Here is a 56,917-nt window from a genome sequence, read left to right as displayed (position 1 = left end):
GCAGATCGACGTCCTCGCCAACAACGCCGGCGGCATGATGGGCAAGCGCACGCTCACGGTGGACGGCAACGAACTGACGTTCCAGGTCAACCACCTGGCACCGTTCCTGCTCACTACCGCCCTAATGGACACGCTGACCGCCAGCAAGGCGAAGATCATCAACACCGCCAGCGCCGCGAACTTCTCCGGCAAGCTGGACCTGTTCGACCTCAAAGCCGAGCACGGGTACCGCACCTTCCGCGCCTACGGCACCGGCAAACTTGCCAACATCCTCTTCACCTCCGAGCTGCACCGCCGCTTCCACGAGCAGGGAATCACGACGGCGGCCTTCCACCCGGGCGTGGTCCGCACCAACTTCGCGGCGGACTCCAGCAGCCCCTTCCGGCACGCTTACAAGAGCGTAGCCAACCGGTTTATGCTCAGTCCGGACCAGGGTGCCGACACCATGCTTTGGCTCATCAACGGGACGCCCGGCACCGACTGGATTTCCGGCGCCTACTACGCCAAGCGCGCCCTGGCCAACGCCAACCGGCAGGCCTACGACGCTGACCTGGCGCGCGGGCTGTGGGAGAAGAGCGAAGAATTGGTCAAAACCTCCGCCTGAACCGCCGACGCCGGAATGCGCCACTTATCAGCGTCCTGGCAGGTGCCGGCCCCGTGAATACGGGTGCCTTGCCCTTGCACTGGCGCATAAGTGACGCATTTCCGGCGACGCGGACCTGCAAGACTTGCAGGACGGGTCAGTGGCCGGAGTCGTCCGATCCGCTGCCCGGGATGTTGCCGTTGTGGCTGATGGAGGCGACGGCGCCGGACTGTTCGTTCAGGAGGACCTTGTCGTTGCGCTCATGGTGGAAGTTGAACATCGCGTCCACCGATCCTGCTGTCGCGTCGGTTGAAGAGCCGCCGATCTGGCCGGTGTGCCAGTTGTCCTCAATGAACCGCAGGATGGAGGCCTGGTCCGTCTCGGTGTGATCGACGAAGTTCTTCTTCGCATACGGGGAGATGACCACCAGCGGCTGGCGGGGGCCGGGGCCGCAGCGGTCGGCGTAGCCCCCTGCCACGGGGACGCCGTTCGCTGCGGCATTCAGGCACCATGCGGCGTCGTCGGATCCGGTGGAGGCGTTCTTCGGCTGGGCGGCGACGTGGTCGTACCAGCCGTCGGAGTCGTCATACGCGAGTACAACGGCGGTGTTATCCCAGTTCTTGGACTGCTGGATCTGGTTGACAGTCCTGGTGATGAAGTTCTGCTCGTCCACGGGATCCGAGTATGCCGCGTGGCCGTCCTGGAACTCCGAGGCCTTCAGGAAGGACACGGCAGGCATGTTGTCGCTGTTCACCACCTTGCTGAAGTCGGCAAGGTCGTACTGGTGGTTGGCCTGGCCGTTGTGCCCGATTTCCGCGTCCGAGGCCGGCGGAAGGTGGTGCGGGTTGGCGGTGGAGGCGTAGTACTGGAATGGCTGGTGATGCGGGGAGTAGTCCACCACGGACGCGCCGGCGGCGTTGGTGTGGGCGGCCAGGCAGGATGCGGGAGTGCTGCCGTTCGCGGCGGTGGTGGGGGCGAAGCCGCCCTGGAACCAGCCCCAGGATGTTCCCTGCGCATTGAGCAGGTCGCCGATGTTCCTGCCGGTCATTCCGGCAAGGTTGTTAGCCTTGGCGTGGCTGCTGTTGGAGCAGTCGTCGTAGACCGGGTCGGGGTCGTTGATCACGGTGCCCACGCCGTTGGCGTCCGGCTGGCGGACGGTGCTGCTGCCTGTGGCCGGCGTGGCGACGGGGAGTCCGGCGGGGTCGTACTCCTTGACGCCGTGGGTCTGGCCCGAGACCAGGTTCAGCGCGCCCGGCGTGGAGGGGCCGAACACGGTGCTGAAGTGGTTGTCGCTCATGGCGTAGTTCTGGGCGTAGTTCCAGATGCCGGTGACGGTGTTCCCGTCGTAGTAGTCCATGGTCAGGCCGGGACGTCCGTACTGGTTGGTCCCGCACGCGTCGCGGCTGGTGAACTGGACGAACTTGTCCATCGCCCCGCCGTTGTAGGCGTTCTGTTCGGCTTTGTAGCCGTGGTCCTGGTCGCAGGTGACGGCCTGCATCGGGGAGAGCCGCGCGGGCTGGACCGAGTTGGGGGTTGTTCGGTGCCAGCAGTCCCGCAGTGGCAAGGGTGTTGATGTCCTTTGGGGTGTCCTCGGCGGCGGTGAACGTGGCCGCCGGGGCACCGGAGCCCTGCTGGGTTTCGCCCGCGGTGTTGGCCGCGTTGGGGTACGTTGCGAAGTAGTGGTCGAATGAGACGTTCTCCTGGAAGAGCACCACGACGTGCTTGATCGGCGTCGCGGTGTCGTCGTGCGTGCCGGCGGTGGCCGGGGCCGCGCCGAAGCCGACCAGCCCGGCCGTCAGTGCGGAGGCAGCCAAAGCAGCCGCACCGGTGGCAGCGGTAACGCTTTTCCTGGTGAATCTGGGTGCCGGATAAGGCATGGGGTATCCAATCGTTCCTGTGGGGTGCACCGCCGCGGCCTGCGGCAGGTGCGGGGGGAGTGCTACTTTGCGGGGGTGGCGTCGGCTTCGTAGGTGAGGATTTCGGTGCCGTTGCCTTCGTCGCCGTTGTCGGGGGCCACCGTCATGGTGAGGTGCCCGCCGTTGGCGGTCATTTTGAACGGGTTGCGGGTGGCCACGTGTCCGGCGGTGGACCACTGCTGGAACGGGACATCACGGGTCACCGCATGGGACTTCAGGTCGATCATCGCCATGCCGCCCAGTTCGTAGGTGGCTGCGGTCCCGCCGGCCTGCGGGGTTTGCGGGAGGTTGGTGACTCCGGCGCAGAGCATCCTGGCGTTGGGAACGTACTGGCAGTCCTGGTAGTCGATGAAGTAGTTCGGGTTCTCCCAGGTGGAGAGTTGCTTGCCCTGGAGGTCCCATTCTGCGAACCTCCGGGAGCCCCAGGTGTTCCCGACGAGGTGGCCGGTCTGCTTGTCCAGGACGATGCCGCCGAAGTGGTCCTTGACCTCGAACTGCTTATGGACGTCCAGGGTGTCCGCATCCACTTTGTAGATGATGGCGCTGCTGTCCGGCCGGTACTGGGCTACCGGCACCCAGACGTTGGTGCCGTCGAAATCGATCCCGCCGGGGTGGTACATGTCTCCCTCGCCGAGGATGATGTCCTTTTGCAGGTTGCCGGCCTTGTCCATGACGAACAGGTGGCCGATGCCCTTGCCCGGTGTGCGGTCGTAGCCGCCCTGCGGGGTGGGGTACTTGACCGTGGGTTCGAGGATTTGGACGGCGGAGAGGAAGATGTGGTCCTGGCTGTAGGCGATTCCCTCGGTGTGGTAGGTGGGGAAGTTCAGTTTCAGTTTGGACGTTTGGTGCCAGGCCGTGTTCCGGGTGACGGAGTCGAACGCGTCGGCCAAATCGGTGTTTGTTTCATGGTGTGTCGCGGAGGCGGGGCTGGTGCCCTTGTCCGGGCCGTCCGCTTGTGCGGCCGCTGTACCGGCGGCCGCACAGGCTGCAAGGATCAGGGACGCGGCCACGGTGAGGGCGCGTCGGGTGGGTTTGGAGCTCATGGGGCCTCTTAAGGTTGGGTCTCAACAGGAGCTCTCAAGTTACTAATGGGTAATGAACCGGGCATGGCGCACCGATGAACTGCCGTTGTCGCCGAACTGTCCGGTTGGCGCGTTGCCGCGCCGGGTCCCCCCCTAACCGGATTGCCTCGCCAGGGATTCGCCGATGACGCGTGCCCCTTGCGGATACGCGCCCGGGTTGGGGCCGGAATAGTTCAGTCGGATGAAGGCGCCCGCCGGCTCCGCCGGGAACCACTCCGTGCCGGCGGCGATGATCACTCCCGCATCTTCGCAGTCGCGCGCCAGCCGCGGGAGGTCCGTCCCGTCGGGCAGGCGCACCCACAGGTTCAACCCGCCGCGGGGCAGGTTGTCGATGTGGGCCAGTGGGACGTGTTCGCGGATGCTCGTGGCCAGCAGGTCCCGGCGCGACTGGAGTTGCTGGCGCAGGCTGCGCAGGTGTGTCTGCCACCCGGGCTGCGTGACCACATCCAGGGCGGCCGCCTGCAGGAACCCGCTGACGTACATGGATTCGGCGGCACGCTGGCCAAGGATGCGTTCCCGCGCCGGGCCGCGGGCAATGACCGCCGCGATGCGGATGGCGGTGGAGACGCTTTTGGTCAGGGACCGGATGTAGACCACGTGGCCGGAATCATCCCGGGTGGCCAGCGGCACGGGGTCGGAGGTGATGCCGAAATCGTGCGCCCAGTCGTCCTCCACCAGGAACGCGCCGTGCCGGCGGGCCACGTCCAGGATCTCGCCCGCCCGCCCCGCCGCCCACTGTGTGCCGGTGGGGTTGGCGTAGTTGGGCTGGATATAGAAGGCCCGGGCCCCGGTCTCGGCGAAGGCGCGGTCCACATCTGCGGGGTCGGGTCCGTCCGGCCCGGTGGGCACCGGCACCAGGCGCACCCCGGTTTGCGCGGCGGCCAGGATGGCACCCCAGTATGACGGTGATTCGATGAGCATCGGCTGCCCGGCCCCCACCAGTGCGCGGAAGATGGAGCTGAGTCCGCTCTGGCTTCCAGGCAGCACGATCACGTCATTCGGCGTGGGCGGCGTGATCCCTACCGGGGTTGCCTGCCCCAGCTCGCGGGCGAACCACTGCTGCAGTTCCGGCATGCCGGCGGCGGGCGGCCGGGACAGTGCGGCGTCGCCGCGGGCGGCCCGGGCCAGGGCGGCCCGCACCAGCCGTTCGGGAAGCAGTTCGCGGTCCGGGTATCCCGAATGCAACCAGATGGCATCATGGGGAACGTTGCGCATGGTGCTCGACGACGACGGCAGCGGCGAGTGCGGCGACCGCAGCGCTGCGGTTTGCCAGCCATAGTCGGACGGACGTGCCGTCCGGACCGCGCGCACGAACGTTCCGACGCCGGGCCGGCTTTCAATCAGTTCCTGCGCGGCGAGTGCCTGCAGGGCCTTCTGTACCGTCACGGGGCTGGCCTGGTGTTCGGCCACCAGGTGCCGGGTGGACGGCAGCCGCGCGCCCGGAGCCGCACTGCTGATCCACTGTCGGAGTGCCGCAGTGATGCGCGAACTGCTATCGTTGTTCATGAAAGAACATAGTAGCGCTACTGTCCTGGAGCGCCCAGCGATACCGCAGAAAATGTCCGTCGGAGTCTGGTGGGGACTCCTTGGCGTGGCAGCATTTTCCTTCACCGTACCTTTCACCCGTGTGGCCGTGGCCGGGATCCCGCCGCTGTTCATTGGCTCGGGCCGTGCCGTCGTCGCCGCAGTCCTTGCCGCCGCAGCGCTCGCGCTGACCCGGCAGCGGCTGCCCCGCCGCGGCACCTGGCTGCGACTTGCCCTCGTGGCCGGGGGCGTCGTCGCGGGCTTCCCGCTACTGACGTCCTACGCCCTCACCGCGGTGCCCGCCGGGCACGGCGCCGTGGTCATTGCCCTCCTTCCTGCTGCGACAGCCACAGTGGCCGTGCTGCGCACCGGCGAGCGCCCGGCCACCGCATTCTGGCTGGTCATGGCGCTTGGCTCACTGGCGGCGATCGCCTTCGCGTTCCTGCAATCCGGGGGAGTCGGGCACCTGCAGTGGGCAGATCTGCTGCTGCTCGGAGCCGTGGCCTGCGCCGCCGTCGGATACGCCGAAGGGGGACTGCTGGCCCGTGAACTGGGGTCGTGGCAAACCATCGCCTGGGCCCTGGTCCTCGCTGCCCCGGCCATGCTGGTCCTGGCCGTGGTCTCCGTCCTCAGTCAGCCGCCGTCGGCCACGCCTGTCCAGTGGGCGGCGTTCGGCTACCTGGCAGTGGTCAGCATGTTCCTGGGCTTCTTCGCCTGGTACCGCGGGCTGGCCATTGGTCCCATGGCCCAGGTCAGCCAGATCCAGCTGCTGCAACCGGTCCTCAGCATCGGCTGGGCGGCGCTGCTGCTACGGGAGGCGCTGACCTGGACCACCGTCCTGGGCGCCCTTGCCGTCATCCTTTGCGCCGCCGCGGCCGTCCGCGTCCGCCTCAACCGTCCAGCCCGCTAGCCTGAAAAAGGAGCACCCGTGTACATTCCCGTCCACTTCGCTGCCACCCCCGAAACAGTCCACAGTCTGCTGGCCACGCCCGGCGCCGCCAACCTCATCACCATGACGGATCAGGGCCTGCTGGCAACGCTGCTGCCCTTCGCCTTTAACCCGAGTGTGGGGGAGCGCGGTGCCCTGCAGGCGCACATGGCGCGGAACAACCCGCAGTGGTCCAGCATGCCAACCGGCGAAGCGCTGGCCATCATCCAGGGCCCCGACGACTACATCTCGCCCTCGTGGTACGCCGCCAAAGCCGAGCACGGCCGTGTGGTGCCCACCTGGAACTACGCCACGCTCCATGTTTACGGCGAGTTGGTGATCCATGACGACGCCGGCTGGCTGGCACGGCACGTCCGGCACCTGACCGGCCTGCATGAGGACAGCCGGGAGCTCCCCTGGGCCGTGGACGACGCCCCGGAGAAGTTCATTGCCGGGCAGCTGCGCGCGATTGTAGGCGTGGAACTGCTGGTCACCCGGATCGAGGCGAAGGAAAAGCTGAGCCAAAACCGTTCCGACGCCGACGCCGCCGGGGTGGCGGCAGGCCTGCGGGCCGGCGGCCGGGAAGCCGGGGCTGCCGCCGTCGAACGCGCCCGCAGGAACTGACCGCCAACGGCAGGACGGAGCAACCGGTCAGGCGGCCCGTTCCAGCAGCACCATCACCTCGTAATGCGTGGTCTGCGGGAACATGTCCAGCACCCGTGCCCGCCGCGCAGTGAAGGACGGAAGGGCCGCCAGGTCGCGGGCCAATGACTGTGCGTTGCAGCTGGAATACACCACGTGCCGCACGTCCGAGGCTTCCAGCCAGCCGCACAGCTTCTTGCCAATGCCGCGCCGGGGCGGGTTGACGATCACCAGGTCCGGCGACTGCTCTGCGGCAAGGGCAAACGCAGTGGCGTCGCCGGTCTGGAACGCCATGCCCTCCAGCCCTGCCTCCGCGCTGCTGAGCCGGGCGGAGGCGATCGCTTCGCCGCTGGTTTCTATGCCGGTGACCGTCCGGCCCGGGGCGGCGCTGTGCAGGGCGAACCCGCCCACGCCGCAGTAGAGGTCCCAGACGGAGGCAGGCGCGAGCTCGTTGACCCACTCGCGGCCCTGCCGGTACAGCGCCGCGGCCATCTCGGTGTTGGTCTGGAAGAAGCTTTGCGGGCGCAGGTGCAGGTTGACGTCGTTGACCCGCATGTTCAAGGTGGCCTGCCCGGTTAACAGGATCTCCCGGTCACCTTCAAGGACGGCCTTGTGCTCCGGGTGCAGGTTGACCGAGAGCACCTTCACCTGCGGCAGCGCGGCCAGCAGTTCCGGCAGATGCTTGCGGATGCGGGGCACCACCTGTTCGGAGCGCAGGACCAAGCGGAGCATGATCTCGCCGTCGGGGGATTCGGTGATGATGACGTGCTTGAGTTCGCCGGTGCGGCGTGGCACGTCGTAGGGCGTCAGGCGGATCCGGCGGATGAAGTTCGCCAGCACCGGGAAGCAGGCCAGCAGGCCGGGGGAGCAGACGCCGCACCGGCGCAGGTCCACGCCGTGGCCGTCGGCGTCGAGGATCCCGATGGTGGGGTTCTGTGCCGTTCCGCCGATCACCATCTTGGCCTTGTTGCGGAAGCCCGATTCCCGGCTCGCCACCGGGGGCAGCCATTCGAGCTTCGGATGTCCGGACAGGAGGCCCTGGCAGTGGCGTTGCTTGCCGGCCAGCTGTTCGCCGTAGGGCATGCCCATGTGGGTGCAGGAACGGCAGGTGCCGGCATCGAAGTAGGAGCAGTCCATGACCGGACAAGTTTACCCGGTCGCCTCCACAGCCTCGAAGTGAACGGGCGACGACGGCACGTGGCGGAGTGCCGCCGTCGCCCTCTTCAAGGGCTGGGAAGCGGCATCGCCTGCGCCTGGCGGCCAGGAGTTCCTTCGGTCCCCAGGACCGCAGGGAGCACTGCGGCCGGTGAGGCCGCAACGAGGATGGCTCCGACGTCTTCTCCCGGGCAGCCGTAACCCCAGCTCGCGAAGACTGCGGGCATGCCATGGACGGTGGCCCCTGCAACGTCGTAGCTGCGGTCACCCACCATGAGCGGGCCGCCGACGTCCACATTCGCATCCTCCAGCCTGCCCAGCACTTCGGCAATGACGTCCGCTTTGCTCCATCTCCCGTCCTGGTCCGATGCGCCGCAGATGGAGGTGAAGTAGTGGTCCATCCCAAAGCGGCGTGCCATCCGGACCGCCTGGTCTTCGGCCTTGGATGTCGCGACCGCCAGGGGTATGCCGGCAAAGTGGAGCTGTTCCAGCATTTCCCGTATGCCGGCGTACGGAACAGACTGCTGCGCGCCGTAGTCCGCATACGCCTGCCGGTAGTGCTTAAGGGCCCGTTGGGCGAGGACCTCATCGTGCCCCAAAAACTTCCTGAAGGATTCGAGCATGGGTGGCCCCACCAACCTGAGCAGGTCTGCACCCGGTGGAACCGGCGCCCCCACGGCAGCCAGTGCAAAGGCTGCGCTGGCTGTTACGCCCGGTGCTGAATCGAGGAGCGTTCCGTCCATGTCGAACAGCACGCAGCTGAAGGCTGCCGTGCGGCTTTGGAGCGGCTGGTGCCGAAGTATCATCTCTGTGTGCTTTCATTCGGGAGCCGGGCCGGCTCGTGTCTGCTGTTGGGAATTCATACGGTGAAGGGTGGACATGGACCGGGCTAGTCTTGATCGGATCGATCAGAGCATCCTGGCGGAGCTGACGCGCAATGCCCGGGTCAGTCATGCGGAGCTGGCAGCGAAGGTGATGCTCTCCCGCAACGCCGTCCGGCAACGTATCGACCGGATGGAACGGCAGGGATATATCCAGGGCTACACCGTGGTGGCCGGCGCTCCGGGTCAAGGCACAGTTTCGGCCTTCCTGATGGTCTACCGGAAGGACAGGGTTCGCGGGGCGGACGTTATCGCCGTGCTGCAATCGATCCCGGAGGTGGTTCTGTGCGATGTGGTCAGTGGCGACTTCGATCTCCTGGTGCGGGTGGAAGCGCGTTCGCTTGAACGGATCCAGGAGATCTGGGAACAAATTGCGGCCACACCCGGTGTGACGGACACGGTAACGGCGATGACCCTTTCCAACTATGTCCGGCGGAGCGCGGGAGTCCTGCCGACCTAGCCAGGATCTCCCGGCACCCCGGCCGCACCGCGGGGACCTGACCCTTTATTGGCGCTTGATGCAGACAACCTTTGGCTGGGTCATTTCCTCGTAGGCGAAACGCACGCCTTCGCGGCCCATGCTGCCGTACTTGGATCCACCGAAAGGCATTCCATCGAAGCGGTAGTCCGATGAGTCGTTGACCATGACTCCGCCTGCCTCGATGCGGGACGCAGCCTCCAGCGCCGTGTCCAGCGAACGCGTGAAGATCCCGGCATGGAGGCTGAAGTCCACGGCGTTGGCCATCTCCACCGCTTCGTCAAAGGTTGAGAACGGCTGAAGCATGACCACCGGTCCAAAGACCTCCTCCATCCAGAACCTGCCGGAGGGACTGACCTTCTCCAGGACCGTGGGCTGGAGGACGTTGCCAACCCTGGTGTTTCCCGCCAGGACAGCAGCCCCGGCGGCGACCGCCGCGTCTATCTTTGCCGTGAGCTGGTCCACGGCGGCGGCAGTGATCATCGGGCCCATGTCGGTGGCTTCGTCATCCGGGTTGCCGGACACAAGCTGCGCCGTCTCGTGCAGGAAGAGCCGGCGGAACTCCCGGTACAGGGGCTCGGCCACGAGGATGCGCTGCACTCCCACGCAGTTCTGCCCTGCCGCCCAAAAAGCTCCCGAGACGCAGGCCTTCACGGCGGCGTCAATGTCCGCGTCGTCCATGATGATCACGGGGGCATTTCCACCCAGATCCATGGAGAGCTTCTTCAGTCCTGCCGTCCTTGCGATGGCTTCCCCGGTGGAAAACCCGCCCGTGAAGGACACCAGCCGGATCTCGCGGTTCGCCACGATCGCCTCGGCAACGTCCCTGCCCCCGTGGACCACCGTAAGCACCCCCGGCGGCAGGCCGGCTTCGGTGAGGACCTCCGCCAGCAATTCCGCACACAGGGGTGTCAGGGCGGATGGCTTGAGGATGACGGCGTTTCCTCCTGCGATGGCGGGGCCCACTTTGTGCGCCACCAGGTTCAGCGGATCGTTGTAGGGCGTGATTGCCGCGATGATCCCCAGCGGTTCGCGGGAGTACCATCCCATGCGGTCTTCCGAGCCCTCATAGGAGTCGAAGGGAATTGTCTCGCCGGCGTTGCGGCGCGCCTCTGCCGCGGACAGACGCAGGGTGTTGACTGCCCGCAGCACCTCCTTGCGTGCCTGGCGGATCGTTTTTCCGCTCTCCGCCGTGATGGTGCCGGCAAATTGCATGCGCCGTTCCTCAATCTTCGAGGCGGCACTGTCCAGGATCTTTCCCCGGGCATGGCGGGACAACGCCCGTGCCTGCTGCGCCCCGGCCCGGGCCGCAGCAACAATGGCGTCCACGGATTCCGGTTGCGCCAGGGCGACTGCCCCGACCACCCGGCCATCATAGGGGCTCAGCACGTCGCGGAAGACGGCCAGTTCAGGGTCAACGGGTGCAAGCATCGATTCACGCATCTGCAGCCACCCGGTTCCGGGTACCGTGCATGGCAATAATGTCCGACAGGAGGGCATACGCCGTCTCCACCCGTCCGGCCCCGGGCCCCGAAACGGTAACCGGCCCGAGGAGATCGGTATTGAACGAGACGGCGTTATTCGCACCGGACACTCCCGCGAGGCCGTGGTCCAGGGGGAGCGCCGCGGGGGCCACGGAGGCGCTGATGGTTCCGTCCGGGTTCCGCCGTGCTGAGCCCACCAGTTTCCATCGGCGGCCCTCGCTCTTTGCCCTGCTGAGGTCCCCGGGGGTCAGGGCCGAGATGCCTTGGCGCTGAACGTCCGCAAGCGTTAGGCCCGCGCCGAGGAGTTCGTTTGCAAGGATCAGGACTTTGAGCTGGACGTCGTAGCCGTCGATGTCTGCTGTGGGGTCCGCCTCGGCATATCCCCGCCGCTGGGCTTCCCGGATTGACTCCTCAAAACCGAGGCCTTCTTCCATCCGGCCCAGGACGTAGTTGCTGGTGCCGTTGAGGATGCCCTCGAACCCGTTGAGGGCCAGTCCGGGGAACAATTGCCTGGCGAGTCGGATGACGGGGGTTCCACTCATCACGGCGCCCTCGAATTCAAAGTGCAGCCCGTTCCGCTGTGCAAGTCCGGTGAGCTCCGCACCATGCAGGGCAACGGGGCCCTTGTTGGTGGTGCAGACGCTCTTCCCCGCTTCGAGTGCCCACCGCACATGCGAAGCGGCCGGTTCCCCGGTTGCCGGGTTGGTGAAGGTCGCCTCGCAAATGATCTCGGCGGAGCACGTCCTGATGACGCGCTCGTTGTCCGGGTCCGCGGATCCTCCGTGCGCTGCGAAGGTCTCGTCAGCGGGGTTTATCCGCAAGGCCATGTCCATGTCGATTCCCCCGTTCCGGACCAGGGAACCGAGCCGAAGGTCCGTTATGGCGACCACCCGCAGGCCGAAGCCCAGCTCGCGGCTGAGCTCATCGCCCCGGGTTGCGATCAGCTCGGCGAGGGTGCGGTTGACGCCGCCGAACCCGATCAGCGCAATGTCGTAGGTGGTCATGGTGCTCCTTTGATGTGGTGGTTTGGTGCTCCCATCGTGGCCCCGGCCGCTGTCCGTAGGGACATGTCCAAACGCACTATCGGGCGGCCATATCGACCATTGGAGGACCACATCGACATACGGCGTAACGGCCATATGCGTGCAACATTCGCATTTTCATATGATTTTGATGACTAAAACTTCACTTTCGTGTTACTTTCGTCACTGTCGACGCGCTAACAGCTCCTCTTGGACGGGCAATCGAACCGCGGCCGTCCTTCCCACCATCCCCCCACTGGAGGCATCTCTTGGAATCTTCGACCCCCCTTACCCTCAAGCCGGAGCCCGGTGCACCACCGGCCACAGAGTCGGGCCTGCGCCGCTCCATGGGACCCCGGCACCTTGTCATGATCGCCATGGGCGGCGTGATCGGTTCCGGCCTGTTCCTCAGCTCGGGATACACCATTTCCCAGGCGGGTCCCCTGGGCGCCGTCCTTGCCTACCTCGTGGGTGCCTTCGTGGTCTATCTGGTGATGGCCTGCCTGGGTGAGCTCGCCATTGCGTACCCCGTGTCCGGGGCATTCCATATCTATGCTGCGCGGTCCATCGGTCCCGCCACCGGATTCGCCACAGCCTGGCTTTACTGGCTGTGCTGGGCCGTCGCCATCGGATCCGAGTTCACGGCCTCCGGACTGCTGATGCAGCGGTGGTTCCCCGGCGTTGATGTGTGGGTCTGGTGCCTCGTGTTCGCCGCTACGCTGTTCGGCCTCAACGCGGTCTCGTCCAAGTTCTTCGGTGAGTCGGAATTCTGGTTCGCCATCGTCAAGGTAGGCGCCATCATTGCGCTCATCGTCCTGGGCGGGGCAGCCCTTCTGGGCTTCCACCCGCTGAGCGAATCCGGCGCCCATCCTTTCCTGTTCGAGAATTTCAACACCGATGGCGGCCTGTTTCCCAATGGGTTCACCGGCGTCCTCGTGACCGCGCTCGCTGTCTTTTACGCCTTCTCCGGCTCCGAACTCATTGGTGTAGCCGCGGGCGAGACGAAGGACCCCGCCACGAGCATCCCCAAGGCGATGCGGAGTACGGTAATCCGCCTCCTGGTGTTCTTCGTAGGTGCCATCGCTGTCATTGCCGCAACCATTCCTTACACGGAAGTTGGGCTCGACGAGAGCCCCTTCGTGACTGTGTTCACGGCTACCGGTGTTCCTTTCGCCGCCGACCTGATGAACTTCGTCATCATCACTGCGCTGCTGTCTGCCGGGAACAGCGGCTTGTTCTCATGCGCCAGGATGCTCTACTCCCTCGCCGACGAAGGCCAGGCGCCCCAGGCACTCAAGAAGTTGACGGGGCGCGGCATTCCCATGATCGCGCTCTCGGTGAGCATGCTCGGCGGCCTGGCCTCGCTCATCAGCAGCGTGGTCGCCCCGGAGACCGTTTACCTGGCGCTCGTTTCGGTGGCCGGCTTCGCGGTGGTGGGAGTGTGGATGTCCATCACTGCCTCGCATTTCTTCCATCGGCGGTCTTTTGTCCGGAACGGCGGGGACGTTTCCGCTTTGCCGTACCGTGCCCCGCTCTTCCCGCTGGTTCCGGTCCTGGCGTTTTCCCTCTGCGTCGTTTCCCTCGTAGGCATAGCCTTTGACCCGGCCCAGGTCGCGGCCCTGTACTTTGGTGTGCCTTTCGTTGCGGCCTGCTACGGCTACTTCCACCTCAGGTACGGGCGGAAGTCCCGGGCCGGCCTGGCGAACTAGGGCAAGACGCCTTTCCGGGGCCTGGTGCAGACGGCGGAACCGCCTGCGCCGGGCCCCTGGCCTTTGGGCGGGTCCCGGTGTTGCTTTTGGGCCGTCAAAAGCTTTGCCCGTGTGAGGATAGGCTGGTTGACGGTCGGAAGGAGCAGTAAGCGTGGATAACTCCCCGGAGGCGTCATCGCTGGCGCAGGGGCTGCGGATCATGCGTTTGGTGGTTGACCGGGAAAAGGCCGGCAAGCAGCTCTTAGGCGTCTCGCAGCTGGCTGCCGAGCTCGATATGGACCAAAGCCGCGTCTCCCGCCTGACGCAGGAGCTTTGCGAGCTTGGCCTCCTGGAACGCCGCGAGCGGGGTCCGTTCCGGGTGGGAAGCGGCTTCTTCAGCCTGGCCGCCACGCTTAACACCGGCTGGATAAGGGACGCAGGAGCGGAACTCGAAACCCTGGTGGCCTCAACGGGGCTGCGTGCCCGGCTATCCGTACGTGACGGTTACCGGGTCATCCTCCTGCTGGCGTCCAGCAACGATTCGCAGGCCGGCAGCTTCGTCCAGCCCGGCATGGTCACCCCCGTCTGGTGTACGGGATCAGGGCGGGCCTTGATGTGGGACCTTAGGCGGCGCGGTTTTGAGGCTTTGCTCTCCGACGTAAATTTCGTCGGGGTCGGGGGCCCTGGCGCTCCGCATTCCAGCGCGGAGGCCTGGGACTTGATGGCCAGGGACAAGCCCCGGGGCTATGTTGTTGCTGCTGAGGAGTTTGAGCACGGCATTACTGAAGTGGCCGTACCCATCCGCGATCCGGAGGGCGGCATCCTGGCTTCGCTCAGTGTGCTGGGCAGCCGGGCCGATGTCGATGTTCGGACCGAGGAAGTGGCGGATATTCTCGCCGGGGCCGCAGCCAGGCTCGGATCAGGTCGTCTCGCGGTGGAGCAATAACGGCCGTCCGCAGCTCCTATGGACGGTTGTGCTGCGAATGCCCTCCGAGCATGGCCTCGAGCCATTCACCTTCTTCGCGGAGCGCTTTCGCGTGTTCGGCCTGCCTGGGCTCGATGCGGCTCTTCACGCCAACCACCTGCAGCGCGGCCACTACTTCACCCCTGAAGTCCCTGATGGGCACGGCCAGCGAGTAAAGCCCCGGTTCCGCTTCCTCGTCGACGATTGAATAACCGCGTAAGCGTGCCTCCTTGAGGCGCGCCAGGAATTCCTCAACGTTGGCCGGCGTGTTAGGGCCGTGCTGCTGGAATGGCACGGACGCGAAAGTTTTGCGAACCTCGCCATCGGAGGTTTCCCAAAAGAGCGCCTGCCCGGCGTCACTGCAGTAGGCAGGGTAGGGCCGGCCCAGCCAGGAGCCAACCATTCTGCTGCTGGCGGGGATGCTTTCACCCACCGTAACGGTGCTGTTGCCGCTGAGAACGCCCAGAAAGCACCCCTCGTCGGTCCGGCCCGAAAGGTGCTCCAAGGCGGCTGCCCCGTCGGAATGCAGTCGACGGCGGGTCAGCAGGTGCGCGTCCGTCAAGACGCTCCAGTCCAGGGCAAAGGTGCGCTGGGGCGTCCGCTGCAGGAACCCCTCCTGCTCCGCTGTCCGCAAGCTCCTGGAGACCTGGCTGCGGTCTTTGCCGAGGTCCGCAGCGATCTCGGCCACGGTGCCGCCGGGGAGGCCGCGGGCGTGGCGCTCCCCGGCAGCCAGGACTGCCATGATTCCCCGCCCCATGCTTGTTGTCCTCAACATGGTCCGAGTCTAGATGACCGTTAGCGGCGATCAGGAGATGGCGAAGACGCGAGCGGGAAAGCCACTTCCTTCACTTGGCTTTGCCCAGCTGGCCACTACCACGGCACCGGACTCCGGAAGTCCGTTCAGGTCCGCCAGCAGCTCTATCTGCCAGCGGTCCTGGGCGAGGACGTATGTTTCCAGGCTGAAGTCTCCCCGGGACGTTGCCAACCCGGGATCCGTGTCCGTTTGCTCGTGCCCTACAGCCGAGATCGAACGTTCCTCGACAAGGAAGGAGAGCACTTCCCGGGACCAGCCGGGAGTGTGGCTTACGCCGTCGGCGCCTCTGTTGGCCATGGCCTCCCCATCCGGCCACCGCCGGCTCCACCCGGTCCTCAGCGCGACGAAAGATCCTGCGGGAATCGTTCCGTTCCGCTCCTCCCAGTCCCGCACGTCCTGCATGGCAGGGGTGGCATCAGGATCTTTCTCGACGCGCCGGGTGATGTCCAGTACCACAAGGGGAAGGATCATGTCCTGGACCGGAATCCGGTCCAGGGTGCGGCCGCCGCGGATGAAGTGCGACGGCGGGTCCACATGCGTTCCCCACTGCCCGACGATCGAATACCGGTGGGCCGTGAATCCGTCGCCTTTTTCAAGATCGAAAAGTGCCTCCCGGCTTTCGTCCGGAAAGGCGGAGAAACGGGGCTGGCCCGGGTGGAAGGCGTGGGTGAGATCCGTGAATGTCCTGCCTGCCAGCGCGGACTGAAGCGCGGGCCAGGCGGCGGTGGTGGTAAGGGTCATGATGCTGCCGCCGTTGAAGGAGTCTTACGGTGCAGGCCACCGGCAACACTTAGTGGACCGGTCACCTCGATGACGGGCAGTTCCCACGGGTGGATGGCCACCAGTTCCTGCATGGCCCGCTCCAGGACGGCGTCGTCCAGGGAAGCATCAAAGTAGGTGGTGAACACGAACGTGGGCGACAGGGTCTGCTCGCCCACCCGGCCGAGGGTGGGCGTTGCCCCTTCGCCGCAGGAGAATCCCTCGAACCCGATTCCAGATTCGAAGACGTGCTTGTAGTTCCCGAAATCACCAAGGTCCGGGAACTGTTCAACGGCTTGCAGGAGGCCCGCAAGCCCAGGATCCTGCTGGACCGCGCCAGCATCTCCGGCGGCTATACGGCCGAAGGTTTCTGCGCTGATCGGCCAATGGACGCGTAGCTTGCGGACGCTGTTCAGGTGCACACTCACGAATTTTCCTCCTGTGGTGATCGTCAATGCTGTCATGGTGACACACAGTGATATTCATTACAAGCATGGAAACTTGTCTATAATGAGTAAAACTGCCAATAACTGACCGGAGTTGCGATGCCCCACCGCCTTTCCCTGTCCACCTCGCTTGGAGACAATGCCGGCTTGGTCTCCGACGGCGCCCTTGCCACCGAACTCGAGGCGCGCGGCTGCGATCTGAACGATCCGCTGTGGTCCGCCAAGGTCCTCCTGGAGCAGCCCGAACTGATCAGGGACGTGCACCGGGACTACTTCGCCGCCGGTGCGAACATCGCCACCACCGCCAGCTACCAGGCAACGCCCCAAGGCTTTGCTGCCCGTGGGATCGGTGAGCAGGAGGCCCTGGACCTTATTGGCTTGTCGGTCCGGTTGGCGGATGAGGCGCGGCGGGAGCACCTGGCGGACCATCCGGACGCGGGTCCGCTGCTGGTCGCGGGATCCGTGGGACCGTACGGCGCCTACCTCGCCGACGGTTCCGAATACCGGGGCGATTACGTCCTCAGCCCGGCGGAGTTCCGGGCTTTCCACCGACCCCGCATCGTTGCGCTGGTGCAGGCCGGCGTCGACGTCCTGGCCTGTGAAACGCTGCCCTCCTTCACCGAGGCGGAGGCCTTGCTGGCACTCACAGCGGAAGCCGGCGTCGACTCCTGGTTCTCCTTTACCCTGCGCGATGACGCCCACATCAGCGACGGCACACCCCTGGCGGACGTGGCCAGGCTCCTCGATGCGCACCCGCACGTTGCCGCGATCGGAGTCAACTGCGTTCCCCTGCACCTGGTGACTCCGGCGCTCTCAGTTCTGCGGCAGCACACGGACAAGCCCCTGCTGGCCTACCCGAACTCCGGCGAGACCTACCATCCGGACACCAAGACCTGGGGTGCGGCCGGGACGGGCAGAACGGCGGATGCGGCACCCTTGGACCTCGCCGGCGGAGCCCCCGCCTGGCGGAAGAGGGGCGCCCGCATCATCGGCGGCTGCTGCCGGACCACCCCCCGCGACATCGCCGCCGTCGCAGCCGCCTTCTAAGGCGCTGACCGCCCACCTTCGGGAACACGGCATCCTTTCCAGGTGTTAAACCCTGTGGAGGGACCAGTCATGGACAGCAGAACTTACACAGCACTCGTTGTACCGGCAAACAACGCCGAGCCCATCCGCATGGAGCAGGTGGCCGCGGACCTGCCGGCCTTGGAAGCCTTGGTGGACGGGCCGCTTGAATCCGTGATCCGCGGCGACTGGCACGTCTACCTGAACGCCGAAAGCGTTGCCCTGCTGTTGCCCGTGAACTTCCGTGCCGGCCAGCTCATGCACGAATGTGGCCTTGACCTGGACGGGATCCGCGGCACCGCCGTCTTCCTCGGCCGCGGCGAACACGGGGCCGAGGCGGACATCCCGGACCACCTGCCCCGGCTCGCTGAGGAGCTTTTCGGGGCGCCGCTGGCGGCGTGACCTACTCGGCCCGCACTCCATAAGTGCTGAGCACGTTGCCTTTGCTGGTCCGGGACTGCTCCTGCAGCACCAGGCGGGTCAACGGGTCGCCGTCCTCGAACAGGCGGCGGCCGGTGCCTGCGATGACCGGGTGGGTCATCAGTTGAAGCGAGTCCAGCAGCCCGGCAAACAGCAGCTGCCGCACCACGGAGATGCTGCCGCACACCGCGATTTCGCCGCCGTCGCGCTCCTTCAGGCCAGCCACGAATTCCTCGAGCGGTGTATCCATCAGCTGCGAGTTCTCCCACTCCAGCGGCCCCGTCAGTGTCCGCGACGCCACGTACTTCTCCACGGGGTTGATGAACGCGGCAAAGTCCTGGTCGGCGGAGGCGGTGGGCCAGTAGCCCGCCCACTCCTGGTAGCTGACACGGCCCAGCAGCACGGTGTCCACGGTGTTCATCATCCTGGTCAGCCCCTGGCCGAGTTCCTCATCGAAGCTGTCGAACTGGAACTTGAACGGTTCTGACACCACCCCGTCGACTGAGTGGAACAGGCCGGCAGTGACTTTGCGCATGGGTCCTCCATTGTTCGAGCGGTCAGCCTTACGCTATGTGCCGACGGGCGTTGGGCGGAAGGGCCCGGCACGGCATTTTCGGACCAGGAATCCGTACGACGCCGGGCGCCCGGGTTAGTTTGGTCACTCGCCGTGGCGTCTTGCAGGGTTTCGCGCAGGCCGGGCCCCATACTTGTCTTGAACGGCCTTCGCCGTCCCCCGGCCAGGCAGGAGGAAGTGCATGGAAACCCTGAAAAAAATCGTGACCAACCAGTATTTTCCTGCCGGATCCGTGCTGACGGCCGTCCTGCTCTTCTGGGTGGTGGGCTTGCTCGGAGGCCTGTCGCTGCTGAACAACAACCAGCCGCCGCTGACGACGCTGACCTGGCTGCTGTTCGTCTACTCGGCGGCGGTCCTCAGCCCCGTCGCGGGACTGGTGGCCGGCGTCGACCTGGTCCGCCGCTGGCGCCGCAACCGTGCCGCCGCTCCGGAAACCCGTTCCGAACCCGATGCTGAAGTCTTCGGCGACCCGACGGCGTCGGACTCCGCCGCTGCAGCCGCACCCGCACCTGCCGGCCCCGCCGAAGCAGGGCCCGCCAAATCCTCTCCCGCAACACAAACGTCGCGGCCGCCCCTGCCCGCGAAAAAGCCGCGGCAGTCGGGCCGGGAAGCAGCCTAAGCCTTCCTGCTCTAGCGACCCTTCAGCGCGTTGAGCGCCTCTTCGGCGTGATGCAGGGCGGGTATAAGCCTGTCGCCCGGCTCGGGCAGCGAGAACAGGTAGCCCTGCAACGAATCGCACTCCAGGGCTGTCAGATAGTCTGCTTGCGCCGCCGTCTCGATCCCTTCCGCGGTGACGGTCAGGCCCAGGCTGTGGGCCATGTTGATCATGGAGCTGAGGATCGGTAGCCGCTCGTTGCCGGTTCGCACCATGGACACGAAGGTCTTATCGATCTTGACCGTGTCCACGGGCAGCTCCTGCAGCCGGCCAAGCGAGGAGTAGCCGGTGCCGAAGTCGTCCAGCGCCACCCGGGCGCCGGCGTTCCGCAACGTCCCAAGCTGATCGATCAGGCCGCGGTCCGCGTCAAAAAAGACGCTCTCGGTCACTTCCAGGACCAGTTGATAGGGCGCCACGCCGCTGGCTTCCGCGAGCTTGAGGACCGTCTCGGCGAAGTCCGCCTCCTGCAACTGCACGCCGGAGACATTCACGGCCAGGGACCTCGATGGATCTTCGCTGAGCCAGCGTGCCAGCTGCACCATGCCGCTGGCCATCACCTCGGCCCCGATCTCGTTGATCAGGCCGGTGCGCTCGGCGAGCGGAATGAAGATCGACGGCGGCACCCGCTCGCCGCCGCGGTCCCATCGGGCCAGTGCCTCCAGCTGGACCACCTGCCCCATGCGGTGCGAGACGATCGGCTGGAAATCCACCGTGATCTCGCCGCGTGGAACGGCCAGTTGCAAGCCACTTTCCATGTGCGTCCGCTGCACCAATGCCTGCATCATGTCCGGGTGGAAGCGCAGGAAGCGGTTCTTGCCGGCAGCCTTGGCCGCGTACATGGCGATGTCTGCGTGCCTGAGCAGTTCGGAGGGACCCACGCTGTCCTGCCCCAGGGAGGCAAGCCCCAGGCTCAGGCTTGGGCGCAGAGCCGTGCCGCCGATGGTCACGGGAACATGCAGGCACCGCACGATGCAGGCCGCGATCTCCTCGGGGTCGGGGCAGGCTGTCAGGAGCACCACGAATTCGTCGCCGCCCAGGCGTGCCACCACGTCCGCCGTGGGGGTGCAGCCGCGGAGCCGGCGCGCCACTTCCACCAGCATGTCATCGCCGGCCTGGTGGCCAAGGATGTCATTGACCTCCTTGAAGTCGTCCAGGTCAAGGAGCAGGACGTCAACCGTCTTCAGCCGTGGTTCCGCAAGGGAGTTGGTGAGGGCCTCGTTGAATACCGCCCGGTTCGCGAGCCCTGTCAGCGGGTCCTGGAAGGCCATGGCACGCAACTTTTCGGCCTGTTGGGCGAGATCTTTCAATGCTTGATGGGCCTGCTCCTGTGCCTTCCGCCGGGGCGTTGCATCCCGGAAGCTCCACACCCGGCCCACGATTTCCGCACCCACCCGCTGGGGGCGGGAGTATCGCTCAAAGGTGCGCCCGTCGAGCAGCTCAACAACGTCGTGGCTTTCGGCGTACGGGTCCTCCTGGAGTTCGCCCAACCGGGCGGTGAGGGCCGCCGGATCGGATACTTGCCCCATGACCAGCCGCATTGCAGGCTCGTCGCTGTCCGCTTCCATGAATTCGGGCGGGATGCCCCACATGGTGAGGAACTGCTCATTGAATCCGGCCACCCTTCCATCAATGCCCATCACCAGGATTCCGTCCGCAGTGGATTCCAGGGTGGCCGTGAGCAGGGACATGGCCTCGCGCAGGCCTTCGTTGGCGGCCTGCCGGTGTGCTGTGCCGCGCGCAGAGAGCAGAATGTGTGCTCCGGCAGGGCCGGTTTGCCCGAGGGGGATATCAGGAGGATCTGCCAGCGGTCCGGCGGGGAGGAGTGCCACGGCAACCTCCACGGGGAACTCGGTTCCATCGCCGTGCAGACCGGTGATCTCATGCGGCGGCAGAGGCTGCTGCGGTTGGGCCAGGAGCTGGCGGAAGAGGTGCGCCACCTCATCGCGGAATCCTTCGGCGATCAGGGGACGGTGGTCCAGGCCGGCAAACGCCTCCTGCGGCAATCCGAACAGCCGTGCGGCAGCGGCGTTGGCGCACAGGACAATGCCGTCCGTATTCAGGGCCAGCAGGGCATCCGGGCTGGCGTTCATGACCACGCCAAAAATTTGTAATGCCACATCATTGCCACGGCCCGAAAAACCGGTCATAACACCACCCCTTCGCCATCATAAAGGGCAGATCCGCAAATTGGGCGGCCACCCGGTAAGCAGTTGGATCGGCTCTCTGTTTGCCCGTGCATTCATCGCGTTTTTTGGCCGTGCATTCATCGCGGACGTAAAAAGCGCCGTTCTCCTTGGGGGGAGTCCGGCGCTTCTTGCTGAAGGGGTGTGCGGTGCGGCTACACCCTGCGGCCGCTGCGGTTGGCGATTGCCCCGTAGACCAGCAGCACGATGATCGAGCCGAGGATTGCCAGCAGCCATGTCCTGATATCGAAGAATTCGGCAAGCCCGCCGCCAAAGATCAGTGATCCGATCCAGCCGCCCAATATGGCCCCCACAACTCCGAGGACCAGGGTCACCACCCAGCCGCCGCCTTGGCGGCCCGGAAGGATGGCCTTGGCAATGGCGCCGGCGATCAGGCCCAAAATGAGAAATCCGAGAATGCCCATGTTGTCACTCCTTGTCAGTAAGTTGTGCCGGGCCCCCATTTCCGGTTCCCTTATTCAATCAGCAGGCTTATTAGTCTGCAAGGCTTTCAATATCACAGGATGGCTGTCAGTTTCGGGCCCTTAATGCGGTATCTGCGCCCACCCGGGTGCCGCAGGGGTGGGGATAGGATTTGGATGTCCCGCAACCGACCAAGGAGCCCAGGCATGCCCAGCCAGACCGCCAGGCGGCGTGCCGTCTTCCTCGACATCGATGGAACCTATGCAGACCACGGCCTGGCCCCGGATGCACACGTGGAGGCGGTCCGGACCGCCCGCAGGCTGGGCCACCTGGTCTTCGTGTGCACCGGGCGGCCGCTGTCCATGGTGCCCGGCCACATCCTGGATGCCGGCTTCGACGGCACTATCACGGGAGCCGGCGCCAGGGTGGAAGTCAATGGCGTGGTCCTCAGCGACCAGCGCTTTGACCCGGAACTGGCGGCGCTCATTGTGGAAACCCTCGATGCCCACGGTGCCGCCTACATCCTGGAAGCACCCGAGGCCCTGCACGGCCGCACCGGCGTGGACCAGCGGCTGAGGGAGGTTCTTGGCCCCATCTTCGCCGGCCGCCCCCAGCACGATGGAATCCTCAGCACCGACGTGGATCCGCTGGAGGACATCCTGGGGCCGATGCAGTACAGCGACGACCTCCGCAGCACGTCCTACGCCAAGATCTCCGTCTTCGATTCGCCGGTCCCGCTGAAGGGGCTGATCGAAAAGCTCGGCCCGGATGTCGGACTGATCCCGAGTTCACTGTCAGCGCTGGGAGACCGTGCCGGGGAGATCTTCATGGCGGGCACGCACAAGGCGGTGGGTATCCAGGTGGTGGAGGCCCGGCTTGGCCTCCACCGTGCTGACATCGTGGCTATCGGTGACAGCGCCAACGATATTGAAATGCTGGAATACGCCGGGGTGGGCATTGCCGTGGAAGGCGGCCACCCGGGCGTCCTTGCCGTGGCCGACAGGACCACCGCCGGGCCCGCAGGCGCAGGCGTTGCATTGGCCTTCGCCGATCTGGGGCTCCTGGACTGAACTCAGCGGACTGCAGCCGCGGCCCTGACCGCGCCGGCGGAGGTTCCGAGCCCGCGCACCGTCCAGCCTTCCCCCTGCCACGCAGCGGCGTCCAGCACGTTCCGCGCGTCCAGGACCACCCGTCGTCGGACCAGCTGCCCGGCCGCCACGGGGCAGAGCTGCAGGTACTCGTCCCCCTCGGTGAGCAGCAGCACCTGCTCGGCGTCCTGGAGCGCCCTCCCGGTGGACACTTCGAACCGGAGCCGGGGATGGCGGCGCCACGCATGGTTCACCGCTTTGGGGTCGGTCACCGTGACATGCGCGCCGGCGGCGGCCAGCCGGTCCGCCACGTCCAGTGCGGGGGAGTCGCGGATGTCGTCCGTGTCCGGCTTGAAGGAGGCTCCGAGCACGGTGATGGAACGCCCTGCCACCATGCCTCCGCACATTTCCGCTGCGAGGTCCACCGTGCGCTCCCGCTGGCCCAGGTTCACCGAATCGACCAGGCCCATCCAGTCCCGCACCGCGGAGACTCCCAGCGCAGTGGCCTGGGTACGGAAACTGCGGATGTCCTTGGGGAGGCAGCCGCCACCGAAACCCAGGCCCGCGTGCAGGTACCGGCTGCCGATCCTCGGGTCCAGCCCCATCGCCTCGCTGAGTTCGCTGACATCGGCGCCGGCGGCGTCGCATAATTCGGCGACGGCATTGATGAAGCTGACCTTGGTGGCAAGGTACGCGTTCGCGGCCGACTTGATGAGTTCGGCCGTGGCGAAGTTGCAGACAAGCCGGGGGATCCCGGCGCGGAGCAACGGTTCATAGACAGCGTCCAGTGCCGCCGTCACGCCCAGCGGCGCCCGGGTAGCGGGGTTGAAGGCCGCAGCCCCGGCCGCCGTCTACGCCGTACACCAGCCGGTCCGGCACCAGTGAGTCCTTGACGGCCGTGCCCTGCCGCAGGAACTCGGGGTTCCAGCCGAGCAGCACGTCAGGCCGCGGAGCCAGCACACCCCGGAGCATGTCCACGGTGCCCACGGGCACCGTGGATTTGCCAACGACGACGGCGCCCGCGGCCAGGTGCGGCAGCAACGCTTCCGTCGCGGAGACCAGGAAGGTGAGGTCGGCGGCGTCGGACGCCTTGTCCTGCGGGGTCCCCACGCACAGGAAGTGCACCTGCGCAGCCCCGGCCTCGGCGGGGTGGGTGGAGAAGCGCAGCCGGCCGGTGGCGTGGCCGTCCCGGAGGAGCTCATCCAGTCCGGGCTCGTGGAACGGCGCCACGCCACGGGCCAGCTGCGCCACCTTGCCGGGATCGACGTCGATGCCCACCACGGTGTGGCCCATGGACGCCAGCGTTGCCGCATGGACGGCTCCGAGGTAACCGCAACCGATCACGGAGATTTTCACAGTTTCGCTCCTTTGCTGTTGACCGGCTCCGTTGACACCGGCACGTCCGCGATGACGTCGGTGTAGTGCTGCACCAGCTCGGTGCAGAGGGCCGGCCAGGTTCTGTCCTGCACCGAGGCGTGTGCCGCGGCGGCGAACGCGCGGCGCTTGGCGTCGTCGCCTATCAGGTCCTGCACGCGGGCACGCAGGGCGGACAGGTCACCCGGTTCGTACAGCCACCCGGTCCGCGAATTCTCCACCAGGTCCAAGGGGCCACCCCGGCCCGTGGCCACCACCGGCACACCCGATGCCATGGCCTCCTGGATGGTCTGGCAAAAGGTTTCGAACTCGCCCGGATGGACGAACAAGTCGAACGACGCCACTGCGCGTGCCAGCTCGTCGCCGCCCAGGAATCCCGTGAATGCCGCACCGGGGAGTGCAGCCTCCAGGGCGGCCCGCTGCGGCCCGTCGCCTACGACCACCAACTTTGTGTTGGGGATCCCCGTCAGCGCGGCGAGGTCTTCCACCTGTTTTTCCACCGCGAGCCTGCCAACGTAGCCGATGATCCGCTCGCCGCCGGGCGAAACCGAGGCCCGCCACCCGTCGTCGCGCTTTTCCGGCGAGAACCGCGCGGTATCCACGCCGCGCCGCCACATCCGCACCCGGGGAATGCCTCGCCCGCGCAACTGGTTCAGCGCGAACGTCGACGGCACCAGGGTGCGCGTGGCCAGCAGGTGGATGTTCTCCACGCGGTTCCAGGCCCAGTTCTCCAGGAACGGCACCCCGTACCGGGCGGCGTAACTGGGAACCTCGGTCTGGTAGACGGCCACCGACGGGATGCCAAGCTGATGGGCCGCCTGGGCCGCCCGCCAGCCCAGCACGAACGGCGAGGCAAGGTGCACCACGTCAGGGGCGTACTCGGCAAGGATTCGCTTGACCCGGTACACACCCCCCAGTGCCACCCGCACATTCGTATAACCCGCCAGGGGAACCGCGGGAAGCCGGTGGACCTCCGCGCCTTTGACCTGGCCCGGCGCTTGCCCGTCATGGGCGGACGGCGCAATGACCAGGACGTCATCGCCCCGGTCCTGAAGGTGGTCCAGGACCCGCAGGATTGAATGGGTGACGCCATTCATCAGCGGCAAAAATGATTCGGCAACGATTGCGATCCTCACCCTTCAACCGTGGATGCCGGCCCTGAAATGGCGGGGGAGGGGGCGTGACCCGCAGGGAAAGGTTGGGTGAACAGCTGCCCCTGGAACAGAAAAATACTAAGTAGCCTTGGCATTCGATGCTAAGCATGCTTACGTTATAGGGGGAGCAACGCCAGCCTCAAGCAGCCGGGGCGGGGCCGGGTGCCGGGACGAAACCCGGTGCCCGGGCTTCAGGCCCGCAGTCCCAGCACAAAAGACAAACCAAGGAGACGTAATGCTCAACAGGGAAAACCTTGAAAGCCTGCTCGCCAAGGGCGGCAACGTCGTGGGCACCGACGGTGCGAAAATTGGTTCAATTGGCCAGTTGTACGCAGACGACGACACGGGTGAGCCCACATGGGTTACGGTCAAGACCGGCCTCTTCGGCACCTCCGAGACCTTCGTGCCGGTCGAAGGCGCGCGCACCGAGGGCGAGGACCTGGTGGTTCCGTTCACCAAGGAGCACGTGAAGGACGCTCCCCGGGTAGAGGCCGACGGCCACCTCACCCCTGAGGAAGAGGACCGGCTGTACACCCACTACGACCGCGGTGCACGGACCTACACGGAAGCCCGCACCGGCACGGAATCCGACGCCGGTGACATCGACCTGCAGGGCGATGCCGACCTGAACGCCGGCACCCCCACGGCCGGGATCGGCGCAGGCCGGGACACCTACGACGACAACGGAACCCGAGACGCGGTGGGCCACGATACCTCCGGCCCTACCACCGACGACGCCATGACCCGGTCCGAGGAACGGCTCAACATCGGCAAGGAGCGCGAAGCAACCGGACGCGTCCGGCTTCGGAAGTACGTCACCACCGAGAACGTCACCAAGACCGTTCCTGTGGAACGCGAGGAAGTCCGCGTTGAGCGCGAACCCATTACGGACGCCAACCGCGGTGCGGCCCTGGATGGTCCCTCGATCAGCGAAGAGGAGCACGAGGTGGTCCTGCACGAGGAACGTCCGGTGGTGGAGAAGGAAGCCGTTCCGGTTGAGCGGGTCCGGCTGGACAAGGACGTTGTCCGCGACGATGTCACGGTGGATGAGGAAGTCCGCAAGGAGAACATCGAAACGGACGCCGACGGCCGCCGCTGACCCGTGGGGCGGTTCAACCGGTATTCGGGCAGCTTGACTCATCAGCGGCCCTGAAACGGTGAACGGCGCCGGGAGCCTTGGGGGTTCCCGGCGCCGCACCGTTAAGCGCTGGTGCAACCAGACTGTATGTCGTGGGTGCACCAGCCAGTAGGACGAATATCTTCAGAACTTACGGTTCATCTCTCATTCGCGGCTCCTGTTTCCCGGTTTGCGGATCCGGGTCCTTGGCTGGCGCGGGTCAGGCCCGGCGGCCAGCGGAAATCGCACTGCGTCCGGTCGTCGGACGGGGGCGTTGGTTTCAGATACCAATTTTACGGCCGGGCCCCGGAAAAAGCGCCGGGCGGCGGGGCATTTGATTGTTCACCCAGTCCCTTCGCGGAGCCTGTCGTTCGCGGGCAGGATGCACCCGGCGTGACACCATGGAACACGATGAAACTGCGTGCTGATCAGACCGGAAACCGTGGCCTTCCGATGCCTTTGTGGCTGCAGGGCGCCCTTGAAACGGCGCAGGCGGCCATCATTTCCGCGCTGGTGGTGATAGCGCCCATTGTCGCCGTCTGGGCCACGGCGGGTTTCCAAAACGGGCAGTTCGAGGTTTTGGCCCGACTGGCCGGCCAGTCCTGGCTTCTGGTCCACGGCGTGCCCCTGGAACTCACGGGAGCAGGGCCCGCCCCGGCAGCGCACGGCGGATCCGACGTCCTCAGCCTGATTCCCCTTGGCCTGACCCTGATTCCTTTCCTGCTGGCCTGGCGCGCCGGCCGGCGCCTGGCCCGGGCCTCCTACACCGACCAACTGTGGCAGGCCCTGCTGGGCTCGTGGATGGTCTACGCAGCCTTCGGTGCGGCTACCGGTTTCGTGTGCCGCAGCACCGACGTCGTCATCAATCTCTGGTACGCCATGCTGGTTCCGCTGATTCCTTACGGACTGGGCATGGTGATCGGCGCCCGCAGGGAAGCCGGCTCCTGGAGCCGGCTGATCGGCGTCGACGCGGTGGACTGGATTTCGCGGACCAGCCAGCATTCGCGATGGGCGGGCTCGTACTTCGCGTCTGCGGCGAAGGCCGGATTCGTGGCCGTGGTCTCTGCGCTCACCCTGTCGGCGGTGCTGTTGACCGTGGACCTGTTCATCCACTGGAACCTCGTCGTCTCCGTCTATGAGGCGCTCGACGCCGGCCCGGTGGGAGGTGCCGCCCTCACCATCGCGCAGCTCGGCTTCCTGCCAAACCTGGTGGTATTTTCCCTCGCCTGGACATCAGGTGCGGGTTTCGCCATGGGCGTGGGTTCCCAGGCTGGGCCGCTGGGCACCGCAGTGGGTCCCATGCCCTCCGTTCCCGTCCTGGCCGCCATCCCGTCGGGCACCTTGGACTACGCCTTCGTGGCGTTGATCGTTCCGGTGCTGGCCGGCGTCGTGGCAGGCTGGTGGTTCCTTCGGGAGGGGGAGAACCACTTCGACGAATGGCTTGCCATCAAGATCCATGCGCGCTGGTTCACAGCAAGCGCCTCCACCCTGGTGCTCGGTGCTCTGGCCGGGCTGGCTGCGGGGGTGTTGACGATGTGCCTGGCCTGGGTGGCCCGGGGGTCCGCGGGGCTCGGCCGCCTGACCGATATCGGACCCGACCCGCTCTGGACCGGTCTGTGGGTGGCGGCCGAGGTTGGCGTCGGCGTCGTCATTGGCTACGCCGCCGGGCCCTGGCTGGAACGTGAGGAAAGCGGTGCCAGGGAACGGGATACGGAACTTGTCAGCTAGGCGCCTTGCCGGCCCGCGCTAACCCAACTTTGTGGGCAGGACATCCTGGAACTGGGTCACACACGCGTGCGTCGCCCGGTCCGTCAGTGCCCGGCCCAGGCATGCCTGGTAGTCGCGCACCTGGTCGAAAAAGACCATGGCGGTGATGATCAGCGGCACCATCACGACGGCCACCACCAGGCCGGAGATGGTGCCAATAAGAACCAGTTTTGATTCCCTTAACCGGATGGCCCGGGCCAGCAGGAATATCCCCAGCACCAGGCTGGCTGCCGTGAGGACAGTAGACAGCCACAGGTAGTTGACGTCCAGCTGGTAGACGAACAGCGCGCCGAGGACCGAGACCAAGAACATCCGGAACAGGGTCAGGGTCTTGGTGAGGGAGGCTTTTGCCGCCTCGCTGAGCGGGGGTTTGGCCCGTTGCTGCGCGCCCCGGCCCGGTTGGCTGTTCATGTTTTCCAGCGTACGCGAGCGTGCACCTAAGCTGGACCAATGCGTATCGTCGTCCTCGTCTCCGGCACCGGGTCCAATCTCCAAGCAGTCATCGACGCCGTCAAGGCGGGGGAACTCGACGTGGAGATCGCTGCGGTGGGGGCTGACAGGGAGGGAACCTTCGGCGTCGAACGCTCCGCCGCGGCAGGCATCCCCACGTTCGTGGTGGACTTCAAGTCCTACCGGGACCGCGCAGACTGGAACGCCGCCCTGACCGACGCCGTAGCCGCCTTCAAACCTGACGTGGTGGTGTCCTCCGGCTTCATGCGGATCGTCAGCCCGGAATTCATCGACGCCTTCAACGGCAAGTACCTGAACACCCACCCTGCGCTGCTTCCGGCGTTTCCCGGGGCCCACGGCGTACGGGACGCCATGGCCTACGGCGTGAAGGTGACCGGCTGCACGGTGCACTGGGCCGACGCCGGCGTGGACACCGGGCCCATCATCGCCCAGGAGGCCGTGACCATCGAGGACTCGGACACCGAGGAGACCCTGCACGAGCGCATCAAAGTGGTGGAGCGCCGGCTGTTGGTGTCCACCCTGGCGGCGCTGGCCTCTGCCGGCGCCTGAGCATCCGAAACCAGGCCGTACCGACGCGCTTCTTCCCTCTCGACGCGCAGATTCCCTGACGCGCATTGTATGCAGGGGCGTCAGGGAACTTGAGCGTCGAATTCGAATCTGGGCGCGGCCGCCTGCCTGCTACTCGAGCCGGCGCTGCCGGGTTTCAGGGGAAAAGAAGGCCATCCACAGCACGGACACCAGCACCAGGGCACCGGCCAGCGCAAAAGACGTGGCAAGGCCCAGCTCCGGCCAGAAATAGTTGGCGAAAATCAGCGGCCCAAAGCCGGCGCCCAGCCGCGAGAACGTGGACGCCCAGCCGAAGCCGCTGCCTCGCAGCTCGGTGGGGTACAGCTCTGAAACGTACGCGTACAGCACGGGGATGGCCACCTGGACCACGAACCCGAACACCAGCAGCCAGAACACCGCCGCCGTCGGAATATCAACCACGAACGCCACGATCACCAGGGTCAGGGCGGACAGCGGCCCGGTGATGGCGAGGATCCACTTGCGTCCCACCCGTTCCACGAGCACCGCTGCCACCACCACGCCAAGGAAGCCGACGGCGGCCATGGACGCCGTGGTGACGAACGCCTTGTACTCCGCGAACCCGGCGCTGATCAGGATCCTCGGCATCCATGTCAGGGACAGGTAGTAGACCAGGAGAATGCTGAAGAACAGGGCCCAGGCGGCTGTGGTGATCTTCCAGTTGAACTGCCAGACGGACCGCAGCTGCCTCCAGGCGCTGCCGGCCGAAAGCCTCGGCGCGTCCTTGGCATCGGGCAGGCTGTAGGCCCGGGTTTCGGCGCCTGTGGCCACCACCAGCCCGTCAATGATCCTCGCCGCTTCCTCCCGCCTGCCCTTGCGGATCAAGAACAACGGGGACTCCGGGACGCTCCGCCGGACCCAGAAGACGAGCAGTGCCGGCAGCACCATCACCAGCATGGTCAGGCGCCAGTCACCGTTCAGGGCCACCAGCCCGGCGGAGACGAACCCTGCCAGGGCGGCGCCGATGGGCCACCAGCCGTCCATGGCGGTCAGGACCTTGCCGCGCTGCTTCCTTGGCGTGAACTCACCTACCAGGGCGTAATCCACCGGAATGCAGCCGCCCAGGCCGAAGCCCGCCAGGAACCGGAAGATGCAGAACCACATGAAGTCGGGGGAGAAGGCGCCCAACACCGTGAAGATGGAAAACAGGAGCAACGTGGCCGTGAACGCCTTCTTGCGGCCTGCCGTATCCGCGATGGTGCCCCAGGCGAACGCGCCCAGTGCCATTCCGATCAGGTTGGCCGTACCTACCCAGGCGGCCTCGCCCGGTGTCAGCGCCCAGTGCGTGGACAGGAGCGGGATGAGGATGCCGTTCAGGGTCACATCCCAGGCGTCGAACATGAAGCCAAGTCCCCCGATCAGGAAGATCCTGCCCTGGACTTTCCACCGCCAGGGCAGTTCCTGGACCACCTGTTCGCCGCTGGGCACAGTGGTGTAAGTATTCATCGCCGCCTCCTGCTGAAGACTCTATCCGGGCCTGCAGACGTTCACACTCCGGCGCACACAAGGGGTAACCGCTGCCTTCGCGATAAACTGGCCCTATCCCCACCAACCGCGGCGTTGTTCCGCGAGATAAGACGGAGACATTTGTGAGCTTCACGCAGCATGAACGCGTATCCATTGACCGTGTACCCATCCGCCGGGCCCTCATCTCGGTTTACGACAAAACCGGTCTGGAGGAGCTCGCCACAGGCCTGCACGCGGCCGGCGTGAAGCTCGTCTCCACCGGTTCCACGGCCAAGAAGATCGCCGCCGCGGGCATCCCCGTCCAGGAGGTGGAGGAAGTCACCGGCTCCCCGGAAATGCTGGACGGCCGCGTCAAGACGCTCCACCCGCGTGTTCACGGCGGCATCCTGGCCGACCGTCGGGTCCCGGCCCACATGGAAACGCTCGCCAGCATGGACATCGAGGCCTTCGACCTCGTTGTGGTGAACCTCTACCCGTTCGTGGAGACGGTGAAGTCCGGCGCCGCACAGGACGACGTCGTTGAGCAGATCGATATCGGAGGCCCGGCGATGGTTCGCTCGGCCGCGAAGAACCACGCCGCCGTCGCCATTGTTGTGGACCCGTCCTTCTACGGCCAGGTGGTGGCGGCCGCTGCCGCCGGCGGCTTCGACCTGAAGACGCGCCGACGCCTCGCCGCCAAGGCGTTCGCGCACACTGCCGCTTACGACAATGCCGTGGCCATTTGGACCGCCAGCCAGTTCCTGGATGAGGACGGCGACGGCGTCATCGACTGGCCCGCCTATGCCGGCCTGTCCCTGGAGCGCTCGGAGGTCCTGCGCTACGGCGAGAACCCGCACCAGCAGGCGGCACTCTATGTGGACAAGGCCGCTCCGGTTGGCATCGCCCAGGCGGACCAGCTGCACGGCAAGGCCATGAGCTACAACAACTTCGTTGACGCCGACGCCGCCCTGCGCGCCGCCTACGACTTCAGCGAACCCGCCGTCGCCATCATCAAGCACGCCAACCCGTGCGGTGTTGCCGTTGGTTCGGCGGATGCCACTGACCCCATCGCCGACGCGCACGCCAAGGCCCACGCCTGCGACCCCGTCTCCGCGTTCGGTGGCGTCATCGCGGCCAACCGCACCGTCACCGCGGGCATGGCCAACACGGTCAAGGACATCTTCACGGAGGTTGTCATCGCCCCCGGCTTCGAGCCCGAGGCCGTGGAGATCCTGTCCAAGAAGAAGAACATCCGTCTGCTTGCCCTCCCCGAAGGCTACGGCCGGTACCCCACGGAGTTCCGCCAGGTTTCCGGTGGCATGCTGGTACAGGTCAGCGACAAGGTGGACGCTGACGGCGACAACCCCGCAAACTGGACCCTCGCGGCTGGTGAGGCCGCCGACGAAAAGACCCTCGCGGACCTCGCCTTCGCCTGGACCGCGTGCCGTGCAGCGAAGTCAAACGCCATCCTGATTGCCGACAACGGCGCCGCCGTGGGCATCGGCATGGGCCAGGTCAACAGGCTCGATTCATGCCGCCTCGCCGTGGAGCGGGCCAACACCCTGGGCGTGAAGGTTGAGTCCGACGTCGAAGGTGCCGGCGGTGCCTCGAATGCGGACGCGAGCGGCGCACCGGAGCGGGCCCGCGGCGCCGTGGCGGCCTCGGATGCCTTCTTCCCGTTCGCCGACGGCCTGCAGATCCTGGTCGACGCCGGTGTCCGCGCCGTGGTCCAGCCGGGCGGATCCGTCCGCGACGAGGAAGTCATCGCGGCAGCCAACGCCGCGGGGATCACCATGTACTTCACCGGAGCCCGGCACTTCTTCCACTAATCCCCACCGGCTCCCTAACCTCGCTGCGCTCGGCCAGGGGACCCTGCCGGCGGGGCCCCAGGGCAGTGGATGATGGATAAAGTGTTTAACGACGACGGCGCCCGTCCCCTTCACAGGGACGGGCGCCGTCGTCGTTGTGCTGGCCTACTCCTTGTCACCAGGGCCGGCCTCCGGCTTGGGAAGCCGAATTTCCCGGGGCTTGGATTCCGCCATCCGCTCCTCGGTCCAGTACTCGAGGACTTCCTCGCTGGACTGGTCAAGATCTATGTGGCTGACGGGGTCCTCGTCCGAAGCCGGCTCCCTAGGATTTTGCTGCACGCTTGTACGTGTCCTGGATAACCGAGCCCCAGTACGGGCCGTACATCACAGCTGAACCGTTGTAGCCGTAGCTGTTGATCGAGTTCTGCAGGCCGTCGGAGCCGATGCCGATGAACCACGGACCGCCCGAGGAACCGCCCGTCATGTCGCAGGGAATGCCCTGGGTGTCGAACTGCGGGTTGTTGGGATCATTCGTGGCCGTACCGGTGCAGCTCCACAGGGACGTGCCGTCGAACGGCGAGGCCTGCGGGTAGCCGTAGGCGGTGTAGGTCAGTCCGCGGGCCTGGTTGAAGGCAGTACCCGAGCCGCCGACGACGTCAGTGAGGTTCTGGCCGTTCAAGGGGTTCATGACGGCGAAGCCGGTGTCATAGGTCATGTCGCCATTGGAAACCCACTGGGTCGGGGCGTACAGGGCCTTCGCAGTCCACTTGCCGTATGGTGCCGCGCCGTTGTCGTATGCGGGCACGAAGACGAAGTTGGTGGCGTAGGCGCCACTCTCGTTCACACAGTGTCCGGCCGTGGCCACGGTGCTGCCGTTCGTGGAGGAGACAGCGTTGCCGGAGCACACGTAGTTGGTTGTGCCCAGGGTGAAGAAGACCTTCCCGATGTGGGAGACAGGATTCTCGCTCTTGGCAATGGTCGGCTTGCCCTTGGTTCCCTTGGTGGTGGAGGGCTTGCCCTTCTCCACGACAGCGAGGCTGGAGCGGTTGCCGCGCTCGAGCGCCTTGCCCGCCAGGGTGTCACCCGGAATGGCGCTTTGCATCCGCTCGGGGGTCCAGTAGTAGTCAGCTGCGCCGCCGGCGTCGACGGTGATGCTGGCAACCGAGGGGGTTGTCTTCCCATCGGACGGGGCGGGGGAGGCGGAAGCCCCGCCGGCTGAGGTGAGGGCCAGCACGGCGGCTGCGGAGAAGGTCAGGAGGCCGGATGCCAGGGACCTGGTACGTATCATTGTTGTCCTGTCTGAACGGGGTTGGGCCCGGATCGGGGGTGACTTAGCGAACTTATCGCCAGGCGCCACGTTTGTACACACTCGTGACCAATCATCCAGCGGCTGCGGCCGGCCCGGCACCCCGTGCAGCCCACCGCTTGCGATAGTGGCCGGGGCACCCTGGTGCGTGCCGCCGTCGGGCGTTCTCCATCGCTGTAATGCTGCTCTCAGCGGGGTAATCCGGGCGCCCCGTTAAGGTTCAAGCCGGCGTCCTCGGGTAAGTTGTACTTGGTGAAATAGACAGAATTTTCACAACCAAGCCGACCCACAGGGAGACGCCCGCGCATGTCCAAGATTATCTACACCCACACCGACGAAGCGCCGATGCTGGCTACCTATTCGTTCCTGCCCATCATCGAGGCTTTCGCTTCGACTGCAGGTGTGGAGGTGGAGACCCGCGACATCTCGCTCGCCGGCCGCATCATTGCCGTGTTCGGTGACTACCTCACCCCGGAGCAGCAGATCGGTGACGCCCTTGCTGAACTCGGTGAGCTGGCGAAGACGCCGGAAGCCAACATCATCAAGCTGCCCAACATCAGCGCCTCCATCCCGCAGCTGAAGGCGGCCATTGCAGAGCTGCAGGGCCAGGGCTACGCACTGCCGGACTACCCGGACAACCCCACCTCGGATGAAGAGACCGCCGTCCGCTCGCGCTACGACAAGATCAAGGGCTCCGCAGTGAACCCGGTCCTGCGTGAAGGCAACTCGGACCGCCGTGCGCCGCTGTCCGTGAAGAACTACGCCCGCCAGAACCCGCACTCCATGGGCGCCTGGACTGCGGACTCCAAGACCAACGTGGCCACCATGGGCCAGGACGACTTCCGTTCCAACGAGAAGTCCGTTGTGATCGAGTCCGAGGGCACCATCGCCGTCCAGCTGGTCCGTGAGGACGGCTCGGTGAAAGTCCTGAAGAAGGCCTTCCCGGTGCTGGCCGGCGAGGTCATTGATGGCACCGTGATGCGTGCCGCCGCCCTGGACGAGTTCCTGAAGGCCCAGGTTGCCCGTGCCAAGGAAGAGGGCGTGCTGTTCTCCGCACACCTGAAGGCCACCATGATGAAGGTTTCGGACCCGATCATCTTCGGCCACGTGGTGAAGGCATACTTCTCCGAGCTCTTCGAGACCTACGGCAAGCAGCTCAATGCCGCCGGCATCAGCCCCAACAATGGCCTGGCCGCCATCCTGAGCAGCCTCGAGGACCTGCCGGCGGACGTCCGCGAGGGCGTCCAGAACCTGATCAAGAAGGGCCTGGAAGACGGCCCCGCGCTGGCCATGGTGGACTCCGACAAGGGCATCACCAGCCTGAACGTGCCCTCCGACATCATCGTCGACGCCTCCATGCCGGCCATGATCCGCACCTCCGGCCACATGTGGGGCCCGGACGGCAAAGAAGCTGACACCCTGGCGGTCCTGCCGGACAGCTCCTACGCAGGCATCTACCAGGTGGTCATCGATGACTGCCGTGCCAACGGCGCCTACGACCCCACCACCATGGGCACCGTCCCGAACGTGGGTCTGATGGCTCAGGCAGCCGAAGAGTACGGCAGCCACGACAAGACGTTCGAAATCCAGGAAGCCGGCAAGGTGCAGATCGTTGACGGCAACGGCAACGTCCTGATCGAACACGACGTCGCCCCCGGTGACATCTGGCGCGCCTGCCAGACCAAGGACGCCCCCATCCGCGACTGGGTCAAGCTGGCCGTCACCCGCGCCCGCGCCTCGCAGATGCCTGCCGTGTTCTGGCTGGATGAAGAGCGCGCCCACGACGCCAACCTGATCGCCAAGGTCAACGAGTACCTGAAGGACCACGACACCGAGGGCCTGGACCTCCAGATCATGTCCCCGGTCAAGGCCACCGCTTTCACCCTGGAACGGATCCGCAAGGGCGAGGACACCATCTCCGTCACCGGCAACGTGCTCCGCGACTACCTCACGGACCTGTTCCCCATCCTGGAACTGGGCACCAGCGCTAAGATGCTCTCGGTTGTCCCGCTGATGAACGGCGGCGGACTCTTCGAGACCGGCGCCGGCGGTTCCGCCCCCAAGCACGTCCAGCAGTTGCTCAAGGAAAACCACCTGCGCTGGGACAGCCTGGGCGAGTTCCTTGCACTTGCCGTCAGCTTCGAGCACCTGGCCACCACCACCGGCAACGCCCGGGCACAGGTACTGGCCGATACCTTGGACCGCGCCACCGGCACGTTCCTGCTGGAGAACAAGTCGCCCAGCCGCCGCGCCGGCGAGCTGGACAACCGCGGCAGCCACTACTTCCTGGCCCGTTACTGGGCTGAGGAACTGGCCAAGCAGACGTCCGACGCCGACCTTGCCGCCGCGTTCAGCTCCATCGCCAGTGAGCTGTCTTCCAAGGAAGAAACGATCGTTGGCGAGCTGGCTGAGGTCCAGGGTTCACCCGTGGACATCGGAGGCTACTACCGCCCGGAGGACGCCAAGGCTTCCGCCGTGATGCGTCCGTCCGCCACCCTTAACAAGGTCATCGCCAGCCTGGCCTAGCCTGCCCCCTGCTGCGGCAGCCACAAAAGAGGCGGTGCTCCGGATGATTCCGGAGCACCGCCTCTTTGCATGCCAGCCTCATGGCGTGGGTTAGTTCTTGCCCTTGCCCTTGTCGCCGCCGTTGTTCTTGGCGGTGTCCGCCGCGCCGCTGCCCGAACCACCTTGGGCGGGAGCGGGTTGGGAGGCGGGTGCATCCGCTGTGGCGGAGGGGCTCTGGGCCGCTTTCTGCGCTGCTGTCCGCGCGTCCTCGGCGGCTTTCGCGGCAGCTTGCTGGGCGGCAACGGCGTCGTTGAGATCTGCCCTGACGGCACTGGCGACGGTGGTGATGCTGTGGCTCCGTTCCTCCGAAACCTGGCCCTTCGCCGCTGCCGCCGAGAGATCGGACTCAAGCCCGTCCAGCGCCTTGAGGGCTGAGGCAGGATCGTCCTGTGAGGCCGCCTGTGTAACTTCCAGTACCCGGGCCTGGAACTGGGTGGCGGCTTCCCGTTGCAGGCCGGTCCCGGGGGAGGCACACGCACCCAGGAGGGCGGCGGCCAGCAGCGCCGCGGAGCCGGCCACGGCCAACCGCACCACGGCAGTCCAGCGCAACGTCAAGGGGCCACGCTCTTCTGGAGTTCCTTCAGATGGTCGCCCAGGGTGCCCGTGACGGTGGGATAGGGCACGACGTCGGCGGGCCGGGCGGACACGCTGATCATCACCGCTGCGGCGGCTGCGGCAACCACCAGGATGCCGAGGACCACTGCCAGCCAGAACCGTTTGCGCCAGAAGAACCGGCGCAATCGGGAGGCGTTTTTCTCCGGCGGCCGCCGCGCGACGGCCGGGGCCGTTGCGTTGCGATCGGCCGCTCCGGCGGGTGCAGACGCTTCGCGCAGCTCCTCCACCGATTCTTCGGCGGTGATGGACGGCGGGTGGAAGGGCATAGCGGGCAGCACCCTGGTGGTCTCCGCGGCAAGCTCGCCGGGCGTGGAGGCGGGCGAGACCAGGGCGTGACGCAGCGAGGTCTCGATGTCGGCGGCGGTTGGCCGTTCGAGTGGCTCGATGGAAGTCATGGAGCGGATGAGCTCAGCCCATTCGGCGGGGACGTCGTCGGGAATTTCCGGGGCGCGATGCAGCCGGGCAACAGCGGATTCCACCGCACTGCCGGGGTACTCCACGGTGCCCTTGATGCACTCAAGCAGAACCAGTCCCAGGGAGTAGATGTCGGTTGCCGACGACAGGGGCTTGCCGAGGGCCTGCTCGGGGCTGAGGTAGGCGGCGGTGCCTACCATTGTCCCGGTGGCGGTGAGCCTGGTGGAGTCGACGATCCTCGCGATGCCGAAGTCGGTGAGTTTGGGGCGCAGGGGCTCGCCGGGACGGATCTGGACCAGGAGGATGTTGCCGGGTTTGACGTCGCGGTGGATGATGCCCAGGCCGTGCACGTAGGCCAGGGCATCGGCGATTCCTGCGCCGATAACGGACAGTTCTTCCAATGGCACCCGGCTGTGCCGGATGCGGCCGCGGAGATCCTGGCCCTCGACGAGCTCCATGGTCAGGAAGGGCCTGGGTTCGTCCGGAATCCGGTCGTCGATTCCAGCGTCGAACAGTGTGACCAGCCCCGGATGGTTGAGCGTGGCGAGCAACTGGATCTCGGCTTCCTGGCGCTTGAGCTCATCCGCGTCCGGGGCCTGCGGGGCGAAGAGTTTCAAGGCGACGTCGCGGCCGAGGTTTTCGTCGTGGGCACAGTACACCGATGACATTCCGCCCCGGCCTATTACCTCACTCAAACGGTAACGTCCGCCGACCACTTCATTCTTGATGGAGCTAGGCGATTCCGCCACCATGACCGTTCCTCCCGGTGCGCTGCGGCACTGTCGTACCCCAAATTATACGAGGGGCGCAGTGAAACCACAGATTGACCTTGGCTTTGGCAATGCGGCACGCCAACGGCCCGGCGGCTGGTAAAAGCATTTCCGCCGGACCATTGGCTACAAGGACATGTGTGCTGATGACATGTTTTGTGTTGCGCTCACGTTGTTTGGGGTGGGTGTCCTCCTCTCGCCGGCCCGCACGACGCAGCCGCTTCAGGCGCCTGTGTGCGGGCGTTACTTATCCTGCAGAGACGGGCCTCAAGAGACCTTGCGCTTGCGGAGAGCCAGGAGTCCTGCCACCAGGAGCAGCAGGGCCAGGGGCACCAGGGATCCATCCCAGCCGGTCTTGGCGAGGCTGGTGTTGGCTGTCCCGGTGTTGCCGAGGGCGGAACTTCCCGTGGCAGGGTTGCTGAGCGGGGCCGTGACGGTGGCGATGGCTCCGCTGACGGCCCTTGAGCCTGCGGAAGCTGCCGGGACGTCGCCCGTGCCCGCGTTGTTGGTCCCGGGGTCAAGGGTGCCGGCATCGCTGGCCGGGCCATCGCTGCCGTTGCCCGCAGGATCGCCTGCGCCGGGGGTGCTGGTTCCCGGATCAAGGGTTCCGGAATCTCCGGTGGTGCCGTCGGCCGGGCCTGTGGTGCCCGTGCTGTTGTCAACGCCAAGTCCGGTGCCGAGATCAATGCCGAGGTCGGCGGCGGCATCCAGGCCGCCACTGCCTGCAGTTCCGGTGCCCAGGTCAACGCTGGCATCGACTCCACTCGCCGTGTCACCGGTGGTGTTGGTGCCGAGGCCGAGGTTGACGTCTGCCGCGGCTGCCAGGTCGGTGGTTCCGGTGGTTGCGGGGTCGGCGGCGGTGCCGAGGGTTACGGCTGCGTCGACGGCGAGGCCGGTGGTGCCGGTGGTTGCGGGGTCGGTGGCGGTGCCGAGGTTTACGGCTGCGTCGACGGTGGTCCCGGTGCCTGTGTTGGTGCCGAGGCCGAGGTTGACGTCCGCTGCGGCGGCCAGGTCGGTGGTCCCGGTGGTTGCGGGGTCGGTGGCGGTGCCGAGGGTTACGGCTGCGTCAACGGTGGCGGTTCCTGTGCCGGTGGCGTTGGTGCCGAGGCCGAGGTTGACGTCTGCCGCGGCGGCCAGGTCGGTGGTCCCGGTGGTTGCGGGGTCGGTGGCGGTGCCGAGGGTTACGGCTGCGTCAACGGTGGCGGTTCCTGTGCCGGTGGCGTTGGTGCCGACGCCGAGGTTGACGTCCGCTGCGGCGGCCAGGTCGGTGGTGCCGGTGGTTGCGGGGTCGGTGGCGGTGCCGAGGGTTACGGCTGCGTCGACGGTGGTCCCGGTGCCTGTGCCGGTGGCATTGGTGCCGAGGTTGACGTCCGCTGCGGCTGCCAGGTCGGTGGTGCCGGTGGTTGCGGGGTCGGTGGCGGTGCCGAGGGTTACGGCTGCGTCGACGGTGGTCCCGGTGCCTGTGCCGGTGGCGTTGGTGCCGAGGTTGACGTCCACGGCGGCGGCGACGCCCGTTGAGCTCGACGGCGTTGGGTCACCCAGCAGGCCCAACGACGTCGAATCAGTGGGCGCCGCCGAGATGAGGGCGGACGCGGAAAGGTCAGTCCCGCTGGTTGTGTCCGCTGCGTTTGCGGCGGTGCAGCCGAAGGCCAGAAGGCCGCCGGCAAAGAGGGTGCCAAGCAGCCCCCTGCGAAGGTTGGTACTCATGGTGATTACTCCTGAAAAGTTGAGGTTCGGGCGCGCGATCCGCTGCCCGTTATGCCACGTGTTGCCCGAAAAGGGCAGGCGGCCTCAACTAGTCAGGTGAAGAACCGGGGTCGAACGATACCGGAGCAGGGAGGTGCTCGGAAGCCTCCCCGGCGGGGGCTGCGCCGGGGTGTTCAAAACCAAAGTCGAACGGGCTAAGCCACGCGGCGGCCCCGGACGGACCTCCGGATGATCCGCCGCTGCCCGTACCGGACGCAGGGACCGCAGGAACCCGGTCAGGCAGCTGCGCCGGGTCAACGGGAAGGGATTGCCCGGAATCAGGATCAGCGGAGGCAGGCATTGCCGAATACTGCCCGAATATGCTTGCCAGGGCAGCATTACCCGTGGTCTGCAACCTGGCGTCGTCCCAGACCCCAAGCTCGTTCAGCAGCGCCCCGGAATCCGGGCCCGGTTCCGACGGTGTTTCCAGGGCGGCCGCGGGCGCTTCCAATGGCGCAGGCTGGGCAACCTCAGGATCCGCGATGACCACGGCAGGAAGATCTGCTTTTAGGGCGTTGATGGGCGGAGCAGGAAGGGCCACTGTGGAGGCGCCGGTCAGGAGATCAGAAATGGGCTGGAGCACGGGAACGGCCTCGGCTGCGGGGGCCACAACCACCTGCACCGCCCCGGTCGTCGCGGCATCGGCAACCTCAGCAAGCGGAGCAGACACTGTGGAAACAGTTCCCGGCGGAACCACCTGCTCCAGCACGGGAGCGCCCGCGATGGCGTTGTCCGCCAGTCCGGAAATCCGTGCGGCTACAGGTTGCGCCAGCCCGGGTTCAGCAGTAACTCCCGCCGCGGAGCCGGCAGGAGGCGGTGAAACCGTATCCGCAAGGCTATGGGCCAGGGATAGAACCGTGCCGGTGGCACCGCCTGGGAGGGACGAGGAGTCCGATCCGGCGTCGGCGGATGCTGCCGTGGACGAAAGCGTCAGCCACATGACTGCCGCTGCCCCGGCGAGGAGGGCCGGGCGCATGGCACGCCATGGCGAACTCATTCGAGCCATACGTACCACCCCCCAGTGACCGGTGCAATCGATGCTGTCTACAGGGTAGGACCGGACATTCCGGGAAGTCTAGGGGTTGGCGCAAACAATCGTGGAAATCGGCCCAAGCGCTAGTGGCTGTCGTTGGGGTACGTTACGCCCAATTGCGCGCGGACGCCGTCGAACAGCCGCATCGTGTTCAGCGAATCCTCGAGAGGCATCACCGGGCTTTCGGTGAGTCCCTGTTGGACACACCGCATCACTTCGCGCAGTTCGTAGGTATAGCCCTTTCCCACAACGTCGAACGTTTCCATCCGGCGGTTTTCCCACCCATTGGCGATGATGAGTTCGCGCGGACTGTTGATGGATCCGACGCTCTGCAGGAACCCCAGGCTTCCGGCAACAGTGGCGGTCCGGGGACCATGCGCCAACAGCGATGAGCTGAGTTGGACCTGGGCTGCGTGGCTGTAACCGAGAGTCATCGCGTTTTGGGCGTCCACGCCGTCGTCGTTAACGAACCCCGTGGCGCTCACAGTCTGGGGAAAGCCAAGGGTGCCAAGCGCCCAGAGGAGTGGATAAACGGACAAATCCAGCAGCGCACCGCCGCCGTCTTCGCGCGCCCAGAGCCTGGCGGTGGGTGAGTACGGCGCAGGAAAGCCGAGGTCGGCGCTGATCCAGTGGATATCGCCCAGTTCACCCGAAGCGGCAATTTCGAAAGCCCGCTGCATTGAGGGCAGGAACCGGCTCCAGACTGCTTCCATCAGGAACAGCTTCCGGCTCCGGGCAACATCGATGAGCTCGGCCGCTTCGCGGGCGTTGATGGTGAAGGCTTTTTCGCACAGCACATGCTTGCCGGCGTTGAGGGCGGCGAGGACAATCTCGTGATGCTGCGCGTGCGGCGTTGCGACGTAAACCACGTCCACAGCGTCATCGGCGAGGAGCCGCTGGTAGCCGGGAACACCGTCGTCGTCCCCGTAGGCTTTCTCAAAATCGTAGGCAACTGCGAACGCGTCCGCGGAGTCCTGCGCCCGGGAACTGACGGCGTACAGCCGGGCGTCCCGGAGCAACGCGAGATCCTGTGAGACGGCGCGGGCAATGCTGCCCGTTGCGATGATTCCCCAGCGAAGCGGATCCCCCGTGGCGGACCGGGGGTCCTGGTCAGGCTGGCTGGTCAGCCATGGCGTGGCGATGGGAGCAGTCATATCGCCATCCTGTCACAGCGCTGCCGGTGGTGGGGACTGCGTAGCCAAGAGTGGACACGGGAACGGAACAAAGGGGCTCAAGGCCAGGGCGTATTGCCCGCACCTTGAGCCCCGGATGCCTTAGGCGGTGGCGGCGACGGCGGGCCGGCCCCTGACGGGTTCCTCCGTCAGCTTGCCCTGCTGCAGGCGGAAGCGGCGGTCGGTCTTGTTGGCGAGGGCCCGGTCGTGCGTCACCACGAGGATGGTGGTGTTGTGGTCCCGGCTCAGCGAGCTGAGGAGCTCGATGATGTGGTCGCCGGTTTGCTCGTCCAGGTTCCCGGTGGGCTCGTCGGCGAGGATGAGCTTGGGTTCGTTGGCCAGTGCCCGGGCAATGGCTACGCGCTGCTGCTCGCCGCCGGAAAGCCTGTTGATGCGCCGCTCATGCTTGGACGGGTCCAGCTGGACCTGTTCCAGCAACTCCTTTGCGCGCTGCAGCCGGGCTGCCTTGCGCATTCCGGCAAACTCCATGGGCAGCATGACGTTATCCACGGCTGACAGGTTGGGGATCAGGTTGAACTGCTGGAATACGAAACCAATATCGCGCCGGCGGTACTCGGTCAGTTTGGCGTCCGGCATCCTGGCGAGGCTCACACCGTTGACCACCACGTCTCCGCTGGTGGGTTTGTCCAGGGCACCCAGGAGGGACAGCAGGGTGCTCTTGCCGCTGCCGCTCTTGCCTACGATCGAGGCGAGGCTGCCTTGCTCCAGGACGAAGCTGACGTCGTTGACCGGCTTGATGGTGCGGTCACCTGAGTTGAAGGTGCGGACCAGGTTCTTGACTTCAATCATGGCTATTCTCCTCGCAGGACTTCGATGGGACGGATACGCGCCGTGAGCAGCGCGGGAACCAGGGCGCCGACGATGGCGACGCCGAACACTGCAGCAATGCCACCGGCGATGACTTCAGGTGATGCGCTCGCGGTCACGGAGTTCAACAGCTGGGAGGCGCCGCCAAAGGGACCGCCCTGGCCGCCGGGGAAGCCCCCTGCCCCGCCCGGGAACCCGCGGCCGGTGGTTGTGGCGGCAGTGGTGGTGCTGTTGCTGCTGATCAGGGCCGAAGCAATACCGCCGCTGGCGAATGATGCGATGGCGGCTCCCACTGCGCTGCCCATGGCGGCGAGCACCAGTGCTTCCAGGACGAACTGGAGGCCGATGGTGCGGTTAGGCGCGCCGATGGCTTTCAGCACGCCGATCTCGCGGCGCCGCTCCCGGACCAGCATCACCATGATGAGCAGGATAATCAGGCCTGCAGTGCCAAGGGCGGCGATGAATGCGATGAAGGAGATGTTCTTGACGCTGTCCAGGGAGCTGACGGCAGTCTGCAGGTTCTGGCCCTGTGTGACGTCTGCCTTGTCGGTGCCGAGCGCCGTTTGCAGTGCCGTCTTGGTGGAGGCCACATTGTTCATCGAGTTGACCGTCACAATCATGCTGGACAGCTCACTGGGCGTCCCGGCCAGGGTCTGGGCGGTGGGCAGCGTCACGTACACGGCGTTATTGCCGAACGCGGTGCCTGCGTCGAACAGTCCGGCGACCGTGTAGGTCTGGTCGTTGATGGTGAAGGTGGAACCGATGGCGAGGTTGTTCTTCTCAGCCAGGGTTGTGCCGAGCAGCGCGCTGGTTGATGCTGCTGAGTAGTCGCCAAGTCCGGAGCCCTGCGTGATGTTCAGCGCCTTGCCCGTGCTGTCCACCTCGGCGCCGATCCCGGTGGCGGTGATTGGCAGGGACCTGACCGCCTGCGTGCTTCCGGTGGATCCCGTGGTCCCGTTGGCCTGCTGGTTGCGGTTGCCCAGCGTGCCGGCGTCCACCGCCGCAGTCAGGCTGGTGGTCAGGGTGGCTGCGGACTGGCCGCCGGGGGCGCCCTGCCCGCCGCCGGGACCGGCCTGGCCTGTCTGGCCCGCCGCTGCCTGCGCTGCGGCTTGAGCGGCATTGCGGAGGCGGAGCGATGAGGTCCCGACGACGGCACTGACGTTGGGCACGGCAGCGGCGGTGGCTGCCTGGTCGGCGGTGAGCGGCTCCCCGCCGCCTTCAAAACCTTGCCCGCCGGCAGGGTTGACGGTCAGGACGGTGCCGACGGAGGCGTTGAGCTCCTGGACTTTAGCTCCGACTGCCTGGTTTGCCACCAGCATGGCCAGGGCCAATCCAATGGCGACGGCCAGGACCGCGACAACAGCAGCGGTGCGGACCTTGTTTCTGAAGGCATTGCCTACGCTTCGGGCGAGGACGCTCACGTTACTCCTAGGACTCAGGTGCCGGCGCGGAGGGCCGGCTTCGAATCAACCCTCCCCGGGCATGCTGTGCAGGAATCCGGCCAAACCTGTGTTTGTGCTGTGAAGTGAGATTTCCGGCAGATCGCAGGTCCTGCGGTAGGTTCACCGCGGCGGGCCGCGGCCCTTCGCCGTCGCTTAGACACCTCCCGACGCGGCGTTCCGGTCGCCGGGCGACCTCCCCGCCGCTTTGGTCGGCGATGCGCTCCTACGCGAAGAACCGCGCCCCTCCTTGTGCCCAGGCACCAGCCGGGACCAACCCCTTCTCGTAGGAGCGCATCGCGGCGCATCAGGTCCAGGAGGTCGCTCAGCGACCGATGGGGCCTCTATGCGTTGTGTCTAAGCGACGGAGAAGGGGATGGTCCCCGCGGACTGGACCACGGCCGGTTGAGCCACCGCAAACACCTATGAGGTGAGCACACTTGCCGGGCTGAAGGCTGCGCTGGCCAACCATGGCGAGCCCACGGCGCCGAAGGTGGTTTACGTCAGCGGCACCATAGACGGCAACCAGGCACCGGAGGGTCGCATCCTCGGGGAACAGGATTACGCGCCTGGATACGACATCACCAAGTACATGTCCTGCTTCGGGCCGGAGGGCAAGGTGTGGAGCGACCAGGCCTTCGATTACTGCAAAAAGCAGCGCCAACTGCGCCAGACGGGCAGCAACAACATGAAGCGGCAGATCGAGGTCAGCATCCCCAGCAACACCACCCTCGTCGGGGTGGATGGCGGCGCTGGCTTCGTGGGCGCCAACATCGTGATCCTTAGCGCCTCGAACGTGGTCATTCGCAACCTCAGCATTGAAGCGCCCGTGGATTTCTTCACCACATGGTCTCCCGACGACGGCGACGGAGCCTGGAACGCGCGCTTTGATGCTGTCTCTTCAGTGACGTCCAACCACGTTTGGATAGACCACGTCCACCTGTCCGACGGCAGGTTCCCCGACAGTGAGGCGCCGATGGGTTTCCGGAACAAGCCTGCCAATCGGCACGATGGACTGCTGGACCTTAAGGACGGCACCGATTTCGTCACCGTTTCGAACAGCAGCCTGTCCAACCACGACAAGACCATGCTCCTGGGATCGGGTGATGAGCACGTGGACAAGGACGGCGGGAAGCTTCGTGTCACATATATCGGAAACCTCTTCGAGAACATCCAGCAGCGCGGACCGCGCGTACGCTTCGGCGAGGTCCATGTGGTGAACAACTACTTCGTTGGCAGCACGGATGATCCCGAGTACCCCATGATCAGCGAAGGGCAGGGCGGCCACAGCTACTTCCTCGGCGCCGGCTATGAATCACGGATCTATTCCGAACGCAATGCCTTCGAATACACCGGACCCGGCGCTGACCAGAGCGTCATGGTCAGCAGCTACAACGGCAACCGTTTCAGCGATACGGGGTCGTGGTTCAACGGGTCCGAAGCCGATCTGAACGCCGTCGCCCGTGCCTCCTTTGAGCAACATCGTGCGGAGGCTCTGGCTGGGGCGGAAGAGACCGGAACTCCTGCCGCGGACTGGACCGGCTGGGACTTCACCACGGATGTGGGCTGGAATCCTGCCGACGCCTACGGCTACAAGGCATTCACCACACCGGAGGCCGTGAAGAACCACGCACTGCAGTTCACCGGACCGGGAGTGCTCCGGGTCCAGCAGTAGGCAGACGCGGGAAAGCCCGGCCCACTTCACACGAAGGGACCGGGCTTTCCTGCTGCCGGTTCTATCCGGCTCTCCTAAAGGGCGCTACTTGGTGATCGGGCCGAGGACGGGATCGTCGACGTAGGCCGTCTTCACATTGTCCTTGGTCACGATGACCGGGGGCAGGAGGTAGGCCGGAACGGTCTTCACCTTGTTGTTGTAGGACTTGTCGTCGTTGATCTCAGGCGTCTTGCCGGCCTGGAGATCCTTGACCATGGTGATTGCGTGCTCCACGAGCTTGCGGGTGTCCTTGTTGATGGTGGAGTACTGCTCCCCGGCAAGGATGGACTTGACCGATTCAACCTCGGAGTCCTGTCCGGTCACGATCGGCAACGGCTTGCCGGCAGCCTTGACCGAGGTCAGGATTGCACGGGCCAGGGTGTCGTTCGGGGACAGCACGCCGTCCAGTGAGGCACTGGTGTAGCTGCCGGCCAGCAGGGTGTCCATGCGCTTCTGGGCGTTCTCGGCCTTCCAGCCCTGGGTGACGGCCTGTTCGAACGTCTTCTGGCCGGAGACAACGTTGAGGGTCTTGTCGTCGATCTTCGGCTGCAGGACACTCATGGCGCCGTCGAAGAAGACCTTGGCGTTGGCATCATCAGGGGAGCCCGCGAAGAGCTCGATGTTGTACGGCCCGTTCGGCTTCTTGGTCTTCAGACCGTCCAGCAGGGCCTGGCCCTGCAGTACGCCGACCTTGAAGTTGTCGTAGGCCACGTAGTAGTCCACGTCCGGCGTGTTGAGCAACAGCCGGTCATAGGCAATGACAGTGGCGCCGGAGTCCTTGGCCTGCTTCAGCTGCGTGCCCAGCTGGGCGCCGTCGATGGCACCCACGATGATAACCTTCGCACCCTTGGTGATCATGGCGCTGATCTGGTTCTGCTGCTCCGAAACGCCGCCATTGGCGAATTGGACGTCGGCCTTGAAGCCGGCTCCGTTGAGCCCATCGTTGAACAGCTTCTCCGCGAGGACCCAGTTCTCGCTGGTCTTCTGGGGAAGCGCGACGCCGATGTCGGAGTTCTGGGGAAAGCCGCTGGCGCCGCTGCTGGATCCGCTGCCGGAATTGTCAGCGCGGCCGCAACCCGTCAGAGCCAGGGCCGCAATCGCAGCAACTGCCGCAGCCTTTCCTGTTTTACCAAACATTCGCATTGTTGGGGTTCTCTTTTCTTTGTGTTGGATAACTCGATCAGGATGCGGGTCTCAGGCTTCCCTGGCGATCGCTTCCTTGGTGGAGGTGGTCTCGTCGGGTTGGAGCGGGTTGCTCGGGCCACCGCCGGAGGAGCGGTTGAAGTTCCTGGTCAGCATGCCAATGATCGACGTCTTGCCCTGCGACTTGTTGTAGACATCGAAGGCGACCGCGATCAGGAGTACCAGGCCCTTGATGATCTGGGTCAGGTCGGCGCCGACGCCGAGGAGTTGGAGTCCGTTGTTCAGGACCGCCATGACGAGGCCACCGATGATGGATCCGATCACGGTGCCCACGCCGCCGGTCACGGCTGCGCCGCCAATGAAGACTGCAGCAATGGCGTCGAGTTCCCAGCCGACGCCGTCGAACGGGCCGGAAGCGGTGGAGCGGCCCACGAAGATCATGCCGGCCAGGCCGGCCAGGATGGACATGTTCATCATCACCAGGAAGTTGACCTTCTTGGACTGGACGCCGGAGAGCTCAGCCGCATGGCGGTTGCCACCCACAGCGTATATATGGCGTCCCACCACGGTCTTGGAAGAAATGAATCCATAAATCAGGACCAGGACCGCGAGGATCAGGCCGGGGATGGGGAAGGAGGTTCCGGGACGGCCGGTGGCGAAGAGGTCTGTGGCGTACAGGATGGCGGCGCAGATCAGGACCAGCTTCAGGACAACCACCCAGGTTTCGGGAACCTCGGCGCCCAGGGCCTTGGCCGTGCGGCGCCGGCGGACTTCGCTGAAGATGACGTAGGCCACGGCTGCGAGGCCGATCAGCACCGTGAGGTTGTTGTAGGACGTATTGGGGCCGACCTCAGGCAGGTAACCGGAGCCCAGGTACTGGAAATCCTGTGGCACGGGAATGGTGTTGGACTTGCCAACGAACTGGTTGAAGCCGCGGAACAGGAGCATGCCGGCCAGGGTCACGATGAAGGCTGGAATGCCCACATAGGCGGTCCACCACCCCTGCCAGGCACCAATGAGCGCGCCGAGGAGGAGGCCCACGAGGACGCCCAGGTACCAGGGGATGCCCCAGTCACGGATGGCTATCGCAACGGTGACGCCCACGAAGGCCGCCACTGAACCGACGGAAAGGTCGATATGGCCTGCGATGATCACCAGCACCATGCCGATGGCCAGGATGAGGATGTAGGAGTTGCCGTTGAAGAGGTTGATCACGTTGCCGGGGGTCAGCGTCCGGCCTTCAGTGGCTATCTGGAAGAAGATAATCAACGCCACCAGGGCAAAGATCATGCCGAATTGGCGGGTATTGCCACCAAAGAGCTTCTTGAGCGCGTTCATTGTTTCAGTCCTTGTGTCCGGAAGGTCTGGAGTGGTCCAGAGGGTCAGGCGGCGGCTTTACGGGCGGAGGTCATCAGCTTCATCAGGCTTTCCTGGCTGGCCTCGTCTTTGTTCAGGACACCGGTGATGGCGCCTTCGAAGATGGTGTAGATACGGTCGGAGAGGCCCAGGAGTTCGGGGAGCTCCGAGGAGATGACGATTACTCCCTTGCCCTGGTTGGCGAGCTGCTGGATGATGCCGTAGATCTCATACTTGGCGCCGACGTCGATGCCGCGGGTGGGTTCATCCAGGATCAGCAGGTCGGGGTCGGTGAACATCCACTTGGCCAGCACCACTTTCTGCTGGTTCCCCCCAGAAAGCTTGGCCACCCCTTCCTCAACGGAGGGCGTCTTGGTCCGGAGGGACTTGCGGTACTGTTCTGCGACGGTGAATTCCTGATTCTCGTCCACCACGAAGTGGCGGGTGATTTTCCGCAGGTTCGCCGACACCGTGGTGGTCTTGATATCGTCCAGCAGGTTCAGGCCCAGGGATTTGCGGTCCTCCGTGACATAGCCCAGCCCGGCGTCAATAGCCTGGCGGACGTTCTTGAGGACGATCTCCTTGCCGTCCTTATAAATGTGCCCGTCGATGAACCGGCCGTAGGAGCGGCCGAACACGGACCGGGCCAGTTCTGTCCGGCCGGCGCCCATGAGCCCCGCGAAACCTACGATCTCGCCGCGGCGTACGTAGAAGCTCGAGTTCTTGCACACCAGCCGGTCCTGGATGTTGGGGTGGCCCACGGTCCAGTTCTTGACCTCGAAGAACACGTCGCCGATCTTGGGGGTGTGGTCCGGGAACCGCGATTCCAGGGTGCGGCCCACCATGCCCTTGATGATCCTGTCCTCGTCGACGCCGTCTCTTTTGACATCGAGCGTTTCGATGGATTTGCCGTCGCGGATGATGGTGATGGAGTCGGCGATCTGCTCGATCTCGTTGAGCTTGTGGGAAATGATGATCGAGGTGATGCCTTTGGCCTTCAGGCCCAGCATCAGGTCCAGCAGGTGCTGGGAGTCCGACTCGTTCAGGGCGGCCGTGGGCTCGTCCAAAATAAGGATCTTCACGGACTTGTTCAGCGCCTTCGCGATTTCCACCAGCTGCTGCTTGCCGACGCCGATTTCCTTGATGGGGGTGTCGGGGTCATCACGCAGGCCCACGCGCGCCAGCAGGTCCAGGGACCGCAGGCGGGCTTCAGCCCAGTCGATCACGCCGTGTTTGGTGGGTTCGTTGCCCAGGAAGATGTTTTCCATGATGGACAGTTCGGGGATCAGCGCGAGTTCCTGGTGGATGATCACGATGCCGGCGTGTTCGCTGGCCCTGATGTCCCGGAAGTGCTGGATCTGCCCCTGGTAGACGATGTCGCCGTCGTAGCTTCCGTACGGGTAGACGCCGGACAGGACCTTCATGAGGGTGGACTTGCCGGCGCCGTTTTCGCCGCAGATGGCGTGGATTTCGCCGGCCTTAACCCGCAGGCTCACGTTCGACAAGGCTTTAACGCCGGGGAACTCTTTGGTGATGGACCGCATCTCAAGGATGACCGGATCCGTATGCGTGGTCTGGGACGTCATGAGCCCTAACCCTCCAATGCAATGACTTCTTTGTCCGGCCGGCAAAGCGCAGGGCCGTCTGAACCAAAAGTAAACTGGATCACAGCTGTTGTCGTCAAGTCTTTAACGCAATTGCCGGATAACAAAATGGTCTACGACCTACGGATCCCTGCATGTTGGAACACCAAAGCGGCCGCTCCCAGGGCTTCGGCGCGGTCGCCCAGCGAGGACATGGCCAGGGTGGTGGTTTCGCCGATCACCGGCACCGCATGCCGGATCAGCCCCCTGCGGATTGGGTCCAGCAGGATGTCGCCGAGGCCTGCCAGCGGCCCGCCCACCACGATGACTTCGGGGTTGATCAGGTTGGCCACGTTGCCAAGGGCGCGACCCACAGCCAGGCCCGCGTCGTCCACCACGCGGAGGGTTGCGGAGTCCCGGTTCAAGGCTTTCCTGACGATGTCCGCGGGCGTCAAGGGCCGGTCCTCGCCGCGGCTCAGGAGTTCGATCATGGTGGTGGTGGACGCGATGGTTTCCAGGCATCCGCGGTTCCCGCACCTGCACACCAGCCCTTGCTCGTGGATGGTGGCATGGCCGATTTCGCCGGTGATTCCCACGTTGCCGTAGTACGGCGCTCCGTTGAGGATCAAGCCGGCGCCGATGCCGGAACCGATCTTCAAAAACAGCAGGTTGCTGACCCCCGAGTGCTGCCCCCACGTGACTTCGGACCACGCGCCAAGATTCGCGTCGTTGTCAACAAACACCGGGATTCCCAGGGTTTCCTCAAGGTGCTGGAGGATGTTGATGCCCACCCATTCGGGAAGGATTGCCCCCTGCGCGACTGTACCGGTCCGACGGTCTATGGGGCCTGGAATTCCGACGCCGGCGCCCACCATGTAGCTGCGTTCCACACCGCTTTCCCGGAGCAGTTTCTCCAGCAGTTCCACCGCCGCCTGGATGCCGTCGCCTGCCTGGTGGCCGAGGGGGAGCAGTACGGATTCTTCGGCAATGACGTGGTAGCTGAGGGAGGCCAGGACCACCCGCAAGTGCCGGCGGCCGAAGTCAATGCCGACCGCCACGGCGCCGTTGCTGTTGAGCCGTACGTTCAGTGCCCGGCGGCCGGAACTGGTAATGGGTTCGGTGGAGGCCAGGCCGGAGTCCAGCATGATTTTGACGATGTTCGAGACGGTGGCGGTGGACAGCCCTGTCTGCCGGGCGAGCTCCGCCTGCGTGGACGGACCCCCCATAAGTGCCTCAATGATCCGCTGCTGGTTCAGCTGCCGCAGGGCTGACTGCGAGCCGGGGTTCTTGGGCTTGCTCCTCGTTGAGCGCGTGGTTGCGGACATGCTAAGAAGATTGCCCTATCGCTCCTCTTGCAGTCAAGAAGTTAACGCATAACGACGGGAGTACGGGGTGCGGAGGGCGGCTGGGCGGTGCCGGCTGACGCGGCCGTGCATTCCGTCCCGGCGCGGGGGTGGGCGGGTCCAAACGACCCAGCGCTGTATCGCCGCCGCTGGCTACGCTGGAGGGAGTGAACAGTCCGGCCCGTCCACTCCAAATGGACAGGCGTATAGAAGGTGGTAATGATGCTGCTGTCCGTCCTGCAGGCGAATGCCGCGGTCCTGGACGTTGAGGCCAATCTCCGGACCATTGATGTGGCCGCCAGCCGGGCCGCCCGCGCCGGCGCCGGCCTGCTCCTGACGCCGGAGCTGTTCCCCGTGGGCTACGCTCCGTTGCGGCTGCGAAACGAGCTGGACCCGGCAACCCTTCCCGCCATCCGCGATAGGCTCGCCGGAATCGCCCGCCGCAACGGGATCGCGCTCGTCTACAGCGTTCCGGCCGAAGCTGCCGAAGCCGCCGAACCAGCCGAAGCAACGGAAGCTGCCGGGACCGCCGGGGCCGGCGTCGTCAGCGAGGGCGGCTCGTCCCAGGGCATGGGCCGCGTGGGTTCTCCCGACTGGAACATATCCGCGTCCCTGGTCGATGCCACCGGCGCAGAACTTCTTCGATACGCCAAGGTGCATCTCTTCGGCGACGAGGAACGCAAGGCGTTCGTCGCGGCCAACGAGCCGCCCGCCGTCGTCGATTTCCTCGGCATTCGGACCTCGCTGCTGATCTGCTACGACATCGAATTCCCCGAAGCCGCCAGGGCGGCTGCCGCCCGCGGCGCGGAGCTGCTGCTGGTGCCCACCGCCTTGTCGGCGGGTTTTGAAACCGTGCCCCAGGTGCTTGTCCGTGCCCGCGCGCTGGAAAGCCAGCTGACCGTGGCATACGCCAACCACTGTGGCACCGAAGGGTCCTGCACGTTCGGCGGGGGAAGCGTGGTGGCGGGGCCGGATGGCCGCCTGCTGGCCGAAGCGGGAAACGCTCCGGAACTGCTTTTCGCCACGGTGGATCCGGAAGCCGTCCGCGCCGCCAGGGACGAAGTGCCGTACCTCAGGGAGCGCCGGCCGGAGCTGTACCGCGAATGGGAGGCCGGCCTTGCGCCCGAACCTGACCGGCCCGGGGATAACCTGCCCTAGCCGCTGCCCGCCATCCCATCGGTCACCCCGTCCGCGTACTGCAGCGCGATCCACAGCTCTGCCCGCACCTGCGCCTGGTTCAGGTCCATTCCGAGCAGGTCGGCAAGGACCCCGATCTGCCGCCGCACACTGTTCCGGTGAAGTCCCAGGAGCTTGGCGGAGCCGTCCCAGCTGCCGTTCTCGGTAAGCCAGCCGCGCAGGACTGCCAGCAGGGGATCGCGCCGGTCCGGTTCCAGTGCCAGGACCGGATGCAGGAGCCGTTCCGCCAGCATGGTACCGGCTTCGCGGCCCAGCAGCCCGGCCACCGACCACTGAACCTCGTCGGCGCGCACGCTTTGTCCACTTCTCTGCACTTGGCTCCGCAGGGAGCTGGCACCCTGATATGCGGCGGCCAGGCCGGTGAGTTCAGTGGGTTCTCCGATCACCAGGCGCCACCCGAGTTTCTCGACCTCGTCGAGCAGGGAGTCGTCCACCCTCAGCCGGGTCACCGCAGCGAATCCGTAGTCGGTGATTTCCACCAGCTTGGTATCGAACAGCCGCCGCCACTGCAGGAGTTCCCTGACCGGGCTGTCGCCTGCAGGCCACTCCGGAGCGTCCATCTTGATTCCCTGCACTACCCGCATGCCCGCGGACCGGGTGGAGGAAAGGCTCTGCGCCATCAGATCCCGGAGCGCGTTCAGGTGCCTGCTGCCTCCGTTCGTGAGGCTTTCGGGGTGCAACAGCACGGCCGTGGCCAGTTGGCTGGGGGCCAACGAGCCGCTGGTGCGCTGCCGGACCAACAGCTCGAGGAGGCCGACGGCGGACTGGACCACGTTGTTCTGCGCCGGTGTCAACGGGGCGTCTGAACCGAGGACCAGGGCGCCCAGGTTGGCATCCTTGGTGCTGCGCAGCGGATGGCCAACCACCAGGGCCGAGCCGGGCTGGTCGAACCCGTCCATCTCCACCCGGGGGCCGCTGCCGGACAGCAGGCGTTTAAGCATGGGTTCCAGCAGGGAAAGTTCGACGGCGGGGCTGCCGCCACCGCTGGTGCCGCGGGCCCGGATCCGGCCGTCCGCTCCCACCATCACCGCCCAGACGGGCACGCGCTGGACCAGTGCCGCCAGCAGTTCGTGTTCCGGCCTGGGGGAGAGGACTGCGCGCATTAACTGCCGGTTGGTCTCTGCCAGTTGCCGGAAGACCCTTGCATTGTCGGACTCAAGAAGCTGCGAGAACTGAAGGCCAATGGCCGCGAAGGGGAGCGATTCCGGCACTTCGAACAAGGTGAGGTTATGCCGGCGGCACGCATCGATGAGTACCTCCGGAACGGCGTCGAAGTACGGCCTGATTCCGAAGCCCAGGGCGGCCACCTTGGCGTCCACCAGCCGCCGGACGTACGCGTCCACGCTGGCGGCCGCTCCGCCGTCGCCCAGGAACGGAAGGCCCGCCGTCAGCAGGAACTCACCCTCCGGGAGGTAGGGCGTCGGATCCTCCAGCTCACTGGGCTCAACCCACCGCAGCAGCCGTCCGCCGCTGCCGCCGTCGTGGAGCGTCGTCAACAGCGGCGGCAGCTGGTCAAGGAACTGTTGCAGGGTGACGAAGCTCAGCCGGCCGGCGGCCGCGGGCTCAGGAAGCATGGCTCTTCGAGGCGGCGCATAAGCCTGCCGGGCCCGCCGCAACCGGGGTCGGGTATTGTGCATAAAGTCTCATGCCTGGCTACTATAGGTCATTTTGCACCGTCCTGAGAGTTGGCTCACATGCCAACCTTGGTGAGGGGAAACCGACAACTACTCTGAAGGGACGTCAACGGTGACTGTGCCTGTGACCACCGAAAAACCAATTGCGCCAGGAGCATCCCGGCCGCGGCTGGCGGACCAGCTCCTGCGCCGCAAACCGATCGGCCAGATGGTCAGTGAAGCTGGAAGCGGTGAGGGCGGCACCGCGCTGGTCCGCAGCTTCGGCGTCCTCCACCTCACCATGATCAGTGTTGGCGCCACGCTCGGGACCGGCATCCTGGTGATCCTTGGAGAGTCGGTGCCGCTGGCCGGGCCGGCCATCTGGATCTCGTTCGTCATTGCCGGCGTAGCCGCGCTGCTCTCCGCGGTGTCCTATGCCGAAATGGCCGGCCTGGTTCCGGTGGCAGGCTCCAGCTACTCCTATTCCTACGCCACCATGGGTGAAGGCATGGCATGGATCTGCGGGTGGTGCCTGGTCCTTGAGTACGCCGTTTCCGTGGCCGCAGTAGCTGTCGGTGCCGGCCAGTACGTCAATGAAGCACTGGCGGCGTTTGGGCAGGTGCTCCCGGATGCCATCTCCCAGCCTCCCGGCGACGGCGGACTGGTGAACATTCCGGCGATGGCCATCGTGGTACTGGCCATGGTCCTGCTGGTCCGCGGTGCCCGGGAAAGCGCATGGATCAACACGGCCGTCGTCATCATCAAAATCGGCATCCTGCTCCTCTTCTGCGCCGTCGCCTTTACCGCCTTCAACGCGGGCAACTTCGAACCGCTCATGCCCATGGGGGCCGCAGGCGTATCCGCCGCCGCATCCCGGGTGTTCTTCTCCTACATCGGATTCGACGCCGCATCCACCGCAGGCGAGGAAGCCAGGAACCCCAAGCGCGACCTGCCCCGCGCCATCCTGCTGTCCATGGTGATCGTCACCAGCATCTACGTCCTGGTGGCCGTCGCCGCTATTGGCGCCCGGCCCTGGGGCTGGTTCGACGGAACCGAAGCCGCGCTGGTCCAGATCCTCGAGGAGACCACCCACCAGCCGTGGATCGCACTGGTCTTCTCCGTGGGCGCAGTCCTTGCCATCGCCAGCATCGTGCTCACTGTCCTCTACGGCCAGACGCGCATCCTGCTCTCGATGTCCCGCGACGGCCTGGTGCCCAGGGTCTTCAGCCGCGTCTCACCCCGGACCGGCACCCCGGCCGCCGGTACCCTCATCGTGGGCATCGCCGTCGCCCTGACCGCAGGCCTCGTCCCGCTCGGCGCCCTGGCCGACGCCACCAGCATCGGGACGCTCTTCGCGTTCGCGCTGGTCAACGTCGCCGTCATCTACCTGCGCCGCAACCGCCCCGACCTGGAGCGCAGCTTCCGGGTGCCCCTGTACCCCGCCACCCCGGTGCTGGGAACGCTCATGTGCGCCTACCTGATGGCGAACCTCGGCGCCGATACGTGGGTTGTCTTCGGCGCATGGATGCTGGTGGGGATCGCCATCTACTTCGGCTACGGACGCCGGAACTCCAAGGTAGCGGCCCTGAGCGAGCTCGACTACCGTGAACTGACCGCCAAGGCCCCGAGCCAGGAACCTGTGAAAGCAGAAATTTCATGACCATTGCCACCGAATTGCCGGCTTTTGATCCCTCCAGCACCTCCAGCCGGCAGGAAGCAGCACCAGGACCGGGGGCCGGCGGCCAAGCACCCATCACTATGCTGAACCCCGACTTCCCGTTCAGCTATGACCACTACCTGGCCCACCCGGACGGCATGGGATCGGTCCCGGCGGAGTTGTACGGCACCGAAGTGGCCGTGATCGGAGCCGGGCTCTCCGGCCTGGTGACGGCCTACGAGCTGATGAAGCTTGGCCTTCGCCCGGTTGTCTACGAAGCAGACCAGATCGGTGGCCGGCTCCGCACCGCCGCCTTCCCGGCGGCGCCCGGCGTGGTGGCAGACCTCGGCGGCATGCGGTTCCCGGTCTCGGGCAAGGCCTTCTACCACTATGTGGACCTGCTCGGCCTGGAAACCTGTGACTTCCCCAACCCCCTCGCCGAGGCCACCTCCAGTACCGTGATCGAGCTGGCGGGCAAGAAGCACTACGCGGAAAAGCCGGGCGACCTTCCGCCCTTCTTCCGAGAGGTTGCGGACGCCTGGAAAGCGGCTGTCAACGACGGCGCGAAGTTCACCCAGATGCAGGACGCCATCCGCTCACGCGACACTGCCCGGATCAAGGAACTGTGGAACGAACTGCTGCCCCTGATGGATGAGCAGACCTTCTACGGGTTCATCGCCGCGAGCGACTCCTTCAAGAAGGCAGGGTTCGCGCACCGGGAAGCCTTTGGCCAGGTGGGATTCGGCACGGGCGGCTGGGACACGGACTTTCCCAACTCCATCCTGGAGATCCTCCGTGTGGTGTACACCGACGCGGACGACCAGCACCGGTTCATCCGCGGGGGAGCGCAGCGGCTGCCCGAGGCACTCTGGCAGCACGCGCCGTCGGACCTGGTGCACTGGCCCGCCGGCACCTCCCTTGCCTCGC

General features: G+C 65.8%; 49 protein-coding genes and 2 pseudogenes (2 of these 51 running past the window's edge). 19 read left to right on the top strand and 32 right to left on the bottom strand.

Annotated features, from left to right (window positions below):
• On the top strand, window positions 1-604 hold the 3' portion of the coding sequence (locus QF050_RS18535; RefSeq protein WP_308931737.1) for an SDR family NAD(P)-dependent oxidoreductase. The gene continues 221 nt to the left of window position 1, outside the view; the window shows 604 of its 825 coding nt (coding positions 222-825); the start codon falls outside the window, past its left edge; its stop codon occupies window positions 602-604.
• A gap of 136 nt (window positions 605-740) precedes the next feature.
• Here QF050_RS18535 and QF050_RS18530 read toward each other — a convergent pair whose 3' ends face one another.
• The 4 genes and pseudogenes from QF050_RS18530 to QF050_RS18515 form a co-directional block, all read right to left on the bottom strand.
• On the bottom strand, window positions 741-2,147 hold the full coding sequence (locus QF050_RS18530; RefSeq protein ID WP_308931736.1) for an alkaline phosphatase family protein: 1,407 nt from the start codon (window positions 2,145-2,147) through the stop codon (window positions 741-743).
• 94 nt (window positions 2,148-2,241) lie between these two features.
• Window positions 2,242-2,460: pseudogene (locus QF050_RS18525) on the bottom strand (alkaline phosphatase family protein); the annotation flags it as partial.
• Between the two features lie 62 nt (window positions 2,461-2,522).
• Entirely contained in the window at window positions 2,523-3,542 is a 1,020-nt protein-coding gene (locus tag QF050_RS18520) for a DUF6454 family protein (RefSeq protein ID WP_308931735.1), read from the bottom strand.
• A gap of 132 nt (window positions 3,543-3,674) precedes the next feature.
• A complete protein-coding gene (locus tag QF050_RS18515) occupies window positions 3,675-5,087 on the bottom strand; it encodes a PLP-dependent aminotransferase family protein (protein ID WP_308931734.1) in 1,413 nt (470 codons plus the stop codon).
• On the opposite strand from QF050_RS18515, the gene QF050_RS18510 reads away from it, so the two are divergent.
• The gene (locus QF050_RS18510; protein ID WP_308931733.1) at window positions 5,086-6,015 is read left to right on the top strand and encodes a DMT family transporter; all 930 of its coding nucleotides are present in this window, start codon (window positions 5,086-5,088) and stop codon (window positions 6,013-6,015) included. The genes QF050_RS18515 and QF050_RS18510 overlap by 2 nt on opposite strands.
• Before the next feature lie 18 nt (window positions 6,016-6,033).
• Complete coding sequence (locus QF050_RS18505) at window positions 6,034-6,657, top strand: FMN-binding negative transcriptional regulator (protein WP_308931732.1); 624 nt, start codon at window positions 6,034-6,036, stop codon at window positions 6,655-6,657.
• A 27-nt stretch (window positions 6,658-6,684) separates the two neighbouring features.
• On the opposite strand, the gene rlmC is transcribed toward QF050_RS18505, so the two are convergent.
• Window positions 6,685-7,812, bottom strand: a complete 1,128-nt coding sequence (rlmC, locus tag QF050_RS18500) for a 23S rRNA (uracil(747)-C(5))-methyltransferase RlmC (protein WP_308931731.1) — start codon at window positions 7,810-7,812, stop codon at window positions 6,685-6,687.
• Between the two features lie 86 nt (window positions 7,813-7,898).
• A complete protein-coding gene (locus QF050_RS18495) occupies window positions 7,899-8,636 on the bottom strand; it encodes an HAD hydrolase-like protein (RefSeq protein WP_308931730.1) in 738 nt (245 codons plus the stop codon).
• Between the two features lie 73 nt (window positions 8,637-8,709).
• Here QF050_RS18495 and QF050_RS18490 point away from each other — a divergent pair, with 73 nt between their 5' ends.
• Window positions 8,710-9,171: an Lrp/AsnC family transcriptional regulator gene (locus QF050_RS18490; RefSeq protein ID WP_308931729.1), complete on the top strand. Its 462-nt coding sequence runs from the start codon at window positions 8,710-8,712 to the stop codon at window positions 9,169-9,171.
• Window positions 9,172-9,216: 45 nt separating this feature from the next.
• Here the strand turns inward: QF050_RS18490 and QF050_RS18485 are convergent, their stop codons facing one another.
• Together QF050_RS18485 and QF050_RS18480 are read right to left on the bottom strand one after the other, a co-directional pair.
• A complete protein-coding gene (locus tag QF050_RS18485; protein WP_308931728.1) occupies window positions 9,217-10,632 on the bottom strand; it encodes an aldehyde dehydrogenase family protein in 1,416 nt (471 codons plus the stop codon).
• Window positions 10,625-11,677: a homoserine dehydrogenase gene (locus QF050_RS18480; protein WP_308931727.1), complete on the bottom strand. Its 1,053-nt coding sequence runs from the start codon at window positions 11,675-11,677 to the stop codon at window positions 10,625-10,627. The genes QF050_RS18485 and QF050_RS18480 overlap by 8 nt, the downstream gene beginning before the upstream one ends.
• 287 nt (window positions 11,678-11,964) lie before the next feature.
• On the opposite strand from QF050_RS18480, the gene QF050_RS18475 reads away from it, so the two are divergent.
• Window positions 11,965-13,404, top strand: coding sequence for an amino acid permease (locus tag QF050_RS18475; protein ID WP_308931726.1), 1,440 nt, complete (start codon window positions 11,965-11,967; stop codon window positions 13,402-13,404).
• Between the two features lie 151 nt (window positions 13,405-13,555).
• Window positions 13,556-14,329: an IclR family transcriptional regulator C-terminal domain-containing protein gene (locus tag QF050_RS18470; protein ID WP_308931725.1), complete on the top strand. Its 774-nt coding sequence runs from the start codon at window positions 13,556-13,558 to the stop codon at window positions 14,327-14,329.
• A 16-nt stretch (window positions 14,330-14,345) separates the two neighbouring features.
• On the opposite strand, the gene QF050_RS18465 is transcribed toward QF050_RS18470, so the two are convergent.
• Genes QF050_RS18465 through QF050_RS18455 form a run of 3 tightly spaced genes read right to left on the bottom strand, consistent with a single transcriptional unit; the run spans window position 14,346 to window position 16,348 of the window.
• Entirely contained in the window at window positions 14,346-15,122 is a 777-nt protein-coding gene (locus QF050_RS18465; RefSeq protein WP_308931724.1) for an IclR family transcriptional regulator, read from the bottom strand.
• A 30-nt stretch (window positions 15,123-15,152) separates the two neighbouring features.
• Complete coding sequence (locus tag QF050_RS18460; protein ID WP_308931723.1) at window positions 15,153-15,902, bottom strand: cyclase family protein; 750 nt, start codon at window positions 15,900-15,902, stop codon at window positions 15,153-15,155.
• A complete protein-coding gene (locus tag QF050_RS18455) occupies window positions 15,899-16,348 on the bottom strand; it encodes a hypothetical protein (RefSeq protein WP_308931722.1) in 450 nt (149 codons plus the stop codon). Before QF050_RS18455 ends, QF050_RS18460 begins: the two co-directional genes overlap by 4 nt.
• A gap of 117 nt (window positions 16,349-16,465) precedes the next feature.
• Between QF050_RS18455 and mmuM the strand changes: the two genes are divergently transcribed.
• On the top strand, window positions 16,466-17,413 hold the full coding sequence (gene mmuM / locus QF050_RS18450; RefSeq protein ID WP_308931721.1) for a homocysteine S-methyltransferase: 948 nt from the start codon (window positions 16,466-16,468) through the stop codon (window positions 17,411-17,413).
• Between the two features lie 69 nt (window positions 17,414-17,482).
• Window positions 17,483-17,833: a hypothetical protein gene (locus tag QF050_RS18445; RefSeq protein WP_308931720.1), complete on the top strand. Its 351-nt coding sequence runs from the start codon at window positions 17,483-17,485 to the stop codon at window positions 17,831-17,833.
• Window position 17,834: 1 nt separating this feature from the next.
• Here the strand turns inward: QF050_RS18445 and QF050_RS18440 are convergent, their stop codons facing one another.
• Window positions 17,835-18,386 carry a dihydrofolate reductase family protein gene (locus QF050_RS18440; RefSeq protein ID WP_308931719.1) on the bottom strand — a complete coding sequence of 184 codons (552 nt, stop codon included), beginning with the start codon at window positions 18,384-18,386 and terminating at the stop codon, window positions 17,835-17,837.
• 220 nt (window positions 18,387-18,606) lie between these two features.
• On the opposite strand from QF050_RS18440, the gene QF050_RS18435 reads away from it, so the two are divergent.
• Window positions 18,607-19,044: a hypothetical protein gene (locus tag QF050_RS18435; RefSeq protein ID WP_308931718.1), complete on the top strand. Its 438-nt coding sequence runs from the start codon at window positions 18,607-18,609 to the stop codon at window positions 19,042-19,044.
• Window positions 19,045-19,055: 11 nt separating this feature from the next.
• Here QF050_RS18435 and QF050_RS18430 read toward each other — a convergent pair whose 3' ends face one another.
• On the bottom strand, window positions 19,056-21,227 hold the full coding sequence (locus QF050_RS18430) for a putative bifunctional diguanylate cyclase/phosphodiesterase (RefSeq protein ID WP_374121548.1): 2,172 nt from the start codon (window positions 21,225-21,227) through the stop codon (window positions 19,056-19,058).
• Between the two features lie 191 nt (window positions 21,228-21,418).
• A complete protein-coding gene (locus QF050_RS18425; RefSeq protein ID WP_308931717.1) occupies window positions 21,419-21,688 on the bottom strand; it encodes a GlsB/YeaQ/YmgE family stress response membrane protein in 270 nt (89 codons plus the stop codon).
• Between the two features lie 204 nt (window positions 21,689-21,892).
• On the opposite strand from QF050_RS18425, the gene QF050_RS18420 reads away from it, so the two are divergent.
• Window positions 21,893-22,756, top strand: a complete 864-nt coding sequence (locus QF050_RS18420; protein ID WP_308931716.1) for an HAD family hydrolase — start codon at window positions 21,893-21,895, stop codon at window positions 22,754-22,756.
• Between the two features lie 2 nt (window positions 22,757-22,758).
• Here the strand turns inward: QF050_RS18420 and QF050_RS20390 are convergent.
• Both QF050_RS20390 and QF050_RS18405 read right to left on the bottom strand, forming a co-directional pair.
• Window positions 22,759-24,130: pseudogene (locus QF050_RS20390) on the bottom strand (UDP-glucose/GDP-mannose dehydrogenase family protein).
• Window positions 24,127-25,284, bottom strand: a complete 1,158-nt coding sequence (locus QF050_RS18405; protein ID WP_308931713.1) for a glycosyltransferase family 1 protein — start codon at window positions 25,282-25,284, stop codon at window positions 24,127-24,129. The pseudogene QF050_RS20390 and the gene QF050_RS18405 overlap by 4 nt, the downstream one beginning before the upstream one ends.
• A 253-nt stretch (window positions 25,285-25,537) precedes the next feature.
• Between QF050_RS18405 and QF050_RS18400 the strand changes: the two genes are divergently transcribed.
• Both QF050_RS18400 and QF050_RS18395 read left to right on the top strand, forming a co-directional pair.
• Window positions 25,538-26,401: a PRC and DUF2382 domain-containing protein gene (locus QF050_RS18400; RefSeq protein WP_308931712.1), complete on the top strand. Its 864-nt coding sequence runs from the start codon at window positions 25,538-25,540 to the stop codon at window positions 26,399-26,401.
• Window positions 26,402-26,830: 429 nt separating this feature from the next.
• Complete coding sequence (locus tag QF050_RS18395; RefSeq protein WP_308931711.1) at window positions 26,831-28,147, top strand: DUF6350 family protein; 1,317 nt, start codon at window positions 26,831-26,833, stop codon at window positions 28,145-28,147.
• Between the two features lie 18 nt (window positions 28,148-28,165).
• On the opposite strand, the gene QF050_RS18390 is transcribed toward QF050_RS18395, so the two are convergent.
• Complete coding sequence (locus QF050_RS18390) at window positions 28,166-28,597, bottom strand: hypothetical protein (protein ID WP_308931710.1); 432 nt, start codon at window positions 28,595-28,597, stop codon at window positions 28,166-28,168.
• Between the two features lie 39 nt (window positions 28,598-28,636).
• On the opposite strand from QF050_RS18390, the gene purN reads away from it, so the two are divergent.
• Window positions 28,637-29,206: a phosphoribosylglycinamide formyltransferase gene (purN, locus tag QF050_RS18385; RefSeq protein WP_308931709.1), complete on the top strand. Its 570-nt coding sequence runs from the start codon at window positions 28,637-28,639 to the stop codon at window positions 29,204-29,206.
• 129 nt (window positions 29,207-29,335) lie between these two features.
• On the opposite strand, the gene QF050_RS18380 is transcribed toward purN, so the two are convergent.
• Complete coding sequence (locus QF050_RS18380) at window positions 29,336-30,688, bottom strand: MFS transporter (RefSeq protein ID WP_308931708.1); 1,353 nt, start codon at window positions 30,686-30,688, stop codon at window positions 29,336-29,338.
• Window positions 30,689-30,831: 143 nt separating this feature from the next.
• On the opposite strand from QF050_RS18380, the gene purH reads away from it, so the two are divergent.
• The gene (gene purH / locus QF050_RS18375; protein ID WP_308931707.1) at window positions 30,832-32,517 is read left to right on the top strand and encodes a bifunctional phosphoribosylaminoimidazolecarboxamide formyltransferase/IMP cyclohydrolase; all 1,686 of its coding nucleotides are present in this window, start codon (window positions 30,832-30,834) and stop codon (window positions 32,515-32,517) included.
• A 144-nt stretch (window positions 32,518-32,661) separates the two neighbouring features.
• Here the strand turns inward: purH and QF050_RS18370 are convergent, their stop codons facing one another.
• Both QF050_RS18370 and QF050_RS18365 read right to left on the bottom strand, forming a co-directional pair.
• Window positions 32,662-32,835 carry a hypothetical protein gene (locus QF050_RS18370; protein WP_308931706.1) on the bottom strand — a complete coding sequence of 58 codons (174 nt, stop codon included), beginning with the start codon at window positions 32,833-32,835 and terminating at the stop codon, window positions 32,662-32,664.
• Window positions 32,819-33,784, bottom strand: a complete 966-nt coding sequence (locus tag QF050_RS18365; protein ID WP_308931705.1) for a hypothetical protein — start codon at window positions 33,782-33,784, stop codon at window positions 32,819-32,821. Before QF050_RS18365 ends, QF050_RS18370 begins: the two co-directional genes overlap by 17 nt.
• 324 nt (window positions 33,785-34,108) lie before the next feature.
• Here QF050_RS18365 and QF050_RS18360 point away from each other — a divergent pair, with 324 nt between their 5' ends.
• The gene (locus QF050_RS18360; RefSeq protein ID WP_308931704.1) at window positions 34,109-36,328 is read left to right on the top strand and encodes an NADP-dependent isocitrate dehydrogenase; all 2,220 of its coding nucleotides are present in this window, start codon (window positions 34,109-34,111) and stop codon (window positions 36,326-36,328) included.
• 90 nt (window positions 36,329-36,418) lie between these two features.
• Here QF050_RS18360 and QF050_RS18355 read toward each other — a convergent pair whose 3' ends face one another.
• The 7 genes from QF050_RS18355 to QF050_RS18325 form a co-directional block, all read right to left on the bottom strand.
• Entirely contained in the window at window positions 36,419-36,922 is a 504-nt protein-coding gene (locus tag QF050_RS18355) for a hypothetical protein (RefSeq protein ID WP_308931703.1), read from the bottom strand.
• Window positions 36,919-38,148, bottom strand: coding sequence for a serine/threonine-protein kinase (locus tag QF050_RS18350; RefSeq protein ID WP_308931702.1), 1,230 nt, complete (start codon window positions 38,146-38,148; stop codon window positions 36,919-36,921). Before QF050_RS18350 ends, QF050_RS18355 begins: the two co-directional genes overlap by 4 nt.
• Before the next feature lie 285 nt (window positions 38,149-38,433).
• Entirely contained in the window at window positions 38,434-39,873 is a 1,440-nt protein-coding gene (locus tag QF050_RS18345; RefSeq protein ID WP_308931701.1) for a hypothetical protein, read from the bottom strand.
• Between the two features lie 88 nt (window positions 39,874-39,961).
• Window positions 39,962-40,909: a hypothetical protein gene (locus tag QF050_RS18340; protein ID WP_308931700.1), complete on the bottom strand. Its 948-nt coding sequence runs from the start codon at window positions 40,907-40,909 to the stop codon at window positions 39,962-39,964.
• 119 nt (window positions 40,910-41,028) lie between these two features.
• Entirely contained in the window at window positions 41,029-42,099 is a 1,071-nt protein-coding gene (locus QF050_RS18335) for a Gfo/Idh/MocA family oxidoreductase (RefSeq protein ID WP_308931699.1), read from the bottom strand.
• A gap of 120 nt (window positions 42,100-42,219) precedes the next feature.
• A complete protein-coding gene (locus QF050_RS18330) occupies window positions 42,220-42,927 on the bottom strand; it encodes an ABC transporter ATP-binding protein (protein ID WP_308931698.1) in 708 nt (235 codons plus the stop codon).
• Window positions 42,928-42,929: 2 nt separating this feature from the next.
• Entirely contained in the window at window positions 42,930-44,366 is a 1,437-nt protein-coding gene (locus QF050_RS18325; protein WP_308931697.1) for an FtsX-like permease family protein, read from the bottom strand.
• 448 nt (window positions 44,367-44,814) lie between these two features.
• Here QF050_RS18325 and QF050_RS18320 point away from each other — a divergent pair, with 448 nt between their 5' ends.
• Window positions 44,815-46,059 (top strand): polysaccharide lyase family 1 protein, encoded by a 1,245-nt coding sequence (locus QF050_RS18320; RefSeq protein ID WP_308931696.1) that lies wholly within the window; start codon window positions 44,815-44,817, stop codon window positions 46,057-46,059.
• Window positions 46,060-46,143: 84 nt separating this feature from the next.
• On the opposite strand, the gene QF050_RS18315 is transcribed toward QF050_RS18320, so the two are convergent.
• The 4 genes from QF050_RS18315 to QF050_RS18300 form a co-directional block, all read right to left on the bottom strand.
• Complete coding sequence (locus tag QF050_RS18315) at window positions 46,144-47,241, bottom strand: substrate-binding domain-containing protein (RefSeq protein WP_308931695.1); 1,098 nt, start codon at window positions 47,239-47,241, stop codon at window positions 46,144-46,146.
• Between the two features lie 51 nt (window positions 47,242-47,292).
• Window positions 47,293-48,579, bottom strand: coding sequence for a multiple monosaccharide ABC transporter permease (gene mmsB, locus QF050_RS18310; RefSeq protein ID WP_308931694.1), 1,287 nt, complete (start codon window positions 48,577-48,579; stop codon window positions 47,293-47,295).
• A gap of 44 nt (window positions 48,580-48,623) precedes the next feature.
• The gene (mmsA, locus tag QF050_RS18305) at window positions 48,624-50,183 is read right to left on the bottom strand and encodes a multiple monosaccharide ABC transporter ATP-binding protein (protein ID WP_308931693.1); all 1,560 of its coding nucleotides are present in this window, start codon (window positions 50,181-50,183) and stop codon (window positions 48,624-48,626) included.
• Between the two features lie 131 nt (window positions 50,184-50,314).
• The gene (locus QF050_RS18300; protein WP_308931692.1) at window positions 50,315-51,505 is read right to left on the bottom strand and encodes an ROK family transcriptional regulator; all 1,191 of its coding nucleotides are present in this window, start codon (window positions 51,503-51,505) and stop codon (window positions 50,315-50,317) included.
• A 240-nt stretch (window positions 51,506-51,745) separates the two neighbouring features.
• Between QF050_RS18300 and QF050_RS18295 the strand changes: the two genes are divergently transcribed.
• On the top strand, window positions 51,746-52,681 hold the full coding sequence (locus QF050_RS18295) for a nitrilase-related carbon-nitrogen hydrolase (RefSeq protein WP_308932214.1): 936 nt from the start codon (window positions 51,746-51,748) through the stop codon (window positions 52,679-52,681).
• Here the strand turns inward: QF050_RS18295 and QF050_RS18290 are convergent.
• Window positions 52,678-54,294, bottom strand: a complete 1,617-nt coding sequence (locus QF050_RS18290; RefSeq protein ID WP_308931691.1) for a PucR family transcriptional regulator — start codon at window positions 54,292-54,294, stop codon at window positions 52,678-52,680. The genes QF050_RS18295 and QF050_RS18290 overlap by 4 nt on opposite strands.
• 172 nt (window positions 54,295-54,466) lie before the next feature.
• Between QF050_RS18290 and QF050_RS18285 the strand changes: the two genes are divergently transcribed.
• Together QF050_RS18285 and QF050_RS18280 are read left to right on the top strand one after the other, a co-directional pair.
• Window positions 54,467-55,993: an amino acid permease gene (locus QF050_RS18285; RefSeq protein WP_308931690.1), complete on the top strand. Its 1,527-nt coding sequence runs from the start codon at window positions 54,467-54,469 to the stop codon at window positions 55,991-55,993.
• A protein-coding gene (locus QF050_RS18280; RefSeq protein ID WP_308931689.1) for an FAD-dependent oxidoreductase crosses the window boundary here: on the top strand, window positions 55,990-56,917 show its 5' portion. It continues 806 nt past the right edge of the window; the window shows 928 of its 1,734 coding nt (coding positions 1-928); it begins with the start codon at window positions 55,990-55,992; its stop codon lies off the right edge, out of view. Before QF050_RS18285 ends, QF050_RS18280 begins: the two co-directional genes overlap by 4 nt.

It is taken from the genome of Arthrobacter sp. SLBN-112, from assembly GCF_030944625.1.
Classification (GTDB): domain Bacteria; phylum Actinomycetota; class Actinomycetes; order Actinomycetales; family Micrococcaceae; genus Arthrobacter.
The sequence above is the reverse complement of the archived record's forward strand: the minus strand, read 5'-3'. Positions and strand labels throughout refer to the sequence as shown.

Excerpts from the sequence above, each read along its gene's own strand:
- QF050_RS18520 (WP_308931735.1), bottom strand. The coding sequence starts at position 3,542 with ATGAGCTCCAAACCCACCCGACGCGCCCTCACCGTGGCCGCGTCCCTG.
- QF050_RS18510 (WP_308931733.1), top strand. The coding sequence starts at position 5,086 with ATGAAAGAACATAGTAGCGCTACTGTCCTGGAGCGCCCAGCGATACCG.
- QF050_RS18515 (WP_308931734.1), bottom strand. The coding sequence starts at position 5,087 with ATGAACAACGATAGCAGTTCGCGCATCACTGCGGCACTCCGACAGTGG.
- rlmC (WP_308931731.1), bottom strand. The coding sequence starts at position 7,812 with ATGGACTGCTCCTACTTCGATGCCGGCACCTGCCGTTCCTGCACCCAC.
- QF050_RS18495 (WP_308931730.1), bottom strand. The coding sequence starts at position 8,636 with ATGATACTTCGGCACCAGCCGCTCCAAAGCCGCACGGCAGCCTTCAGC.
- QF050_RS18490 (WP_308931729.1), top strand. The coding sequence starts at position 8,710 with ATGGACCGGGCTAGTCTTGATCGGATCGATCAGAGCATCCTGGCGGAG.
- QF050_RS18485 (WP_308931728.1), bottom strand. The coding sequence starts at position 10,632 with ATGCGTGAATCGATGCTTGCACCCGTTGACCCTGAACTGGCCGTCTTC.
- QF050_RS18480 (WP_308931727.1), bottom strand. The coding sequence starts at position 11,677 with ATGACCACCTACGACATTGCGCTGATCGGGTTCGGCGGCGTCAACCGC.
- QF050_RS18465 (WP_308931724.1), bottom strand. The coding sequence starts at position 15,122 with ATGTTGAGGACAACAAGCATGGGGCGGGGAATCATGGCAGTCCTGGCT.
- QF050_RS18460 (WP_308931723.1), bottom strand. The coding sequence starts at position 15,902 with ATGACCCTTACCACCACCGCCGCCTGGCCCGCGCTTCAGTCCGCGCTG.
- mmuM (WP_308931721.1), top strand. The coding sequence starts at position 16,466 with ATGCCCCACCGCCTTTCCCTGTCCACCTCGCTTGGAGACAATGCCGGC.
- QF050_RS18445 (WP_308931720.1), top strand. The coding sequence starts at position 17,483 with ATGGACAGCAGAACTTACACAGCACTCGTTGTACCGGCAAACAACGCC.
- QF050_RS18440 (WP_308931719.1), bottom strand. The coding sequence starts at position 18,386 with ATGCGCAAAGTCACTGCCGGCCTGTTCCACTCAGTCGACGGGGTGGTG.
- QF050_RS18435 (WP_308931718.1), top strand. The coding sequence starts at position 18,607 with ATGGAAACCCTGAAAAAAATCGTGACCAACCAGTATTTTCCTGCCGGA.
- QF050_RS18430 (WP_374121548.1), bottom strand. The coding sequence starts at position 21,227 with ATGACCGGTTTTTCGGGCCGTGGCAATGATGTGGCATTACAAATTTTT.
- QF050_RS18425 (WP_308931717.1), bottom strand. The coding sequence starts at position 21,688 with ATGGGCATTCTCGGATTTCTCATTTTGGGCCTGATCGCCGGCGCCATT.
- QF050_RS18420 (WP_308931716.1), top strand. The coding sequence starts at position 21,893 with ATGCCCAGCCAGACCGCCAGGCGGCGTGCCGTCTTCCTCGACATCGAT.
- QF050_RS18400 (WP_308931712.1), top strand. The coding sequence starts at position 25,538 with ATGCTCAACAGGGAAAACCTTGAAAGCCTGCTCGCCAAGGGCGGCAAC.
- QF050_RS18395 (WP_308931711.1), top strand. The coding sequence starts at position 26,831 with ATGAAACTGCGTGCTGATCAGACCGGAAACCGTGGCCTTCCGATGCCT.
- QF050_RS18390 (WP_308931710.1), bottom strand. The coding sequence starts at position 28,597 with ATGAACAGCCAACCGGGCCGGGGCGCGCAGCAACGGGCCAAACCCCCG.
- purN (WP_308931709.1), top strand. The coding sequence starts at position 28,637 with ATGCGTATCGTCGTCCTCGTCTCCGGCACCGGGTCCAATCTCCAAGCA.
- QF050_RS18380 (WP_308931708.1), bottom strand. The coding sequence starts at position 30,688 with ATGAATACTTACACCACTGTGCCCAGCGGCGAACAGGTGGTCCAGGAA.
- QF050_RS18365 (WP_308931705.1), bottom strand. The coding sequence starts at position 33,784 with ATGATACGTACCAGGTCCCTGGCATCCGGCCTCCTGACCTTCTCCGCA.
- QF050_RS18360 (WP_308931704.1), top strand. The coding sequence starts at position 34,109 with ATGTCCAAGATTATCTACACCCACACCGACGAAGCGCCGATGCTGGCT.
- QF050_RS18350 (WP_308931702.1), bottom strand. The coding sequence starts at position 38,148 with ATGGTGGCGGAATCGCCTAGCTCCATCAAGAATGAAGTGGTCGGCGGA.
- QF050_RS18345 (WP_308931701.1), bottom strand. The coding sequence starts at position 39,873 with ATGAGTACCAACCTTCGCAGGGGGCTGCTTGGCACCCTCTTTGCCGGC.
- QF050_RS18340 (WP_308931700.1), bottom strand. The coding sequence starts at position 40,909 with ATGAGTTCGCCATGGCGTGCCATGCGCCCGGCCCTCCTCGCCGGGGCA.
- QF050_RS18335 (WP_308931699.1), bottom strand. The coding sequence starts at position 42,099 with ATGACTGCTCCCATCGCCACGCCATGGCTGACCAGCCAGCCTGACCAG.
- QF050_RS18330 (WP_308931698.1), bottom strand. The coding sequence starts at position 42,927 with ATGATTGAAGTCAAGAACCTGGTCCGCACCTTCAACTCAGGTGACCGC.
- QF050_RS18315 (WP_308931695.1), bottom strand. The coding sequence starts at position 47,241 with ATGCGAATGTTTGGTAAAACAGGAAAGGCTGCGGCAGTTGCTGCGATT.
- mmsB (WP_308931694.1), bottom strand. The coding sequence starts at position 48,579 with ATGAACGCGCTCAAGAAGCTCTTTGGTGGCAATACCCGCCAATTCGGC.
- mmsA (WP_308931693.1), bottom strand. The coding sequence starts at position 50,183 with ATGACGTCCCAGACCACGCATACGGATCCGGTCATCCTTGAGATGCGG.
- QF050_RS18300 (WP_308931692.1), bottom strand. The coding sequence starts at position 51,505 with ATGTCCGCAACCACGCGCTCAACGAGGAGCAAGCCCAAGAACCCCGGC.
- QF050_RS18295 (WP_308932214.1), top strand. The coding sequence starts at position 51,746 with ATGCTGCTGTCCGTCCTGCAGGCGAATGCCGCGGTCCTGGACGTTGAG.
- QF050_RS18290 (WP_308931691.1), bottom strand. The coding sequence starts at position 54,294 with ATGCTTCCTGAGCCCGCGGCCGCCGGCCGGCTGAGCTTCGTCACCCTG.